The organism is Nocardia sp. 348MFTsu5.1, from assembly GCF_000383535.1.
Taxonomy (GTDB): domain Bacteria; phylum Actinomycetota; class Actinomycetes; order Mycobacteriales; family Mycobacteriaceae; genus Williamsia; species Williamsia faeni.
On record NZ_KB911525.1, the window covers coordinates 1 to 55918 of the forward strand.

Sequence of the window (55918 nt, forward strand, 5' to 3'; positions counted from 1 at the left end):
TGCTCCTCGGGATCTGGGTCGCCGCAGCGGTCATCGCTGCAGTGAATTGTCCCTGATCCCGAGCTTTGATCCAACGTCTGACCGTGTTGTGCCCAAGGCTGTTCTCCCGCAGCAACCGCGTCTTGGCACCCCGCTCGACGGCCTGATCCCAGGCCTGCAAAAACTCGATCTTATAAGCGACGGTCATGGACCGCCTGCCCGTTGTGGTACGACCCACTGGCTCACTGAGCATCACATACTCCGATTCCCCACACCGGTCACCAGGTGTCTCACAAACATCCTGGCAACCGGCGAATATGTGGCTCGTCTTTGTATTTGTGGCTCGGTTGCGGAGGGGGATCAGGTGAGTTTCGAGACATACTTCTCGGCGAAGGCCTCCAACGGTGCCCGGTACTGTTCGGCCTGGGCCCGGAGATCGGCGTGGTCGCCGGAGTGGGTACGTTCCCAATTGGCCCAGGGGTTCACCATGATTGCGCCGATGCCCAGATCCTCGGCCTGTTTGTAGACGTCGAGTGATGGCTCCTCGCGCAACCCGATGATGATCTCGAAGGGTTCGTTCTCGCGACCGTACTCACGACGCAGACCGTTGATGCGGTCGATCCACGGCTTGGCATCCTCGAGTGTGTAGGCGGTGCCGACCCAGCCGTCGCAGTGCCGTGCGGCGCGGCGCAGGGCCGGACCGGACTCACCACCGCACAGGATGGGGACGGGCTCCGGGGGATGGGGCTCGATCATCATTTCCGGGATGTCGTAGTACTCACCTTTCCAGGAGACCCAACCGCCCTTCCACAGCACGCGCAGCGCTTCGATCATCTCGTTCAGGCGCGGCCCTCGATTGTCGAAATCCTGTCCGAGAAGGTCGAATTCCTCACGATTCCAGCCGGCGGAAAGGCCGATCGAGACGCGTCCGCCGGCGATCGCGGCCGCGGTCCCGACAACTTTGGCTACATCGATGATCGGACGTGCGGGTGCGATGTAGACGTTGTTCCCGAAGTGCAGGTTGGTGGTCACCGCACCCATCGCGCCGGTGAGGACCCAGGGGTCGGGCCATTCTGTTTCGGGGTGCCAGAACGGTTTGCCGTCCGGCGTGGCCGGATAGGGGGTCTTCGGCTTCCGTGGATAGACCAGATGGTCGGAGACCAGCATGCCGTGATACCCGGCGTCGTCCATCATCTTTGCCACCGAAGGCATTTCGATTGTGTTCATGAATGCGGTGCCGCACCAGAATTTCATTCTTCCAGGATAGGTGGGCAGCATTCCTGATGTGGCGCAATCAGATTCTCAATCATGGTGAATCCGATAGTCTTCTTCCATGACTGATGATTTGGGAGCCGGTGGGCTGAAGTTCAAGCGAGAAGGGCCGATCGGTTGGTGCACGATCGACCGCCCGGCGGCGCGCAACGCATTCACGCCTGCGATGTATTACGGATTGAAAAGAGCTGTGCGTCTGGTGAATTCGGACCCAGATCTGGCGGCGCTCATCATCACGGGCACCGGAGATGTGTTCGCGCCGGGAGGCGATCTCGGGGGCCGGGCCGAACCAGGTGACAACCTTCCGGACGGAATCGGCCATGATGTGCTGCCGTTCCTGACGATTCGTGACAGTCGCGCACCGGTCATCTCGGCGGTCAACGGCATCTGCCAGGCCGGTGGACTCCTGGTGGCCATGATGTCCGACATCGCCGTGGCCAGTGATCGCGCGACATTCCGGGTACCCGAGTTGTTGCGCGGAATTCCCGATGCGACTTATGCCGCAGCACTTCCCGCGCACGTCGGATTGGCGGCGGCCCGCGACCTGATCTTGTCCGCCCGCAAGTTCGACGCGGCGGAAGCCTTGCGTCTCGGGGTGATCTCGAGGGTGGTACCGCACGAGGAACTGCGGTCGGCCGCGCTGACCGCGGCGCGCGAGATCCTGCAGACCGCACCCGAGGCGCGGGCTCAGGTCAAACGGATGCTCAACGAGCGCTATGGCCTCATCGACTACCAGACGATGTTCGGAGCGCTCGAGACCTCGCCGGAGCCGCGAGAAGGTATGCGCGCCTTCATGGAGAAGCGCGACCCGAGCTGGATCCCGTCTAACATTCCCGAATAGCAGCACAATTCGCTCCGGTTACCCCCATTCGCTCCTGTCGCACGCAACAGGAGCGAATGGCGGTAGGTGGCGCGAATTTATTTGTCAGCTCGGGGAATCAGGATTTCCGAGCGCTGGATGGTTCCGGTGATACCGGACGCATCCTGCTGCGCGAGCAACAGTGCTGCCTTGCCCATGGTCTCCGGAGGTTCGATGGCCTCCGGTGGGATCTTTTGTCCGCCACCGGCCGATGCCCACCCTTCGGTGAGCACCACCCGGGACGGGCTCAGGCAGTTGACCGCGATGTTGTCCACCTTGAGGTCTGATGCGAGTCCCTTATAGAGCCGCTCGACCGCAGCCTTCGACACCCAGTACGCATTCGATCCGCGATCGATCATGTCGACACCGGTGGTGGTGACGGCGATCAGCGATCCGCCGCCCCGCGCCCGCAGGTGCGGGATGACTGCCTGGGTCATCAGGAAGACACCGGTCAGGTTGACGTCGAGGCAGAGTTGCCACCGCTTGAGTGGCGTCTTCTCGATCGGTCCCATCCAGAGCACGCCGGCGTTGGCGATCAGGATGTCGATGCCGCCGAACTCCGAAACGGTCTGATCGACCGCCGCGGTGATGGACTCCTGTGACGTGACGTCACAGGGCACCGGGATCGCCCGGCCACCGGATGCGTTGATCTGATCAGCCACCGAATGAATCGTGCCCGGCACTTTTCCTTCGGCCTCGGAACGTGCCGCAACGGCCACGGAGGCGCCCGCATCCGCAAGCGCCGCCGCGATGGAAGCACCGATACCCCGGCTTGCGCCGGCGACGAATGCAACCTTGCCGTCAAGCGGCTTGCCGGCCGTCACTTCGGCGGGAACCGCAGTGCGCCGTCCAGGCGGATGACATCACCGTTGAGATAGTCGTTCTCGACGATGGCGGCCACCAGGGCGGCGTACTCGGTGGAACGGCCCATGCGCTTCGGGTGCGGAACCTGCGGGCCCCAGTAGGCCTCGAGCTGATCGGCGGCCTTGCCGTACGCGGGGGTGTTGATCGTGCCGGGGGCGATGCCCATGACCCGGATACCCAGCGGCGACAGGTCGCGAGCGGCGACGAGTGTCATTCCGACCACGCCCCCCTTGGCGGCGGCGTAGGGGAGCTGGCCGATCTGGCCCTCGTAGGCTGCGATCGACGCGGTGTTGATGATGACGCCGCGGGTGCCCTCATCGAGCGGCTCCTGCCGTGCGAGTGCAGCAGCGGCCAGGCGGGTCACGTTGAAGGTCCAGATCAGGTACGAGCTGATGGTCTTTGTGAAGGCCTCCAGCTCCATGGGGCTTCCGTCCTTGCCGACCAGTCGGCCGCCGCCGGCGGGGCCGCCGTGGCAGTCCACGGACACGCGGAACGGGCCGAGGGATTCGGCTTCGGCGATGGCCGCGTTGACCGAGGCCTCGTCGCTGGCGTCGGTGCGAACGTAGCGGACACCCAGCTCGCTTTCGAGTGCTTTGCCTTTGTCGTCGGCCACGTCGGCCACAACGACCTTGGCGCCTGCGGCATGCAGGCGACGGACGGTTGCCTCACCGAGTCCACCGGTGCCTCCGACGACGATGGCGGAACTGCCACTGATTTCCATGGGGTTTCCCTTCTTGCAATTGACGATCTCAATCTGAGAGAATCATGTTCTCATGAATATCACGATGATCTTGGAAATGGCAGCGTCGGCGGACGATCGAGCCGTCGTGACGGCCAACGGCCGGTCGAGTACGGCCGGGCAGATACTGGACCTCGCACGCCGGGCGGCGACAGGATTCACCGAATACCCGGCAATCCTGTACTCCGGCATCAACCACTTGGCCTATCCCGTGGCACTGTTCGGCGCCGCGATGGCCGGGGTTCCGTTTGTGCCGCTCAACTACCGTCTCGGTGACGCGCAGTTGGCCGCGCTCAAGGACCGGCATCCCGGTGCATTGGTGCTCGATCAGAAGGAACTCGATTCCTGGATCGACTCCCTCTCCGACAGCGTCCCGATGGACGATGCCGACCGCCCGCCCGCCCATTACGACGGCGATGCCGTCGCGGTGATCATCTACACCAGCGGCACCACCGCCGCACCCAAGGCCGCGATCCTGCGCCACCGCCACCTGCTGGCGTATGTCCTCAACACCATCGAGTTCTCGTCGGCCTCTCCGGAAGACGCAACCGTCGTCGCCGTCCCGCCGTACCACATCGCGGGTCTGACCAACCTGATGTCGAATCTCTACAGCGGCCGTCGGGTGGTCTATCTCGACGCCTTCGAACCGCGGGCATGGATCGAGACGGTGCGTCGCGAAAAGGTCACGCACGCCATGGTCGTTCCCACGATGCTGGCCCGCATCGTCGACGCCACCACGGAAGAGGATGCGGGACAACCGTTCCTGAAGAGCCTGGCCTATGGCGGCGCCCGTACGCCCCGGCCGGTACTGGAACGTGCGCTCGCGTTGTTCCCTGATACCAACTTCGTCAACGCCTACGGCCTGACCGAGACCGCGTCGTCGATCGCCGTTCTCGGGCCGGAAGATCACCGGACCGCTTTCGCGTCGTCCGATCCTGCGGTCCGCGATCGGCTCGGTTCGGTCGGGCAGCCGTTGCCGGGTATCGAGATCGCGATCCGCGGAGAAGACGGAACGCCGACACCCCAGGGTGAAACCGGACTGGTATTCGTTCGCGGCGAACAGATCTCGGGTGAATACGGCGGCAAGAGTGTGCTCGACGACGAGGGCTGGTTCGCCACCCGCGACCTCGGTCACCTCGACGCCGGCGGATTCCTGTTCATCGAGGGACGGTCGGACGACACGATCATCCGCGGTGGCGAGAACATCGCCCCCGCCGAGATCGAAGATGTCCTGCACGACCACCCCGGCATCATCGAGGCCGCTGTCATCGGCGTCCCCGATCCCGAATGGGGACAACGTCTTGTCGCCGTTGTCGTGGGTGCCGGTGATCCGGACGAGATCAAGCAGTTCGTCCGAGATCGGCTCCGCTCGTCAAAGACCCCGGACGTGATCGTGTTCCAGAACGAACTCCCACGTACCGAGACCGGAAAGCTATTGCGCCGCAACCTTGTGGCAGAACTGGAGAACAACAATGCCTGAAGCCGTAATCGTATCGGCGTTGCGCACCCCGATCGGCTCCGCCATGAAGGGAACCCTGCGTGATACCGACGCCTACGTTCTGGCCGACCACGTGGTCAAGGCGGCGGTCAGCACTCTGGATGCGGATCTGGTCGACGACATCTACCTCGCCGAGGGCCTCTATGGCGGCGGTGTCATCGCCCGTCACGCGGCGATCACCGCCGGCCTGACCGGGGTACCCGGGCTTGCCGTCAACCGGCATTGCGCGGCCAGCCTGTCAGCCGTGACAACCGCTGCGGGAAGTATCCGTTCGGGCATGGACCAGCTGATCCTGGCCGGCGGCGTGAACTCCTCCTCGACCTCACCGAAGGCGCGCTTCCGCGTCGGCGAGGACTGGATCGATCCGTGGATGTCCCCGACCCACCCGGACCGTCCGGATGCACCGAACCGCGACATGTCGATCACCGTGGGCTGGAACGCGGCGCAGAAGGCCGGCGTCACCCGTGAAGAGATGGACGCCTGGGCATACCGCTCGCACATGAAGGCGATCGCCGCGATCGACGAGGGCCGGTTCGACGACGAGGTCGTGCCGATCGATACGGTCCATGGACTGTTCGAGGTCGACGAGCATCCGCGTCGCACCACGACTCTGGAAAAGCTTGCCTCGCTGAAGGTTCTGCATCCCGAGATCGAGGGATTCTCGATCACCGCGGGCAACTCGAGCGGTGCGAACGACGCGGCCGCGATCCTGACCGTCGCAAGCAGCGATCTCGGACTGCCGGCCCTGGCCACGGTTCGTTCGTGGGCGTCGGTGGGCATCGATCCGGCGTTCACCGGTCTGGCCCCGGTCGAGGCCATCCCGAAAGCGCTTGCGCGAGTGGGTCTGAAGGTCGATGACGTCGACCTGTTCGAGATCAACGAGGCATTTGCGGCGCAGTGTGTCGCCAACATCAAGTTGCTCGACATCAACCCGGACATCGTCAACACCAGCGGTAGCGGTTGCTCACTGGGCCATCCGGTTGCGGCCAGCGGTGCGCGCATGCTGACCACGCTCGTCCACGAACTGCGTCGCCGCGGTGGCGGTATCGGCGTGGCGGCCATGTGCGCCGGTGGCGGCATGGGATCCGCGGTTGTCGTCGAGGTCCACGCGTGAGTTTGCCGACTCACAATCCCTGCCTCGCATGACAATCGATGAACTGATCACCGCGGCGCGGGCCGGATCGGAGCGGGCAACGGGTAAGTTGCTCACTCTGGTCGAGGGCCCGCGCCGCGATGAGGTGCTGGCGGTCACCGGGTCCGGAAGGCCACGTGTTGTCGGCCTGACGGGCCCGCCCGGCGCCGGAAAATCAACCACGGTCGCGGCCCTGGTCACCGCTTATCGGAAGCGCGGCCTGAAGGTCGCGGTGCTCGCGGTCGATCCGTCGTCGCCCTATTCCGGTGGTGCATTGCTCGGTGACCGGATCCGGATGGCCGCACACATCAACGACACCGGTGTGCTGATCCGCTCCATGGCCACCCGTGGCCATCTGGGTGGACTGTCGGCGGCCGTACCCGCTGCGATCCGGCTCCTGGGTGCCATTTCCTACGATCTGATCGTCCTCGAGACGGTCGGTGTCGGACAATCCGAGGTCGAGGTGGCGGCGATCGCCGATCCGACCGTGGTGGTTCTGAACCCCGGTGCCGGAGATGCGATTCAGGCCGCGAAGGCCGGCTTGCTCGAAGTGGCCGACATCCTGGTGGTGAACAAGGCCGACCGCGACGGCGCTGATCAGACCGTCCGGGACCTGAGAGCAGAGGCGCACGTCCCGATCCTCAAACTCGTTGCCGTCCGCGGCGAGGGGATCGATGAGCTGGTCGATGTCATCGACGCACATCACCGGGACGACAACGCCGATCGGCAGTCAGCGCGGGCCCGGGTCCAGATCCTGTCGCTGGCCCAGACCCTTCTGCAGATGCATCCCGATCTCGTGCCGTTGGCCGAGGCGGTCGTCTCGGGTGAGATCGACCCCTACGGTGCGGCGGAAATGCTGATCGCCGCACCGGCAGAGGTCAGCCCAATTTCGCGATGATCTGCGGCAGCTCGGTGCTGGGGCGAATCCCTGGCGCCGCGTCACACACGTAAGGCACCAGATTCACGGCCCGGTTTGCGGTGTACCCGGGTGTGGTGGCGGCCATCTCGTCGAGGGTGATCGGCATCTTGAGGGCAACCTCGAGTGGCGCATCACCCTCGACGGTCACTCGCCAGCCCGTGTCGAGTAGATCCCAGTCGGCGTCGAAGTCGGGGGTGCAGTACCACGTGGCCCGAAACTGGATCACCGCCTTGCCATCTCGCATTCCGGTGGCGCTTATCCGTTGAGCTGCAACAGTTCCGGCCTTCAACACTCCCGCGGCGATGGTCGTCTCATGACGCGTGACGCCGATTTCCCCGGCCGCCTCGATGGAGTCGAGTGGCAGTCCGAGTGCGTCGGCCACCAGAGCCAGTGACGGACCGAAGCTGCTCCGCGCGTGCTCGAGTCGAAGATCGCTGAACTCTGTGGGTTCCTGACCGAAGCCCATGATCTGGAAGAGGAGATCAGGCGAATCACGTTGGGACAGATCGGCGTACTCATCGATCGTGATCTTGTCCAGGCGCCGCTGAATCGACGCCAGCACCAGGGGAACGGCTTCGGTGATGAATCCCGGACTGCTGCCGGTGCTGTGAATCGAGCTGCTCCCGGTGCGGCACGCCTCTTCCACCGCGGTACGTAGCCCGGCTTCCATCCCCGCCGGGTGATGGAACTCGCCGCGGGTGGTGACGACGTTGATGCCCGCGGCGAGAAGCCGGCACACCTCGTCGACGTCGAGCGCGGCCGGCATGTACACCACACAATCCGGTTCGAGCGCGATCACATCGTCGATGCTGTTGGTCGCCGCAACACCGATCGGATCGAGGCCGCAGAGCTCACCGGCATCGGTGCCGGCCTTCTGTTCGCTGTGGACGTAGACGCCGACCAGCGACATCGTCGGGTGCTCGATGAGCCCCCGTAGTGATTTCGTGCCGATGTTGCCGGTTGCCCACTGGACCACCCGCGTCGGCGCAGCATTGACCGCCATATGTGCCCTCAGATCTGTTGTGAATCTTTCATTGGACCAGGTGGTCAGGACTTGATGCGGACCATCGCTTCTTGTGCAAACGAGGCGACCAGCTGTCCGTCCTCGGTGAGGATGTCGCCGCGGCCGAAGGTTCGGGAGTGCGCGACAAGCGGACTGTGCTGGCGGAGCAGCAACCACTCGTCGGTGCGGAAGGGGCGGTGGAACCAGATGGTGTGCGAGGTGACCGCGGAGATGAATGCGGTGCCGTTACCTGTCTGGCTGTAGCCCTCCAGCGGCAACAGAGCGGTGCCGATGATGGTCAGATCGGTGGCATACGCCGCCAGTGCGGGTGCGAGCGCCTGATCCACGGTGGGTGTGCGCATCCAGAATTCGAACTCCGGAGCCGAGACGCCGGTGGAGTTGAGGTCACCTGCGGTCCGGGTCTCCCACGGGATGAGGTTGAAGTCGATGTCGTGGTCGGCCGAAAGCAGGGGCGATGGTGCCGCGATTTCCTGGAGCTCAGGACCATCCTCGGAGATGTGCATCGAGACCGCCGCCGATGCGATCACGCCCTTCGATTGGTGTGCGGTGATCAGCAGGCTGGCGAATGTACGTCCCTCTTGCTGGCGCACCACGTCGTAGGTGACGGGCTCGTCGGCATGCCCCTCTTTGCTGAAGACGGAGTGGATCGATTTGATCGTCTTTCCGGGGGACGTCGCGAGCGCGGCCGAGATGAACTGGCCGAGGAGCTGACCGCCGAACAGGCGGTGATATTCGAGGTTCTGGTTCTGCCCTTCGTAGACCGCGGCGATCGTTCCCGGGCCCTGTTGGGGCGCATCGGAACTGTTGTCGGGGGTCAGCGGGCGTAGTTCGAGACAGCTGAGAAGGTCATTCCACATATCGGCCATCTACCGATTGTAAGCAGAATTCTTCAACTAGAGAACAGCATTCTCATTCTTAGGAAGCGGCGAAACCGTTGGCGCAGAACTGCCAGACTTCCTCGGCGGTGATCGGTTGTTGCGTGATGTCGTCGGAAGTGCTCGACTGCGCGATGAACATGACAGTCTGCATTGTCATCGCGGCGGTTCGTTTTGCATTCACATCCGGCCGCAACTGGCCCGCCTCCTGGGCGAGTTCCATCAACTCGGTGAACAAGGCGAGCTGAGGTGCGTGCGCGATCTTCACTTCTGCGGGATGCGTCAGCAGTAACTGGGGTGCGAAGTCGTTGAACAGCGGCCGCTTGGCACCGGGATCGGGTCGGCAGAGCTCAAACAGCAGCTCAACGGCAACGCGCAAGCGCTCCATGGGGTCGGTGGGGCCGGCCGCGGCCGCCCGGATCTGGTCGGCGGACCGGCCCAGGGCGTCCTCGAACAGCGCGAGCAGGAGTTCGTGTTTGCCGTCGAACTGTAGGTAGAAGCTACGCAGCGACTGGCGTGACCGGTCGACAACTTCCTGGACGGTGAATTCCGTCGTGCCCTTCTCGGTGATGATCGCCTGTGCGGCATCGAGAAACTTCTGCACGCGCTGTTCGGCGCGCAGTTTGGCTGTTTTGATGGAGCGTTCGACCGCGCGCTGTTTCCAGGCCGGCTCTTCGCTGGGACTGGTCACGATCGGATCGCTCCTGGGCCTCTGTCGGACGTCAGTCCGCGGCGAAGTTGGGAGAACATGGCTGGCACTCTACCGGACATCGGGCCCGGAAAAGTCGGTTAGGACGCATGTCACCAACACTTTCGAGATTCATACTACCGTATGCGAGAATGATATTCTCATGAAGTTGTGGAAACACGACGGGGAAGGAGGCATGTCGGCATGCTGTTGGAGTTCGACTCGGACCAACGCCTTTGGCGCGACACCATCCGCGACGTGGTCGCGAAGGAGTGTTCGCCCGCATTCATTCGGAGCGTCGTCGACGGCGGGGTCGACCCGGGGCCGCTGTGGAAGCTGTACAACCAACTCGGGTGGACTGAACTGACCGACCGGGCCGACGCAGTCGAGCTCGCGATCGTGCTCGAGGAACTCGGCCGGTCGACCGACCCCACGCCCTACCTCGCCACCATGACGCAGTTCGCGCCACTCGCACCCGGATTTGATCTCGGCGGCGGCAGCGGAACCGCGGTGTTCAGCGGTGTCAACGCCCGCCGCGACGGTGCGGGCTGGGTGCTCGACGGTACCGCCAAGCACATCCTGGACGGCGATCGCGCCGACCAGATCGCGGTCGTCACGCCCGCCGGCACGTTTGTGGTCCGTGGTGATCAGGTGTCGGCGACCCGCACCGATGTCTTCGATCCCGCACTGCACATCGCCGAGGTGTCCTTCTCCGGCGTTCGGGCCGGTGCCGGAGATCGCACCGACGTCGACGTGTCCCTGGCCATGCCGGTGGCGCTGACCGGGCTCGCGCTCACGACTGTGGGTGCCTGCCAGCGGATTCTGGACATGGTGCTCGAGCACGTGAAGTCCCGGCAGCAGTTCGGTGCCCCGATCGGCTCGTTCCAGGCGGTCAAACACAAGGCCGCGGACATGCACGTCGCCATCGAACGCGCTCGCGCCCTTTCCTACTACGCAGCACTGACGATCGCGGCCGGCGATGACCGGACCTGCGGCGTCGCGGCGTCCATGGCCAAGGCATCGGCCGGCGAATGCCAATCCCTGGTATTCCGGCATGGCCTGCAGCTGTTCGGTGCGATGGGCTTCACCTGGGAGAACGATCTGCAGTTCGCTCTCAAACGGGCGAAGTCCGGAGAACTGTTACTGGGCGGCGCCGCGCAGCACCGTGCCCGCATCTTCGAGGAGCGACATGCAGTTGACATTTGATCCCGAACTGGAGGCCTTCCGGCAGGAGTTCATCGCATTCCTCGATGAACATGTGCCGGCGGAGGCCGACACCGTCGAGCGGTCCCGTTCGAGTGCCGACATGCCCGAATGGGCGCGTCGGTGGCAGCGGGTGCAGTTCGATCATGGATGGCTCCTGCCGGGAAACCCGCCGGAATTCGGTGGCCGGAACGCAACGATCCTGCAGCAGTACGTACATCTGCGGGAGCTGTCGCGTCGGCGGATCTACCACAGCTTCAATCCCCAGGGTCTTGGCATCATCGCGGCATCGATCCTGTCGTTCGGTACCGATGAACAGAAGAACCATTGGGCGGCAAGGATTCTGCGCGCCGAGATCACCGCCGCGCTCGGAATGAGTGAACCGGGAGCCGGTTCTGATCTCGCTTCGCTGCGTACCCGCGCCGTCCGCGACGGAGACCACTTCGTCGTCAACGGTCAGAAGATCTGGACGTCCGGTGCTCACCACGCCGACGTGCTCCTGACTTTCGTCCGCACCGATCCCGATGTGCCCAAGCACAAGGGGATCAGCGTTCTGCTGATCCCGACCGACCTACCAGGCGTCACCCGGCGTCCGTTCGCCTCGGTCTGCCGGGCGGACGACACCGACTTCAACGAGGTCTTCTTCGACGACGTACGGGTGCCGGCCGAGAATCTGGTGGGCCCGCTCAACGGCGGCTGGGGTGTTGCCTCCGGATCGCTGGGCCATGAGCGCAACCTGCTGTGGATGGGATTTGCCGATCGGTTGCAGGATCTCATCGGTGACTTCGTTCCGAACACCCCACTCGATCGCGATCGATATGCCACTCTGCTCATGGACGCCAAGGCGCTGAGCCTGCTCGGTTCGGCGGCCCTGGCCCGTACTGCTCGTGGTGAAGAGGACGTCGCAGCATTGTCGGTGCTGAAAGTACTTGGTTCCGAGGCGGTTCAGACCGCTTCGGAAGTTGCGCTGAATGCGGCCGGGGTCGACGGTCTGATCCATCCCGCCGTCAGCGCACCGCACATGCCGTTGAACAACGATGATTTCAGTGGCAGCTGGTTCGACCGCTACGCACGGAGCTTTGCCGGAACCATCGCCGGTGGCACCTCTGAAGTGCAACGCAACATCATCGCCGAGCGCGTGCTCGGGCTACCGAGGGGATAGGCGAGTGACGTACATCGACTACGAGGTTGCGGACAAGATCGCAACCATCACGCTCAATCGTCCGGAGCGGGCAAACGCCCAGAATGGCGCTCTGCTCGACGAATTGGATGCGGCATGGATGCGGGCGGCCGCCGACCCCGAGGTCGTTGTCATCGTCCTGCGTGCCGAGGGTAAGCACTTCTCGTCCGGTCACGACCTCAAGAGCGGGGAACCGGTCCCGGAAAAGATCACCCTGGAGCTGATCTATCAGAACGAGAGCCGCCGCTACCTGGAGTACTCACTGCGGTGGCGCAACATCCCCAAGCCGTCGATCGCGGCGGTTCAAGGTCGGTGTATCTCCGGTGGTCTCCTGCTCTGCTGGCCGTGCGACCTGATCGTCGCCGCGGACGATGCGCAGTTCTCGGACCCGGTGGTGCTGATGGGGATCGGCGGTGTCGAATACCACGGTCACACATGGGAACTCGGCCCGCGCAAGGCCAAGGAGATCCTGTTCACCGGCCGCCCGGTCACCGCCGTGGAGGCCGAACAGGTGGGCATGGTGAACAAGGTGGTGCCGCGTGACGAGCTCGACGACGAGACGATGAAGCTCGCGCGTCACATCGCCTCGATGCCCCCGTTCGGCTTGCGCCAGGCCAAGCGGGCCGTCAACCAGACGCTGGACGTGCAGGGCTTCTATGCAGCGATCCAGTCGGTGTTCGACATCCACCAGACCGGGCACGGAAATGCGTTGAGTGTCAGCGGTTATCCGGTTCTGGCCCGGCTCGACGAGATGAAGGCCAAGATCACTTAAGAACGTTACGGGCATTTCGGATCGAGCGGCGACAGCCCTTCGAGAATACTGTTCTGCGGTTTTCGCCGAATCGCTGTATATAGCGCCGAGAATGTCGTACGATCAACGCGAGAATGCAATTATCAGTCTCAGTCGTCGTCGCGGATCAACGGGTGCGGATGCGAAATCGCAAGTGCCCATTGATTTGCCGGAGACTTCAGCATTGAACGAGTGGTCGGATCCTCTGTCCACGAGAAAGGACACACCCATGCGTAATTCGATCGTCCGTAGGGCCCTCACCGCAGGCGCCTGCGCTGCTGTCATGGTCGGACTCCTGGCCGGCTGTAGCGATGACAGCGACGACAGCTCGTCGTCGTCGGCCGCCCCCGCATCTTCGGCTGCTGCCACCTCGAGCGAAGCTGCTGCCGCCACCGCGGACGCCGCCACCACTCAGGCGATCACCACCGCCTACGAGACGTTCTTCAACGGAACAGCTCCGATGGAAGAGCGGACCAAGTACGTCGAGAACGCGGCCGTGTTCGGACCGGTTCTGCAGGGCATGAGCGCGAACCCACAGGCCGCCGGCACCACCGCCACTGTCCATGAGATCACACTCGACACCCCCGAACATGCCAATGTAACTTGGGATCTGAACATCAATGGCAATCCCGCACTGCCCGGCCAGTCCGGCGAGGCCGTGCTGGTCGATGGCACCTGGGTTGTTGCAGGCGTGACCTTCTGCACCATCCTGGCTGTCCAGGGCTCGGGAGAAGCAATCCCGGGTTGCTGAACCAGATCTGACTGAACTGACAAAAGGGCCGGTACTTCTCGCGAAGTACCGGCCCTCTTGTATGCCGTCACGTGACAGTCGGTGGGTGGCAACCAACAAATCAGGGCCGATTCCTCAACTCGAGGAATCGGCCCTGACGTGCACTATGTGGCTGTTGCTCAACTCATTACGGTGATCACAGATCGACCAGGCGTGGCGCCGAACCCTGCTTGCGAATGATGGCGCCGGCCTCACGCGTCAGTTCGCGGGCACTCCCGAAAAGGCCGTCCAGAACATGCGCTCGTTTGATGTGGCGCTGTAGGTCGTGTTCTTCGGTGAATCCGATACCGCCCAGGATCTGCTGGCAATGCTTGGCGGCTGTCAGAGCAGCCTGTCCGGCAGCCGCTTTCGCCAAGATCGAGCCCAGTTCATCGTCAGCAACCTGCAAGGTCGCCTCTGCGCCCTCGATCGCCACGTAGGTCTCGGCGAGCTTGTGGCGGATCGCCTGGAAGCCGGCAACCGGCTTTCCGAACTGGGTGCGACTGAGTGCGTGTTCGCGTGCCAGGGACAGCATTGTCCGGCTGGTACCGACGAGCCACCATCCGATTGCCCGTTGGGCTGCGGCGAGTGTGGCGGTGGGCAGCGGAGTCCCACTGCAGGATCCGACGACCTCCAGTGGCAACTCGAAATCGAGTGTTGCCCCGGTGGCAATGCTCTTGCGGTGCCAGACAACCCAGGATCCGCCTGCGAAGGGCAGCGGGATGTATGCGCCGATGACGTCGTTGATCACCGATGCGTGCGCGCCGGTCTCACCGAGGAGCCGGAACACCATCGGAACAGCGATCTCCGGGATCTCGGCGAGCATCTCGGTCCAGCCGAGTTCGACGAGCGCGGCATCGAGCTCAGGGCCGGAGGACCCCGTCATCGCCTTACGGAATGTCTCTGTGAGCAAAAGGAGTTCGTCGTTGTCCATCTTCACTCCTTCCCGAGATCGAGTAGTCGCCGCGCGATGATGTTGCGCTGGATCTCCGCGGTGCCGCCGTAGATGGTCGCGGCCCGCGAGTAGAGGTATTCGATCCGCCATTCGGACTCCGAGAGCTCGATGGCTCCCGGCAGCAGATCACGCGCGGTGTTGAACAGTTGCTGTTCGGCCGTGGCCAGCAGCACCTTGTCCACCGACGTCTCGGGTCCGAGCGCAGCTCCGTCGGCCAAGCGCTGCTGCGTCATCCGCGAACGGCAGCGAATGGTGTGCAGTGCCAGGTAGGCCGCGCCGAGGTCGGCGTCGTCGGCCACCGTGGTGGTGGGTGCGGATTGGACGAGCAACCGGTCCAGCCGGGTGAACAGGTAGGCGATGCGATGCCAGAAACACGTCGAACGCTCGTGGGGGAGCAGATCCATCGCGACACCCCAGCCGTCGCCGGGCTTGCCGAGCATGCGGTCGGCCGGGACGACGACGTTGTCGAAGTACACCTCGGCGAACTCGTCGACCCCGTGCATCGTACGGAGCGGCCGAACGGTGATACCGGGGGTGTCCATATCGACAAAGAATGCGGTGATCCCGTTGTGGCCGGGGCCAGTTCGGGTCAGGAGCACGCAGCGGGAGGCGTACTGGGCCAAGCTGGTCCAGACCTTCTGACCGGAGATCACCCAGTTGTCGCCCTGCTGCACGGCTTTGGTCGTGAGTGAGGCGAGGTCGCTGCCCGAACCGGGTTCGGAGAATCCCTGGCACCACTGCTCACGGCCGCTCAGCATCAGCGGGACCATCTCTGCGGCCAATTCCGGTGTCGCATAAGACATCATCGTCGGAACGAGGACTTCGATCATCGAATACAGGCCTGGCTCGGCGAGATCGCGGATCGCGACTTCTTCGCCGAGCACAGCACGCAGTTCTGCGGGACCACCGAGGCCGCCGACCTCGGCAGGCCATCCGTATCGCATCCACCCGGCATCGAAAAGGGCCCGACGCACGCGATTCAACTGCTCGACCTGACCATCCAGAGAATGGTCGGGCCCAGGAGTCAGATCATTGGCGTCGAGCCACTCACGAACGGCCGAGCGGAACTCCGGGACGTTCATGCCCCCGGACGTTCGAACGCGTGCGGAATGCCCGAATCATGCTCGCCACTGCGGCGGATGAAGGTCATCTTGCGGGTCCGGATGCGCCAGCCGGCTTCCGTGCGGACATAGGTGTCGTTGTAGTAACCGATGCGCATGTCGTGGGTTGCGTCATGGACGAAGCACAGTGGCTGCGTGCCGGTTCCGGTGTCACCGTCGATCTCGAACAGCGGTTGGCCGGTCATGAACAGGCCCTTGGGTGCGGCTGCGACGAGATCCGGGAATTGGTCGAGCGGGAATGCGTCGCCGAAGGCGCTATAGGTGCCGTCGGGAGTGAACACTCCGACAACGCCTTCCACGTCGTTCTGGGTCATCTTCACCGCGTAGCGAGCCAGCAATTGCTGAAGCTCCAGCAGGTCATCATTTGTTGACATAAATCTTGCCGCCTTTCATCACGAACCGCACATCCTGTGTGACGGTGATGTCTTCGGTGGGATCTCCGGGCACGCCGACGATGTCTGCGAGCAGACCTTCGGCGAGCCGGCCGCGGTCGGTGACGTTGATCAGGTCGGCGGCTACGATGGTGGCTGCACGCAATACCGCGATGGGACTCATGCCGCGGTCGACCAGGGCAACCAGTTCGTCAGCGTTCTTGCCGTGCGGGATCGCGGGTGCATCCGTACCGACGGCGATCTTCACGCCCGCTTCATAGGCCTTCTTCACCGAGATGCGGGCCTGCGGGAACATGATGGCCGCTTTGTCTTTCAGTTCATCGGGGGCATGCGAGATGTCCATGCCGTCGATCAACCGGGTCGTGGGGACGAGGAACGTCTCGTTGTCGACCATCATCTGGATCGCTTCGTCGTCGACGAGGAATCCGTGCTCGATGCAGTCGATTCCGGCCTTGATGGCGTTCTTGACTGCTTCGGCGCCATGGGTGTGCGAGGCGACCCGCAGTCCACGGCGGTGCGCCTCGTCGACGATCGCGCAGAGTTCATCGAACGAATAGTGCTGGGCGCCTGCGGTTCCGGTGTGGGACATGACTCCGCCGGAGACACAGACCTTGATGAGCTGGGCGCCGTGCTTGATCTGGTATCGAACGGCCTTGACGACCTCATCGACACCGTTGGCGATGCCCTCTTCGATGGTCAGCTCGAGGACGCCGGGCATGAAGGCCGCAAACATCGTGGGATCGAGGTGTCCACCGGTAGGGGTGATCGCGTGGCCGGCCGGAACGATCCGGGGCCCGTCGACCCAGCCGGCGTCAATTGCCCGGCCGAGTGCGACGTCGAGAAGATAACCACCGGTCTTGACGAACAGACCGAGGTTGCGGACGGTCGTGAAACCGGCCCGCAGCGTACGGCGGGAGTTACCCACCGCACGCAACATTCGTAGCGGCGGATCATCCTGAACCATTGAGGTGACGGGCTTTTCGCCGCGACCTCCCATGAGCAGGTTGACCTCCATGTCCATGAAACCTGGGACGAGGATGAGGTCACCGAGATCGGTGATTTCGCCTTCTGGAGTTCCTCCTATACCAACAATCCGTTCACCGTCGATCCGGATCACTCCGGGTCGAACGATTTCACCGGAATCGATGTCGAGTAGGCCCGCCGCTACGAGTGTTTGCATATCAGAACACCGGCTGCTTCACGGTCTCGACCCAGGCTGCACCGCTGTCGAGCACGCGGGGCTGCTTCCAGACCTCGATCGGGAAGGACACCATGACGACCGACTGCATCAGGTACATCAGTGCCCGCTCGGGTTCCGGCAGGTCGTACAGGTCGAACTTGTCGAGATGGTCCAGCGCGGCGTCCATCTTGTCCATGCCGGCGTCGTAGAACACCTGCATGTCGTCCATGCTCGTCTCGAGGCGCTTCGCGTAACGTTCCTGCTCGGTGGCCAGGATCCAGTCCGAGAACTTCTCGAGGTCGGCGAAATCAGCTGGTAGCTGCGGCATTTTTGTGCTCCCTTACTTCATCTTTGACCACTTTGTGGAGGTGGCGGAGGAGGATTTCCTGATCGCAGAGCGGGAACTCGCTGACCGTCTTGGTGGCGAGCATCGTCTGCGTTGCTTCGAGGGTGTTGGCGTCCTGGAACGCGTACTCCTTGAACGTGACTGCGGCGAGTTCCTGTGCAAGCCGTTCGCGGCAGGTCTTGGCCGGGACGAAGTACAGGTTGGCCTCGAAGACGTGCTGGTTCACCGCGGTGGGCCAGTAGTGGTACGTGAGGTACCAGCCCGGCGCCCAGAACAGCAGCGACATGTTCGGGAAGAACTCGAACTCGTCGACGCCCCAGGGCTTTGCACCGGCGGGGTTGATGCCGGCCGGCAACGGGTCGAGACCTTCGATGTCGGGGCGATCCCAGGGACCGAAGAGGCCACTGCGGAGCTTCCGCTCGATGGGCTTGACCATGCTCTCGTCCTTGGGCGGCGACATGCCTCCCCAGCTGGAGATCATCGAGTGCGGGGTGTCGAGGTCGTAGTGCAGGGCCTCGAAGCCGAAGTGGAGAAGCTTTTCGGCTTCTTCCTTGGTGGCCTGCTTCTGGTGCAGCACCGGTGCGTGGTAGAACTCGGCGAAAGCGTCGATGAACAGCTTCCAGTTGCTGTTGATCGTCGACTTGTAGCTGTAGACCTCGGTCATCTCACCGAACGGGTAGCCTTCGACACCCTTGGCGAAGCGGCCCAGGTAGTCGGTCAGTGGCCCGGCGTTGTCATCCATGTTGACCCAGATGAAGCCTTCCCAGACCTCACAGCGCACGGAGACAAGTCCGTACTGGTTCTTGTCCAGGTCGAAGAACTCGCCTTCCTGCTGCACGTACGTCAGGTCGCCTTCGAGGCTGTAGCGCCAGGCGTGGTACTTGCAGGTGAACTGGCGGCAGGTACCCGAGGTCTCTTCGTTCGGGAAGTCGTTCCAGACCAGCTTGTTACCGCGGTGGCGGCACACGTTGTGGAATGCGCGAACCTCGAGGTTGGAGTCGCGAACGATGATCAGTGAGGTGCCGAGTGCGGCGATCTCACGGGTGAAGAAGTTTCCCTTCTTGGGGATGGTCTCCACTCGTCCGATGTTGACCCACTTCTTTCTGAAGATGGCGTCGATCTCGGCCTGGTAGAACTCGGGATCGGTGGAGTCGGAGTAATCGACCGGCTCGGTACCGAGCTCCGGCCAATGCTCCGTCCAGCTGCCTGCAGCTGGTTTCTTGAAGTGGGCCATTGATTTACCTTTCCTGTTCAAGCTGGACGTCAAAAGTGTTGATAGCTGTAGCGAGCATTCGATAGGAACCGACTGTGAAGACGAGGTCCATTCGCTGCTTTTCGTCGAGGTGGTCGGAGAGTTCCGCCCAGGTCTCGTCGGAAATCCGGGATTGCTGATCTAGCTCATCGACTGAGCGCAGGGCGACGCTGTCGAAGTCATTGAGACCCTTGCCTGCCAGAGCCGCGGAGATCTCGTCTTCGGTCAACCCCGCCTCTTTGCCGAGTTCGGCGTGGTGGTTTGCCTCGTACTCGCAGTTCGTCAGTGTGGCGATCCGGAGAATCATGAGTTCGCGAAGTCGCGCCGGCAGGGTTGAGTTGAACAAGATGTAGACGTTGAAACCGAGGTACGCCTGTGTCAGAGCTGGATGACGTACCAGGGTAGCGAGGAAGGTCCCGGCATGCTCCGGGTTCCTGCGCCACCTCGGCAGCATGCCTTTCAGGGCGGTGTTGACGGTCTCGTCCCATTGGTCTGCGGGCAGCGGGGGCAGACGCATCCACCACCTCCTCTCGTTCGGTATGAGAATCACGTTCTCACTTTCGAACACCTAGATTTCCATGAACTTCGCGGTTAGTCAATCCTGCCGGGAAAATCGCCGGTCCTGGCCCCTCCTGTCGCCTGCGGTGCGTAGATCCGTTCACGACTTGAGTCCCTGACTTGGCGACGTGGCAAGGCTTTCGGCGGTTGAGGCGCTCACCTGGCTAAACGGTGGAGCAGCCGACACTGGATGTACAAATGCTGTCCGGTTTGCCGATGGTCACAGATTCAGTAAGGTGTGACCTGCATCCTACAAAATCTTGATTCTTCAAATGGGAGAAGCTAGTTTCCTACTAGCGGAAGCGCCACAGCCCACGGCGTGCCATCGATCCGCCGAGGGCAGGTCCACAACCGTCGCAGGTCTCCCCCCGCAGACGGACGGACGTAGTTGAGAGGAACAGGGAGTGAAACCACCGCGCATACTGATCGCCTTGATGGCGGTCACGTTGCTAGTTGCCGGCTGTAGCGGCCGCGACAGCAGTGAAACCGGAAGTGAAGAAGGCGAGGGGGGTGGCACCACCGCTGCGGCAAGTTCGTCGAGCGATTTCGGTGACCTGACCGACGTCTGCCAGAAGGGATCGCCGAGCGGCACCCCGGCGCAGGGCGTCACGGAATCCGAGATCCAGGTCGGAACATTCTCCGACGTGGGCTTCACGAAGAACTCGGAGTTCGTCGATGCCGCGAAGGTGTTCACCTCGTGGTGTAACGACCTCGGTGGTATCAACGGACGCAAGCTCGTTGCGAACACCCGTGACAGCAAGCTCATGGAGGTACGCCAGCAGATGATCGCGGCGTGCCGCGAAGACTTCGCCTTGGTGGGCGGAGGGGCCGCCCTCGACGGCCTCGGAGTCAAAGAACGCCTGAGCTGCACGCTCCCGAGCTTCCCCGCGCAGATCGCCCAGGCCCAGTCGGCCGGTGCAGAACTCGAGATCTCGGCAGACCCGACCTTGACAGTTGGTTACGACCCCTACTACGGCTTCCGGAGCTGGCTCCTCAACGAGGCCTACCCCGATTCCAAGGGTGCGGTCGGCATCATCAACGGCGATTCGCCCGTCACCAAGTTGCTCGGCGAACAGGCTGTCGAATCGACCACCGCGGCCGGTGGCACGTTTGTCTACAACGACCTGTACCCGGCAATGGGTGTCTCGGACTGGACGCCCTACGCGCAGTCGATGAAGAGCAAGGGCGTCAAGGGCCTCATCTATTACGGCGACTTCAAGCAGCTCGCCAAGCTCGAGAGTGTGCTCACCAGCATCGATTACAAGCTCGACTGGATCGACACCAACAACAACGCTTACGGCGACCAGTTCATCGAGTTGGCCGGAAGCTCGGCGGGCGAACAGAACAATTACCTCGACCTCGGTGGCAACGCGCCCATCAACAGCGATGTTCCGGCGATGAAGCAACTCAACGAGTTGTGGGCGAAGTACTCGCCGGACACCGAAATGACACTGCCGGCGATCCGCGCATTCTCGTCCTGGTTATTGTTCGCGAAGTCGGCCTCAACATGTGGCGATGACCTCACCCGGACCTGCCTCGTAGAGAAGGCAAAGAGCGAAGTTGCTTGGACTGCAGGCGGATTGCACGCTCCGAACAACATGCTGGCACCCGTTCCGCCGAGCGGCTGTTTCAACGTCGAGAAGACGACAACCGATGGTTGGGAATCTGTCGACATCGGTGCACCCGCAGGACAGTTCTACAAGTGTGAACAGCCGTACAAATACACGAAGGATTACGGAACCCCGTTGACCCTGGCCGATGTCGGCAAGAGCAAGAGTGATGTGAAGTAATGGATCAATTCATCACGTTCGGAATCGTCGGCCTGACGACCGCTGCGATCTACGCAGTGATCGGAAGCGGCCTGGTTCTGACGTACACAACCACCGGAGTCTTCAACTTCGCGCACGGCGCGGCAGGCATGTTCGCCGCGTTCACGTACTGGCAGATCTCCATCGGATGGGGCGTGCCCGTGTGGCTCACCCTCGTCATAATTCTCGGTGTCCTGGCACCGGGGTTTGCGTTGCTTGTCGAATTGGCGATGCGTCCGGTCCAACGACTCGGTGAGGCCGAGAAGATGGTGATGACGATCGCTCTGTTGAGCGCTCTGATCGCCGTGGCCCGGTGGATCTGGGATCCGAACGACGCCAAGTCGATTCCCCGGTTCTTTGCCGATGTGTCTCCGATTCACATCGGATCCGCCACCATCACCTGGCACCAGGCGGTGACGATGGCCGTTGCGATTGCAGTGGCAATCGGCCTGCGGCTGTTGATGTTCAACACCCGTATCGGTACCGAGATGCGAGCGACCGTCGATGATCGGGGTCTGGTCGGCCTCACCGGAGCCAATCCGGTGCGGGCCAACCGCGTGGCCTGGATCCTGGGAACCGAGCTCGCCGCGATCGGCGGCATCTTGATCGCCTCGATGGTGGCTCTCGATGCCATGCAGCTGTCGCTGCTCATCATCAGTGCCTACGCCGCAGCCATTTTCGGCCGGCTCAAGAGCCTGCCGATGACCTTTGTCGGTGCGATCGTGGTCGGTTGTATGGAGGCATACCTGGCGGGTTACCTGCCACAGAACGCATACCTCCCGGGTCTGCGCCTGGCAGCGCCCGCGATCCTGTTGCTGGGGGCACTGCTTCTGTTCCCGCACGGCAAGCTGCGTGGCCGCGACCGGCGTCTCACCAGGGTTCCGCTGCCCACTGTTCGAGGCACCGTGATCTTCGGTGTGCTGATCGTGGTGTTCGCAGTGGTGCTGACCACCGTTCTGGGCGAAGGCGACCTGATCAGCTTCGGGTTGATCTTCCCGATGAGTATCATCGCGCTCTCGTTTGTCCCCCTGGCGGGCTTTGCCGGTCAGATCTCGTTGTGTCAGTTGACGATGGCGGGTATCGGTGCGGCTGCTTGTGCCTACTTCGGTGGCAACGGGCAGTGGTGGGCACTGATCGCAACGGTGGCGGTGGCGGCGATCGCCGGTGCACTCGTCGCGGTTCCCGCGCTACGGCTCTCGGGTGTCTATCTCGCACTGGGAACGGCCGCGTTCGCAGTCATCATGGATCGCTGGATCTTTACGCTTCCGGAGTTCAACGTCTTCGGTGCAGACATCTCGATCTTCGACCAGGGTTCGATCGAGTTGGTGGGACCGAACCTGTTCGGCTTCCACTTCGACACCACGGCCAGGATCACGATCCTGTCGGCGGTGTTCCTCGCCCTGGCGACTCTCTTGGTGGCGCTGGTTCGCCGAAGTCGCTTCGGACGCCGGCTCATCGCCCAGCGTGACAGCGAGGCGGCCTACGCAACGCTCGGTGGCAATCTTCTGATGGCCAAGGTCGCGGTCTTCGCCCTCGGTGCCGGCATCGCCGGACTCGGTGGAGCCCTGTACGGAATGCAACTGCAGTCGGTCACCGCCGATCAGTTCAACTTTGTTGCCGGCCTGCCGCTGTTCCTGATCGCGGTCATTGCCGGACTCGGCTCGGTCGGTGCGGGCTTCTTCACCGGATTCATGTTGGCCGGTCCGTTTGTCGCCGTGGTCATGATCTGGCCGGACTCCGCAGATCTGGTCCAGGTGATACCAGGCCTGCTCGGCATCGCCTTCGCCGGCGGAATCCTGAGTACCGGCGCGATCCCGGAGATGCGCAAGGAATGGGATCCGGTTTTCGCCGATCGCATCGGTGTGTCGGCGTTCCTCAGCTGGTTCGTGTTGCTCTGGGCCCTGCGCCTGGCAGATGTGATCGACGGCTGGATGTTTTTCTTCGGCATCGTCGCCGGAATGGTGGCACTGCGGGTCTGGGTGGCGGTGCGACCGAAGTCCACAGACGATCCGAGCGACATCGATTCGCAGAACTCGGACACAGATGGCCTGAATGGGTCGATTGTGGAGACAGACATCCCGGTCGAATGGTGGGGGCTCAAACGCCCTTGGCGCGCCGAGGACGAGGAGGTGTTGGACCATGCCGTTGCAACTCGAGGTTAGTGGCGTGACGGTGGCCTTTGGTGGCCACCGGGCGCTCGAGGACGTCGCGCTGAGCGCCGAGGCCGGCAAGATCACCGGCCTGATCGGACCCAACGGGGCCGGAAAGAGCACGCTGTTCGACGTCGTCACCGGATTGCGCAAGCCGGTGTCGGGCACAGTGGTGATGGACGGCCATGACGTCACGAAAGAAGGACCCTCGAAGCGGGCCCGGCGTGGCCTGGCGCGGACATTCCAGCGACTGGAACTGTTCGGCCGCTTGAGCGTTCGCGACAACCTGCTGGTCGCCGCGGAACTCGGTCCACACCGTCGAAACGCCGCGCAGGTGGTGGACGAGATCATCGATCGACTCGACCTCGGTGATATCGCCGATGAGAGTTCGGATGAATTGCCCACTGGCATAGGACGTTTGGTGGAGGTGGCGCGAGCCCTCGCCGTCAAACCGAGCCTGTTGCTGCTCGACGAACCGGCGGCCGGCCAGGATCCCGAGGAGACGGAGCGCTTTGCGCTCCTCCTGCGCTCCATCGCCGACCGCGGTGCGGCGATCCTGCTGGTCGAGCACGACATGGAACTGGTCATGGAAGTTTGTGACCAGGTGTTCGTACTCGACCTCGGCAAGATCATCGCATCCGGCCCGCCTGACGTGATCCGCAAAGACGAGAAGGTTCTGGCGGCGTATCTGGGGACGGAAGCATGACTCCTTTGTTGGAACTGAAGAACGTCCGTGCGGCGTATGACGCCATCACGGTGCTCCACGGAATCGATCTGAGTGTCTCCGCCGGGCAGGTTGTCGCGCTGCTCGGTCCGAATGGCGCCGGCAAGACCACAACGCTGAACGTGGCTGCCGGTAACCACCCGGTCAAGTCGGGACAACTCTGGCTCGGCGGACGAGATGCCACCGGAATGGCACTGGGCGACGTCGCTCGTGCGGGCGTCTGCCTGATCCCTGAAGGCCGCGGCGTCTTCCCGAACCTGACGGTTCGCGAGAACCTGCAGATGATGACGTTCACCGGTCGTTCGCGCGAAGAGATCGAAGAGATCGCATTCAGTCGATTCCCGATTCTCGGAAAGCGTGCGTCGCAGACCGCCGGCACGATGTCCGGTGGTGAGCAGCAGATGCTGGCCCTGAGCCGGGGTCTGGCAACCGATCCCGCGGTACTGCTGCTCGACGAATTGTCGATGGGGCTCGCGCCTCTGATCGTCGCCGAGCTCTACGAGCAGGTGGCAGAGATCGCCCGGCAGGGCGTCGCGGTCCTGATCGTCGAGCAGTTTGCGGCGGCCGTGCTCGACTACGCCGACTACGCCGCGGTACTCGTCCGCGGCCGGGTCGGGCACCACGGTCAACCCGACGCAGAATTCAAGAAAGAACTCGCAACCCTCTACCTAGGAAGTTCATCATGACCTCACCCGAATCCCGCGCCGATCGCTTCACCCGTGAGCTGTCCGAGCTGAAGATCTCCGATCCTTCGGCCGGTCGGTCGCAGCTCTGGCTGCGCGGCGGTCTCGCACTGATGGTCATCGGCCCCGTGCTGGCGATCGTCGCGTACTTCATGTCGCACGGCACCTCGAGTGCGCTCGAACAGCGCGATGCGGTTATCATCGCCCTCATCGGCATCTCACTGGCCGTCGTCGGATCTGCTGTGTTCTTGCGCTACTCGCTCACAGACTTCCTGCGATTCTGGTTGGCACGGCAGGCATTTGACCTGAACAACCTCACCAGCCAACTGTCTCCCACCGAAAAAATTCTCGTCTCTAAGGATGTTCACGATGACTCAGCAAAGCACGCCGTTGCGCCCCGGTGACCAGCTGGCAAGTACCAGTTGTGCCACGCGCGTAGTAGTGGTGAAGGCTCCGGCCGGCGATTCCGTGGTACTCACCTGTGGTGGTGCCCCGATGGTCCCGGCTGCCACCGCGGAGAAGATCGCCGGCGACGGTGGTGCTCCGGCAACCCTTCTCGGGAAGCGCTATGTTGATGCCGCCGACTCGATCGAACTGCTCTGCACGTCGGCAGGCACCGGAACGCTGAGTATCGATGGCGCGGAGCTGAGCATCAAGGCCCCCAAGCCACTGCCCGCGTCTGACTGATCGGGCCAGAGGTACTTGAAATGTCGTTCGTAGCGGGAGGCCGGAATCCGGCCTCCCGCAACGGACGACTTCTTCTGCGTTCGCCTGCGGACGTGGTGACTCGACATGGAATCGGAAGGTATGCGTTGTGTCCACCGGAATGAACTTCGACTTGACCGAGGATCAGGAATTGATCCGCAAGTCCGTAGCCGAGCTGGCTGGTCGTTTTGATGACCAGTATTGGATGGAAAAGGATCTCGCGCACGAGTTTCCGAAAGAATTCTATAAAGCGATCGCCGACGGAGGCTGGCTGGGCATGACCATGCCGGAGGAGTACGGCGGTCACGGACTCGGCATCACCGAGGCCACGCTCCTGCTCGAGGCCGTCTCGCGTTCCGGTGGTGCGATGAATGCCGCGAGCTCGATTCACCTCTCGATCTTCGGTATGCATCCGGTGGTCGTGCACGGGTCCGAAGAGTTGAAGGCCCGTACGCTGCCCCGCATCGTCAACGGTGACCTGCACGTCTGCTTCGGTGTCACCGAACCCGGTGCCGGACTGGACACTTCGCGAATCAGCACCTTCGCCAAGCGTGACGGCGACAGCTACGTGGTCAACGGTCGCAAGGTGTGGATCTCGAAGGCCATGGAGTCGGAGAAGATCCTCCTGCTGACCCGCACCACGAAGTACGAAGACGTCGAGAAGAAGACCGACGGCATGACGTTGTTCCTCACCGATCTCGATCGCAGCAAGGTGACGATCCGGCCGATCCCGAAGATGGGCCGAAATGCGGTGACCTCCAACGAGTTGTTCATCGACGATCTCCGGATCCCGATCGAGGATCGGGTCGGTGAAGAGGGTGAGGGCTTCAAGTACCTGCTCGACGGCCTGAATCCGGAGCGCATGCTGATCGCCTCGGAGGCACTCGGTATCGGCCGCGTGGCACTGGACAAGGCCGTGAAATACGGTAACGAGCGGGTCGTCTTCAACCGGCCGATCGGTATGAATCAGGGTATTCAGTTCCCGCTGGCCGATGCGCTCGCTCACCTGGATGCCGCAGAACTGGTGTTGCGCAAGGCAACGTGGCTCTACGACAACGGCAAGCCCTGTGGTCGTGAAGCCAACACCGCAAAGTATCTTTGTGCTGAAGCAGGATTCAATGCGGCTGACCGGGCTTTGCAGACGCACGGTGGCATGGGCTACTCCGAGGAGTATCACGTCTCGCGCTATTTCCGCGAGGCCCGACTGATGAAGATCGCGCCGATCAGCCAGGAAATGATTCTGAACTTCCTGGGTTCACATACTTTGGGATTGCCGAGGAGCTACTGATGAGTGTCAAGAGTGGAATGTTTGACCTGACCGGACGGTCGGCCCTGGTCACCGGCGCCGCAGGTGGCATCGGGTCTGCTGTGGCAGAGGCGTTTGCGGCTGCCGGTGCCGCAGTCCTGGTCACCGACATCAACGGCGAGGCGGCCAACCTGGTTGCCAAGCGCATCGTCGAGTCCGGTGGCAAGGCAGAAGGTTTCGAGCTCGACGTCAGTGATCGGGAGGCGGCCGACGCGGCTGCTTCGCGCGCCGCGGCACTGGCCGACGGGGTCCTGCACATCGTCGTCAACAATGCGGGCGTCACCGCCCCGGCGATGTTCAAGGACACCACCGGAGAGTCGTTCCAGCGCATGCTCGACATCCACCTCAAGGGTGCGTTCAACTGCTCGCAGGCCGCCTTGCAGTACCTCCCCACGGACGGCACCGGACGCATCATCAACGTGACGTCGTCGGCTGGTATCACCGGCACGTTGGGACAGGTCAACTACTCGGCAGCCAAGGCCGGAATCATCGGCCTGACAAAGTCGCTCGCCCGAGAACTGGCTCGCAAGCAGATCCTCGTCAACGCGCTGGCCCCGCTGGCCGCGACACCCATGACCAAGACGATCCGCACCGACGAGAAGTTCGCCGAGACGATGCTCAACCGAATCCCGTTGCGGCGCTGGGCAGAACCCGAAGAGATCGCCGGAGCGTTCCTGTTCCTCGCGTCAGATGCCTCCTCGTTTGTCACCGGCCAGGTGTTGCCGGTCGATGGCGGCATGGTGATGTGATGACAGACGCCGACCTTTCGGACAACAACACGCAGGCAGGCCCGCTGGCGGGAGTCACGGTCGTGACTCTCGAGCAGGCCATCTCGGCTCCCATGTGCACCCGGACCCTCGCTGATTTCGGGGCCCGGGTCATCAAGGTCGAGAATCCGAAAGGCGGCGACTTCGCCCGGCACTACGACGATGTGGTGAAAGGGCAGGCCGCGCACTTCGTGTGGGCCAACCGGGGCAAGGAGTCCGTGACACTCGATCTGAAGTCACCGGCCGGGATCGACCTTCTGCACCGGCTTCTCGACGAGGCCGATGCGCTGGTGTCGAACCTGGCGCCGGGGGCAACTGCCCGGCTCGGCCTGTCGGGGGACGAGCTTGCACAGCGGCACCCGAACCTGATCGCCGTGGAAATCGACGGCTACGGCAGCGGTGGACCGTTGTCGCACAAGCGGGCGTATGACCTGCTCATACAAGCCGAGGCCGGCGTCTGCGCCGTGACCGGATTCCCGGGTCAGCCGGCCAAACCCGGTCCGCCGGTGGCAGATGTCTCTTCGGGGCTCTACGCGGCATTGTCGATCATCTCGCTGCTGTACTCGCGGGATCGACGTATCGCACAGGGCAAGGGGTCAGCCGAGGTCAAGGTGAGCCTGTTCGACACCGCGGCCGAGGTGATGGGCTATCAGCTGAACTACACCCGCCATTCGGGCGTCGATCAGCAGCCGTTGGGCATGAGTTCGCCGGCGGTGGCGCCGTACGGTTCGTACCCCACCGCGGACGGCCAAACAGTGGTCCTTGGTACTACCAATGACAGTGAATGGCAGCGTCTGGCCCGGGAAATCATCAAGCGCGATGACCTGGCCGACGATGCCCGCTTCGCGAACAACAGTGGCCGGGTGGCTAATCGGGATGTACTCCAGGAGGCCGTCGGCGCCTGGTGCGCGGACCACGATCTCGCCGAGATCCAGCGCATTGCGGACGATGCGGGCATCGGTAACGCGCGATACAACCTGCCCAGTGAGGTGATCGCACACCCGCAGCTATCCGAGCGTGACCGATGGCGTGACATCGATACACCGAACGGACCGATCCCGGCATTGCTTCCGCCGCCGATCATCTCGGACTTCGATCCACCGATGGGCCCGGTACCGGGGCTCGGCGAGCACACCGAGAAGATCCTGGCCGAAGTCGGCATCGACGAAAGCGAACTCGCCGACCTGCGGGTACAGGGTGCGGTTGGTCCGGCGTATGAACGCTGAGCCGATCCTGCTGTGCGCTGATCGCGAGGGAGTTCGTACTCTCACGCTGAATCGACCGCACCGCAAGAATGCGATCAGTCGGGAACTGTGGATCGCCCTGCGTGATGCGCTCATCGCCGCGGGCGACGATCGCAGCGTGCGGGCGCTGGTCCTCGCCGGTTCCGGCGGCGCATTCTGCTCCGGTGCCGACATCGCCACCCCGGACCCCACTCATCCGACGTACAAGTTGCGGAACCTGACCGCGGTTGCCGAACTGCTGCACAACCTTCCGATACCGACCATTGCAAAAGTGGATGGTGTCGCCGTGGGCGCAGGCTGGAATCTGGCGCTCGGTTGCGATTTCGTGGTCGCCACACCCGGATCCTCGTTTTCGCAGATATTTGTCAAGCGCGGTCTGTCGATGGATCTCGGTGGATCCTGGCTCCTTCCGAGACTTGTTGGCCTGCAACAGGCCAAACGGCTGACGATGCTCGCCGAGACGATCGATGCCGACCAGGCGCACAAACTCAATCTCGTCACCTGGGTTGTTGCCGCCGATGAGATCGACGGATTCGTCGATGAGCTCACCGGCCGCCTTGCGTCCGGACCGCCGATTGCGTTGGCGCAGACCAAGGCATTGCTCAACGAGGGAGCCGATCGCACGCTGCACGACGCCCTTGCCAACGAGGCCCGGGCACAGGCGGCCAATTTTGCGACCGGCGATGCTCAGGAGGCGTTTGCTGCCTTCACCGGGCGGCGTACCCCCGAATTCACCGGCCGATGGGCTGTGCCCAGGCCAACATCAGAGAACACCGAAGTGGAGAAGTAGATGCGCGAAGTTGTAATCGTCGAGGCTGTTCGTACGCCAGTCGGAAAGCGGAACGGCGGATTGGCAGGTGTCCACCCTGTTGACCTGTCGGCGCATGTACTGAACGCGCTGGTCGAGCGCAGCGGTGTCAACCCCGAGATCATCGATGATGTTGTGTGGGGCTGTGTTTCGCAGGTCGGCGACCAGTCCAGCAACGTCGGTCGGTACTCGGTGCTCGCCGCGGGGTGGCCCGAATCCATCCCCGGTGTCACGATCAACCGTGCCTGCGGATCGAGCCAGCAGGCACTGGACTTCGCAGTGCAGGCCGTCATGTCGGGTCAGCAGGATGTGGTTGTCGCCGGTGGCGTCGAGGTGATGAGTCGGGTGCCACTGGGCGCGGCTCGGTCCACCGGTGCACCGTACGGGCCCAAAGCGCTTGGCCGCTATGAAGGTTTCGCCTTCAACCAGGGAATCTCGGCCGAGAAGATCGCGCAGAAGTGGGGCTACGACCGGACTGCGGTCGACGAGTTCTCCGTGCTGTCGCACGAGCGGGCCGCCATTGCACAGGACGCCGGTGCATTCGAATCCCAGATCGTCGCCGTCGAGACCGAAGACGGCGTGGTCACCGCCGATGAAGGTATCCGCCGGGGGAGCACGGTCGAAAAGCTCGCAAACCTCAAGCCCGCTTTCGCCGAAGACGGTGTGATCCACGCCGGCAACTCCTCGCAGATCTCCGATGGCGCAGCCGCCCTGCTGGTGATGACCCCGGAACGGGCAAAAGAGCTCGGGCTCAAGCCGTTGGTGCGCTACACCGCGGGTGCTGTGGTCGGCGACGACCCGGTCCTCATGCTCACCGGTCCGATCCCGGCAACTGCCAAGGTGCTCGCCAAGGCCGGCGTGAAGCTGTCCGAGGTCGGGGTGTTCGAGGTGAACGAGGCCTTCGCGCCGGTCCCGATGGCCTGGCTAGCGGAGACAGGTGCCGATCCGGCCCTGCTCAACCCGTTGGGTGGCGCGATCGCTCTGGGCCATCCGCTCGGAGGCTCGGGCGCGGTGCTGATGACCCGCATGATCAACCACATGCGCGACAACGGAATTCGGTACGGACTGCAGACCATGTGCGAGGGCGGCGGCACTGCCAACGCCACGCTGGTCGAACTGGTTTCCTGAGAGAGGTATTGAACATGAGGCGCGAAGTATTCACCGAAGACCATGAGGAATTCCGGGCCCTGGCCCGCGATTTCATCAGCAAGCGCATCGTTCCGGATTATGCGGCCTGGGAGAAGGTCGGGCAGATGCCGCGCGAGATCTTCGCCGAGCTCGGTTCGCTGGGCATGCTGGGGATCGCCATCCCCGAAGAGTTCGGCGGCGCCGGCCTGCGCGACTACCGCTACAACGTCATCCTCCAGGAGGAGGCGGCACGCGCTCTGGTTACCCTGAGCACCGTCCGGACGCAGCTCGACGTCATCCTGCCGTACTTCCTCGAGTACGCCAACGAAGAGCAGCGCGGCCGTTGGTTCCCCGGCCTCGCCAAGGGCACCTTGCTGTCGGCAATCGCGATGACCGAACCCGGCACCGGTTCTGACCTCGCCGGCGTCAGCACCAACGCCGTCCTCGAGGGCGACGAATACGTGCTGAACGGCGCCAAGACATTCATCACCGGCGGATTGCTCGCCGACCTGGTGATCGTGCTCGCCCGGACGTCCACCGACCCCGACAACCGTCGCGGCGGGCTGTCGCTGCTGGTGGTCGAGAACGGGATGCCCGGTTTCGAGCGCGGCCGTGTGCTCGACAAGATGGGTTGCAAAGTCCAGGACACCGTCGAATTGTCGTTCGACAACGTCCGGGTACCGGTGTCGAACCTGCTCGGTGAGGAAGGCAAGGCATTCGGATACCTCGGCCGGAACCTCGCCCAGGAACGCATCACGGTCGCGGTCGGCTCGATCGCCCAGGCGCGGGCGGCCATTGCCACCACCGTCGACTACGTGAAAGAACGCAAAGCGTTCGGTACGCCCGTCGCGTCGTTCCAGAACACGAAGTTCGAACTCGCGGCCATGTCGGCCGAGGTCGAAGCCGGACAGGCGATGGTCGACCGGGCCGTGCTGGATCTGGTGGACGACGAGCTGTCGGGTCCGGACGCCGCGCGGGTGAAACTCTTCTGCACCGAGGTCCAGGCGCGGGTCGTCGACCGGTGCCTGCAGCTGTTCGGCGGCTACGGCTACATGGCCGAGTACCCGATCGCGAGGCTCTACGTCGACGCCCGTGTGGCTCGCATTTACGCAGGTACCAGCGAAGTCATGAAGGTGATCATCGCCAAATCACTCGGCTTGTGACCTGAGCCCCACCTGAATTTCGGGGAGACACTTGTCACAGCGGAGAATCCAACCTACTATCGGTTCAGTTGGTTGATCGGTTGAAGGAGATCAGTGGCAAGCGAACGGCCGTACGAAGCTCTCCTCGTCAAAGGCGAGGAGCGCAAGCGACAGATTCTCGACGTCGCTCAACGGTTGCTCACCCGTAACGGCTGGCGCAATACGACTCTGTCGCAGATCGCTTCCGAAGCCGGTGTCACCTCCGCCGGTCTGCTCCACCACTTCGAGTCCAAAGCACAGCTTTTGCATGCGGTACTCGAAATGCGAGATGCGGACGACGACCAACATGCGGATCGCCAGGGCGATCTGTTGGAAGGGATCGTGAAGGTCGCCGAGCGATTCGAACGATCACCGGAACTTGTCGGTACGTTCGCGGTTCTCCAGATGGAGAACCTCGAACCCGATGCGCCGCTGCATGATCGCCTGCTGGCCAGGTATCACGCATCAATTGACACCGTTGCCGCTGGTATCCGGCGCGGGCAGGTCGATGGCAGATACCGTTCGGACTTCGATGGGGATTTGAAGGCCGTCGAAATAGTCGCCTTTCTCAACGGGATGGAAACATCATGGCTGCTGGATCAATCAATTCCTCTCACGGACGTGTTCAGGGAGTACGCAAGGTCGCTGGCGAAGGACTTCGCACCGATGACGAACTCATGAGGTACCGCTTGGTGGTTGTCGCCCCCACGGCGAACGAAGTCATCAAATACGCCGGCGGCCTGGTGTTCGACCGCGGCATGGCCGGCTGGGACGTCACGGTGCTCGTGCAGGACGATCCGACCGCTCGAGCCCTGCAGATTCTCGGTGCGCAAACAGTCGACTTCGAGTCGGGATTCGAGTGGCGTGGATTCGGTTTCCACCCGCAGGCGGTGGTTACCGCAGGATCGCTGTACGAGCGCGACGATCGGGTGCGCGAGGGAGTGCAGCGGATCCTGGGGGAAGGTGAAACCGAGGTGACCCTCTGGGGCGACAGCCTGCCGGATGAGCTCGACAGCCGGATCGGAATGGTGCGGCACCGCCTCAGCGTGGCTGCCCGGGCCTTCAAGGCGCAGGCACTTGCAGCAGCTTCGTTGCCCACCGACTCCGCTGGTCTCGCCGAGGTGTTCCGTTGCAGCAGGTCGAAGTCGTGGGACGGTCTCTCAGACCTCGTTCCGGCCTGACATCCGCATCGAACTTCATCTGTTCCCCAGCGCAATAGTGTTGGGGCACAGTTGTTTCCGTTGGTCTAGGGCTGATCAGGTGAGGTGAAGAGCCGGCGGCGCCGAGGTGCGCACCGTGTTGCCCGTGAAGTACTCGACGGGGGCGACGTCTGCGACAGTGGCCGACGTTGCAGCGAGGGCGTGCGATTTGAATGCGCGAGCAGCTCTGCTGAGCTGATGTTCGACGGGTACGACGTCGTTGTCGTTGACTGAGTGCCGCTGCGGACCCCACAGCATGGTGTTGGTGTCACCGTGGTCGAACGAGTGCCGAACAGCATCGTGTAGCCGGTCGTCGCGGGCGCACAGGTCACCTGCGAGCACCACCTTGTGCGGCCACGGGCTGCGGCGCCGCGATGCGAGTGCGGGCATGAGGTCCATCGCGAGGGCCGTATTCAGGTCGAACACCCGGGTGCCGAGTATCTGCAGTGGACGTGGATCGGCCTCGGGTGGAACCAGGACGGTGACACACCAGCCGGCCATGATGTGGTCGAACAGCAGGCCGCCGGCGTGTTTGACGAGGTCAGTGGTGTCGGTACCGAGGACCACGAGCCGGTACGGCAGATCTCGAGTCCGAGCTTGCAGGCGTTCCTGATTCACCAACCGCGCCGCGTCGACCAGCTGATCAGTGGTGGCGAAGTCCGGGACCACCATCATTGTTGCCCGGCCAGGTTCCGACGACGGTGTGGGCCATTTGGCTGCTCCGCTCACAAAGAACATTGTGACCGGGGAGTGCATTTATGGTCGCGGATTCGCAGATTCGATGGCAGTTGTACATGTGGTGGCTATCTGTTCAATCGTGTCGGACACGAGCCTGGTTGCCGGCGAGTCGCGGTCTGAGCGCTCACCGGCGGTGCAGTGAGCAGTCAGTCATCTTGTGCGACAACTGATTTGATAACACTATGTACAGCTGCCGCGAGACGCGCGGTGTGATCGGTCCGAATTTGGTGAAGGACGACATCGGGGTTGAGAGTGCTCAGCAGTACTTGCGCCATGATCGCGGCATCGACTTCTGGCCTGGCCTCGCTCAGTAACTGTGCGATGTGACGATGCCAGAACGCGTTGATCTCGTCCGCCTGTGTATTTGTGGTCGCGTTGTCGTACGCGATCATCAGCTCGACGTTGTCCACGATCAGCTCGAACATGGCATCAAAGAAGGCCAGGAGTCTGGTGGCGGCCGGGGCGCCCGGACCCAATGGGGGCGGTCCGTCGATCACGGCCTGGCGAAGTATCTCCGCGCGTTCGACCACCAGCGCTCTCATCAGCCCCGCGCGACTACCGAAGCGGTGAAAGATCGTGCCTTTGCCGACACCCGCGGCAGCTGCGATCTGATCGATGGAGATGTTGCCGGCACCGTGTTGTGAAAGTAAAAGGTCCGTCGTATCGAGAATGGCGCGTCGATTGCGAGCCGCATCGCTTCGTTCTCGCTTCACACCCTGCTGACTCATGTATGCACCCTAAGTGGTTGACAAGTTGACCGCTGGTCCATATTCTACAAGTAGTCTTAAGTGGACCTCCGGTCACCTTAAGAGGTAGCCCCTTGGAGAACGCAAGGCCCACTCTTCACAGCCGAGCAAGTTCTTTCATGTTGCGGCACAGATCCGTCGTATCAGTTGTCGGGAAGGACACCGAGCATGGCACATTTTCCGAAACCACCAGAAGGAAGTTGGACCGAGCATTTCGGTCTCGACACCGGTCCGATGTCGTACGACGACTCGATCAGCCCGGAGTACTTCGAGGTCGAACGCGAGGCCGTCTTCGGGCATTCGTGGCTCAATGTCGGGCGGGTCGAACAGGCTCCGGCGGTCGGCGCGTTCTTCATCAAGCCGATCGATGCGGTCCGCTCATCGGTGGTGATCGCCGCAGATCACAGCGGAGAAATGCGCGCCTGGAGCTACGCACTCCACGGCCGGCCCGCGTTTCTGCAGCACGATACTTTTGACTTCGAGAACCTCGAATCTGGTTTGACCCCACTGCAAGTAGATGTCTGGGAAGGGTTTGTCTTCGTCAACTTCGACCAGGACAACACCAAGCCGCTGGCCGATTTCCTCGGCAAGTTCGCAGCCGGTATGACGGGGTATCCCTTCGACAAGCTGACGCACGTCTACAAGTTCCAGTCGCATGTGCGCAGCAACTGGAAGCTCTACATCGACGCGTTTGCCGAGTTCTATCACGCGCCGGTGCTGCATGCGAAACAGTATGTGTCCGACGAGTCGGTCAAGCTGATGAGCTATGGATTCGAAGCGCTGCACTATGACATCGACGGTCCTCACGGCATGGTGTCTTCGTGGGGCGGCATGGCACCGCCCAAGGATCCGATGATGGTCAAGCCGACCGAACGTGTTCTGCGGAGCGGAAACTTCGGGCCATGGGACAAGCCGGACATTTCCGAGCTCGCGACGCTCCCCTCAGGACTCAATCCGACCAAGCACCGCTCTTGGGGACTGGATTCGTATGTCTTCTTCCCGAACTTCATGATCGTCGTGTGGGAACCGGGCTGGTACCTGACGTATCACTACTGGCCCACTGCCTACAACGAACACATCTTCGAGGGAACGCTGTACATGGCGCCACCCAAGACGCCCTCTGACCGGATGCGACAGGAAATGGCTGCGGTCACGTTCAAGGAGTTCGGCCTCCAGGACTGCAACACCCTTGAAGCCACCCAGACCATGCTCGAGACGAGAACTGTTAGCGAGTTCCCGCTCTGCGATCAGGAAGTGCTGCTCCGGCACTTGCATACCTCGGCGCGCCGCTTTGTCGAGGATGTCCGAAGTCGCTCGGAGGAAACGTCATTCTCAGCGGCCAATCAGTAATGATCACAGGAGAGACGAACGTGTCCAACGTACTTCCCGCTGCCTTCGCCGATCTCGAACCGTTTGCCGACTGGGCGCTGCAATCAGAAGGTGAACGCTACGCAAAACGACTCTCGAGCACGATGGTCGAGTTGCAGGCATTCTACGATGTTGCCTTCCCGCGCCTTGGTGACGCCGCTGTCTACCTTGACAATTTTCCACTCGATGACCTTCCCGACGATGCGTATAAGCTTCTGCTGCTGACGTATTCGTTGATCAATGTGTCGTTTCCCATCGAGGCGTGGCATCAGCCCCGCGTCCCCGACACCGGTGCCTCAAGCATGGACGCCGTCATCGAACCCGTTCCCTGACAACCAGATACGAATACTGTGCCGAAAGGTCTTTCGCACCATGGGTTTATCCGATCGACATCTCCATTCCGGGATGCAGACCACGGCACTGACGCCGGCATTGGGAGTCGAGGTTTCTGGGGTCGACGATTTGACGGACGACTTGGTGGCCGCCCGTTGCCTGGAGGCACTCAAATGGCGTGGCGTCTTGCTGATCCGTGGACTCGATCTCGACGACGAGCAGCAGATCGCATTCAGCGGCAAACTCGGCGAGGTACTCGCTCCGGTTGGGAAGAAGATCTTCACCGTCTCCCTTGATCCAGCCAAGAATTCGATGGCCGAGTATCTCAAGGGAACGTTCAACTGGCACATCGACGACACCACCAACGATGTGCCGGCGAAAGCGACCATGCTCACCGCCCGCCACGTTGCGATGGTCGGTGGCGGGACAGAGTTCGCGAGCACGTACGTCGCGTACGAGAGCCTGCCTGAGCATGACCGCAAACGCTATGACGGATTACGGGTCGTGCATAGTTTCGAGGCTTCACAACGACTCGTTTACCCGGATCCCAGCGACAAGCAGATCGCTGCCTGGCGTTCCCAGCCCACTCACGAAACGTCTTTGGTCTGGAATCGCGCGGACGGGCGCCGGTCCCTGGCGATCGGGGCCACGGCAGATCACATCGTCGGCATGCGACCGCAGGAAAGCCGCGAACTCCTTGACGAACTTCTCGCCTGGTCGACCCGGGAGCAGTTCGTTTATACCCACAACTGGAAGGTTGGTGATGTTGTGATCTGGGACAACACCGGAATGCTGCACCGAGCCCTGCCCTACGACCCGACATCGGAACGAACGATGAAACGGACGACCATTGCAGGGAGCGAACCATGGGCGTGAAAACTGCGGTTGTCACCGGCGGTGGCTCCGGCATCGGTCAGGCGATCGCGCAGCGTCTGACCGCCGAAGGCTACAACGTCGCCACCCTCGATCGGACTCCCAGCGAGGAGAAGAATGCATACACGGTCGACGTCACCAGTCGCGAGCAGATCGACACCGTACTGGGCGCGATCCGCGAAGACCTCGGCCCCATCACCATTCTCGTGAACTCCGCCGGCATCGTCGGTAACGCACGGTTCGTGGACATCGACTTCGATGCGTGGCAGAAGGTCATAGACGTCAATCTGCACGGCACCTACCACTGCATCCAAGCCGTGTTACCGGACATGCTGAAGGCCAAGTGGGGCCGGATCGTCAACATCTCGTCGTCAAGTGCGCATGCAGGCCAGCCCTACATGGCCCATTATGTGGCCGCCAAGTCCGCGATCAACGGACTGACCAAGTCGCTGGCTCTCGAACTCGGTCAAGTCGGTATCACGGTCAATGCGGTCCCGCCCGGTTTCGTGGACACGCCATTGCTACGCCGCGACGAGGAACTCAATCGTCTCGGTGGGACCATCGAAGACCACATCCTGCGGACACCGGTACGCCGCGTCGGCAAACCCGAGGACATCGCCGCCGCCTGCGCGTTCCTGATCTCCGACGATGCGAGCTACATCACCGGGCAGATCCTGGGAGTCAACGGCGGCCGAAACACATAGTGCGGCAAGACGATCACCGGACGGAGCAATATGGAAGCTCGAAGGCTGGAAGTTGTTGACGCAGGCATCGCCACCCACACCGAAATCATTCGTGCCCGTGGCAACGACCGTAAGAATTGCCGTCGGTACCGGATCGCAGTAGTCGGAACGAGCGTGGCCGAAATTGTGCAACATGCCGGGGGGTTTCTCTTCGATTACGGAATCGCGGGTTGGGATGTCACCGTGATTGCTCCGGCAAACGCGGGATGTCGGGCACTTCAGATCCTCGGGGCCCGCGTGCTCGATCTGGACTCGAAACGCACGTTGAGTACGTACAGATCGTCGCTGCCAGGCGACGATCTGACGGTTGATGCTGTCATGGGGCAGGCGGATCTATTTCGTGCACGACAAGAACTCCCGGAAGTGTTGTCGAGGCGGTTCGACTGCGCGGCCGCAGACTTCTTGCTGTGGGGTGACCTGAAAACCATCGACCGTCCACGACTTCGCGAGTACCGAATGAGTATCGCGGCAAAGGCATTCAAGAACAGAGCGTTGGAAGCAGTCGGCACCATTTCGCTCGACGGCAGCCGGCACACCGAAGTCTTCGCTACGTAACCCGTGCGGTACAGAAGTGCGTCAGCCGAGGTCCTGCCTTTCGGAAGTCCCGGCTGACGCTCCTCGGTGGGTTGCAAAAGGTCACGCGAAGGTGACGACAACCTTGTCGGCGGCACCGGGGGTCGATGCGGTCGTGAGGGCCTGTTGGACGTCGGTGAAGTCGAACTGATCACTCACGATCACGGCGAACTTCTCCCAATGATCGGCGATTTCCTCGGCGACCTGAAATATCTCCGTGGGATAACCCATGGCGGTGACGATGTTGATCTCGGTGCCCAGCAGGAACCCGAAGTCGACCTCGACCGGCTTCTTGTGAACCGCGACGATGCCGATGGTCGCGCGATGCTTGGCCGACTGGATGGCGGTTTCGAGCACCGCGGGAACACCGGCGGCGTCGAGATAGATATCGGTCCCCACCCGCGGCTTACCTGTTGCGGTTGCACCGGGGCCGTGTAGTTCGAGCAGGCGCGCCGCCACGTCTTCGGTAGCGGAGTTGATCACGGCATCGGCTCCGACGGCGAGTGCCTTCTCGAGCCGTGACGGCAGAATATCCGCCACGACAACATGTTTGGCACCGCTCAGTTTGAATCCGATGACCGCGCCGAGACCGATCGGTCCGGCACCGAACACGACGACGGTGTCGCCGGCCTTGACGCCGGTGCGGTTGACCGCATGCCGGGCCACAGCCATCGGCTCGTTGAGCGCAGCGACGTGGAACGGCACCTCGGGGGGAAGGATCGCGAGATTGACCCCGGCCTGGGCACGTTCGACGAGTACATATTCTGACAGTGCGCCGACCGGACCGCCGCCACCCATCATGCTGGTCCCGTCGGCCATGGGATTGATCACGACGTGATCGCCGACGGCAATGCCCTCGACCTTGGCACCGACCTCGACAACCTCACCGGCCGGTTCATGACCGAGGGGAGTTTTGCCCTGCAGCGGCGGAATGCCCCCGATGGAGATGTAGAAGCCATCGGAACCGCAGATGCCGCACGCTCGCATCTTGATCAGAACGTCGTCGGGCCCCGGTGTCGGAGTGGGTATCTCAATAATCTCTGTCGAGCCCACCCCGGACACGATCACTGATTTCATTTCTTGACCTCGATCAGGATCTTGCCGATGGCTTTGCCGTCGGCGACGAGCCGCAGTGCCGCGGCAGTCTCGTCGAGCGAGAAGCTCGCACCGACGTGGGGCAGAACCCGGCCATCTTTCAGCAGGCCGGCAAGCTCTTCCTCGTTGCGCCGGAACTCGTCCGCAGCGAGGTCCTGGAACTGGAATCCGAGGACGTGAATGCCCTTGACGAGAATGAGATTGAGCGGAATCCGGGGAATGGTGCCGGATGCATAACCGATGGTGACGAAGCGTCCACCCCGGCCGAGGGCACGGAGTGCGGCCTCGGAGAGGTCGCCTCCGACCGGGTCGATCACCGCGTCTGCACCGTCGGGCAACAGCTCGCGCAGGGTCTTGCGCAAGTCGCTCTCCCGGTAGTTGACGAGGTTTGTGGCCCCGTAACTCTTTGCCACATCCAGCTTTTCGGACGACGAGGCGACGGCGGTGACGGTGACGCCCAGCGCGGCACAGAGCTGTACCGCGGCCAGGCCGACACCGCCGCCGGCGCCGAGCACGATCACATGATCACCGGCTTCGACCCGGGCGACTGAACGCAGGGAGTGATACGCGGTCCGGTACGCGACGCCGAAGGCGGCGGCCACCGATTCGCCGACCCCGTCCGGGATCCGGCTCAGGCTCTTGGCCTTCGCGACGACTTCCTCGGCGAACGCGCCGACGATGCCGGTACCGGTGACGCGGTCACCGACCGCGACACCGACCACGTCCGGGGCGACTTCGGTCACCACGCCGGCGAACTCGCTGCCGGGTGTGAACGGTACCGGGATCTTGATCTGGTACTCGTTCGCGATCACCAGCACGTCCGGGAAGTTGGCTGCTGCCGCGACCACACCGACCCGCGCCTGGCCGGGGCCAAGCTCAGGAGACGGAACATCCTCTACCCGAACAACTTCCGGTAGCCCATGGGTCGGGCAGACAACGGCTCGCATCGTCCCTACCGGCCCTGCCAGTTCGGTGTCCGCTTCTCGATGAACGCCATCGCGCCTTCTTTGGCATCGCTGCTGCTGAAGACTGTCTTCTGCCATTCAGCGGTCTTCTTGTCGGCAAGGGCGCTGTCCGACACCGAGAGTCGAACGAGTTCTTTGATCGCGGCCAGGCTCAGGGGTGCGTTGGCGGCGACCCGTTCGGCATAACCGATCGCGGTTTCCAGCACGTCTTCCGGAGCGGCAACAGCGTTGACCAGTCCGAGCTCGTACGCTCGGTCAGCGGTGATGAAGTCTCCGGTCAGCGTCATCTCCAGGGCGACGCTGAGCGGGATCCGCGTTCCGATGGTCGTACCGCCACCACCGGGGAACAGACCGCGCTTGACCTCGGGCAGTCCGAACTTCGCTGCTGACGACGACACGATGATGTCGCAGCCGAGGAGTAGTTCGAGACCGCCGCCGATGGCGGTGCCGTTGACAGCGCCGATCACCGAAATGGCCAGTTCACCCTTGGTCAGCTTTCCGTAACCTTCGGACGAAAAGTCGCCGCCCTCGGCGAAAGCCTTCAGATCCATGCCCGCACAGAACGCGCGGTCACCGGTTCCGGTTAGCACGATGGCGCGGATCTCGGGGTTGGCCTCTGCTTCCAGAGCCGCCGTCCCGATTCCGCGAAGCAGGCTGCCGGTGAGCGCATTTCGCGCGTCGGGGCGATTGAGCCGCAAGACCTGGACAGCACCCCGCCGCTCGATGACGAGTTCTTCGGTACCGGTCATGACTTGTAGTCGCTCGACGCGGCGAAGTCGGCTGCTCCACGCATCAACTGCGGGACGATCGAACCGAAGGACTGCAGCTTGTGGTCGTCGCCGGCACGCTGGAAGCCCTGTTCGAGGACGATGGCGAGCTTCCACTTGGCCAGGACCAGGTAGTAGTCGAGGTCGTCGACCTGACGGCCCGACACCTTCGCGTAGTGATCGACCATCTCCTGCTTGGACGGCATACCGGTCAGGTCGACGTAGCTGGAGGTGGCGGCCTCGGGTGCGTTGGTGTCTTCGGGCCAGCCCTGAATCATCCACGCCAGGTCCAGCTTCGGGTCACCGACGGTGCCCATTTCCCAGTCGACGATGGCGGCGAGCTGGGCCGGTGCGCCTTCCTTGTACATCACGTTGGCGAACTGGTAGTCACCGTGCATGAGGCCGGGGATGAAGTCGAGCGGCTTGTGGGCGTTGAGCCAGGCGGTGGCCTCGTCCATGCCGTCGAGTTCGCGACCCTTGATCCGGTCGAAGAACCTCGTCCACCGGGACACCTGGCGCTCGTGGAAGCCGTCCGGGCGACCGAGGTCTTGCAGACCCTTGGCCTGCCAGTCGACCTTCGACAGCAGCCCGATGCCCTCGGCCAGCTGGAACGCCAGACCTCGACGCAGTTCGGGGTCGCTGGTGAACGGTTCTTTCCAATTCTTGTTGTCCATCGGCGACCAGCCGTCGACAAATCCCATGAGGTAGAAGGCCCGGCCGAGAATTGAAGTGTCGGCGCAGGCCGCGATGGCCTTGGTGTGCGGCACATCGGTGCCGTCGAGGGCCTCGATGATTCGCCATTCGCGCATGATGCCGTCGTCACGATTGGCTGGTGCGGCTGCCGGTGGGAGCCGGATCACGCTGACATGCTCACCGCGGGTGAGCTTGTAGATTTCGTTCTGCGTGCCGCCGGAGAGGAACTTGGCCTCCAGCGGTTCGCCCTTTCCTGGCAGGTTCTGCTCGTCCATCCAGGCTGCGAGTTTTGCGGTGTCGATCATAGGTTCCCCACTTCGAGTTCGAGGTATTCGGCGTACTTCGCCTTGGCTGCAGCTGTTTTTCTGGGAATCCACTCGGTCGGCCAGAGGTCGTCGGAGGGCTTGTAGTCGCGCAGGACCTGCTTGGCGACCGTCATCTTGTGGACCTCGGTGGGTCCGTCTGCGAGTCCCATCACGGCGGCGCCGTGCACCATCGTCAGGAACGGCATCTCGTTCGTCACACCCAGTGCGCCGTGGACCTGCATTGCGCGCCAAGCGATGTCGTGGAGCACCGTCGGCATGATCACCTTGGCGGTGGCGATGTCCTTGCGGACCTTCTTGTAGTCGTTGTACTTGTCGATCTTCCAGGCGGTGTTGAGGACGAACAGCCGGAACTGAGCCAACTGCGCGTACGAGTCGGCGATGTAGCCCTGGATGAACTGCTTGTCGGCAAGCCGGCTGCCGGCCGTTTCGCGGCTCAGCACGCGCTCGCACATCATGTCGATTGCCTTCTGCGCCAGACCGATTGTCCGCATGGCGTGGTGGATCCGGCCACCGCCGAGGCGGGTCTGGGCCACGGCGAAGGCCTGGCCTTCTCCGCCGAGCAACGCGCTGTCCGGGACGCGGACGTTGTCGTAATGGATGAGCGCGTGGGTGCCCTGGTCCATCGGCTCGCCGTGCAGGCCGACGTTGCGCTCGATGATGACACCGGGGGTGTCGGTGGGGACCAGGAACATCGACATGCCCTTGTAAGCGCTGACCTCGGTATTGGTCACCACCATGACGATGAGGAAGGACGCGGTCTTCGCGTTCGACGAGAAGTACTTGTAGCCGTTGATGATCCAGTGATCGCCGTCGCGGACCGCGCTGGTCTTGAACTGCGTCGGGTCGGCGCCGGCCTGGGGCTCGGTCATCGAGTAGCTGGAGAAGCACTCGCCGGTGAGCAGCGGCTGCAGGTACTGCTCCTTCTGTTCCGGGGTGCCGTAGTGGGCGATGATCTCGGCGTTGCCGGTGTCGGGGGCCTGGCAGCCGAAGACGATGGGTGCCCAGGACGAACGGCCCAGGATCTCGTTGAGCAGTGCCAGCTGAAGCTGGCCGTAGCCCTGACCGCCGAGGTCGGGGCCGAGGTGGGTTGCCCACAGGCCCTGGTCGCGGACCTGCTGTTTCAGCGGGTCGATCGCCTTGCGGCGCCCGCCGTCGAGCGGTACGAACTGCTGGTGCGGCCACGCGAGGTCGAGTGGTTCGACTTCTTCGCGGACAAACTTATCGGCCCAGTCCAGTTTTGCCTGGTACTCCGGGTCGGTCTCAAAATCCCATGCCATGGAGGCCTCCTCGCTTCGTATGCAAGAATAGCATTCTGGCGATACGGAACACAATTCTTATTAGTGTGAAGATCGTTCCGAACATGGAGTGCAACGAAAAGGCGGTAGTAAGTTCATGAAGGCTGAAGACCTGTTTCACGTGGGAATCGTCACGCACGATCTGGAGGCGACCCAGACGCAGTTGTCGTCGCTCCTCGGGTACGAGTGGGGGCCGGAGATCGGTGCTCCCCTCGAGGTCACGCTGCCGTCCGGCCTCGTGACGGTCGAAGTTCGATGCGCGTTCTCTATCACCACCCCGCGCCTCGAGGTTGTCCGCAGTGTGCCGGGCACATTCTGGGAACCGGCCGAGGGATCCGGAGTCCACCATGTCGGCTACTGGTCGGATGACGTCGACGCCGATGCAGCTGAGCTTGTCAGCCAGGGTTACGTCACCGAGGCGACCCGCAGCGGTCCGGATGGATCGTTGTTCTTCGCATTCCTGCGTAGCGATACCGGTTATCGAATGGAACTGGTGACCAGGGCGGCCGAGCCGCACATCCAGCAGTGCTGGGCGCACCACTGATGGGCACCGTAGGCATCGTCACCGGAGCCGGTCGCGGTATGGGCCTCGAGGTCGCCAAGCGGATGACCGGACTGGTGGACACTCTGGTGCTGGTCGACCTCGACGAGACAACCGTAAAAGCGGCGGCCGACGAATTGAGCGGCGGCGGCGCGATTGTCGAGCCCTTCGTTCTCGACATCACCGACGTGGACGGGCTGGAGCGGTTGGTGGCCCACATCCGCGAGTTGGGAACGCTGCGCGCGGTGGCCCACGTCGCCGGGATCTCGCCGACCATGGCTGACTGGCGCCGGATCTTCACCGTCGATCTGATCGGAACCGCCAAGCTCGCCGAGGTGTTGCGGCCACTCGCGACTGCCGGGACGGCGTGGGTCACGTTCGCCTCGATGGCACCGTCGATCGGCGGGCTCGATGTCGATGCCGCCTCTGGCGCAGTCCTCGATGATCCGCTGCACGAACAGTTCCATGACCGGATCCACGAGAGTTTCGGTCCGATGGTCGAACACCCCGGTGTGGCCTATTCTCTGGCGAAGCTCGGGGTCAAGCGATTTGCCCAGCAGGAAGCAGTGCGGCTCGGGCCTCTTGGAGGACGTATCTGTTCGATCTCGCCCGGTCTCATCGACACACCCCAGGGCCGACAGGAAGCAGAAGGCAACCCGCGGATGGCGGCTTGGGCGGAGCAGACCCCGCTCGGGCGGTTCGGGCGGGCCGAAGAGGTCGCCGCTGTTGCCGCGTTCGTGTTGACCGACGACGCGAGTTTCCTGAGTGGTATCGACATCTTGGTCGACGGCGGAGTGCTTGCCGCGGTGCGGGGACCCGGCTCCAGCTGAGCGTGACAAGCGAAACTGATTGAAAGGCAACAACATATGGCAAAGGGCATCTATGTCGTCGAAACGCGACCGGCGTCACCGGAGGTCGATGCCGAGTTCAACCGCTGGTACAACGACGTCCACCTGCCCGAGATGGTCGCGATCGACGGCATAGTGTCCGTCCGGCGATTTGCTCCGGTGGCCGACAGCGGACCGTATGTTGCGGTCTACGAGCTCGAAGGCGATGACCTGCAGCAGATTCTCAAGGGGATGATTGCCGCAGCACGGTCGGGTGCGCTGACCTTGTCGGACCTGCAGCAGATGGATCCGCCGCCTACGATGCGGTTACTCGAGCTCACCACTGAGTACCCCGCCGCAGAAGGGCATTAACCTCGATGTGTGGACAAGCGAATGAGTGAGGATGCGACCGGCGATCTGGCGAGCCGGATCGCCGAGCGCACCCTGGCCAAGCGGGGCGCGAACTATGCCGCAGAGGTACGCCGGTTGCTCGACGCCGCACTGGTTGTGATCCAGGAGCGGGGTACCGCATCGCGTCCGCGGGTGTCCGACATCGTGTCCGCCGCGGGGCTGTCGAATGAGGCATTCTATCGTCACTTTTCGTCGAAGGACGCGCTGGTGGCGGCCTTGCTGGAGGATGGCACCGAGCGATTGCGCACGTATGTCGGTCATCAGATGAGCAAGGAGCCCAGCCCGGAGGCCAAGGTGCGGCGCTGGGTCGAAGGTGTGCTCGCACAGGCCGTCGGGCGCACCGCGGATTCCACCCGCGCGGTGTCCTGGAATGCCGGTGGACTCGGCGAGGAAAGCATGCAGGGCCCGTTGTCGGCCAACGGGCCCATGGCGTCCCTGCTGTGGGAACCGTTTACCGAACTCGGCAGCGCCGACCCGGAATTCGATGCACAACTTGCAGCTCACGCCACGCTCGGCATGCTCGCCGACTACCTCTGGCGACGAGTTGAACCCTCGCCGGAAGATATCGACCACATCTACGAGTTCTGTCTGCGGACGGTTAGCCCGCGGGCATAGGTCGCAGGCTGCGCAGCAACACTTCCACCCCGACCAGCCAGAAGGATTATCAGACGTGCAGAAACTTGATCACTGGATCGGCGGCGCCTCTTCTGCGCCGTCAGCCGGTGAATACCTCGATGTCATCGATCCGGCAAGCGGCAACGAGGTTCGCCGGATTGCCAGTGGGAACGCCGCAGACATCTCGGCGGCGGTCGCCGCTGCCGAAGCCGCTGCCGAGGCCTGGCGGCAGGTGCCGGGGCTGGCCCGCGCCCGGTTGTTCTCCGATCTCGCGCGCGCGATGCGGGAGAACGCACAGGAACTGGCCGGGCTGGAGATCAGCGAGACCGGCAAGCCGGAGTCGGTGGCACTGGGCGAAGTCGAGGGTTCGGCAACCTACTTCGACTTCTATGGTGGCCTGATCGGGATGCCGATCGGCGAGACTCTCGACGTGGCACCGGATCAGCATGTCTACACGCGCCGTGAGCCGTTTGGTGTTGTCGGGGTGATCACGCCGTGGAATGTGCCGATCAACCAGGCAGCCAGGGCCTGTGCACCCGCGCTGGCTGCCGGCAACGTGGTGGTGGTCAAGCCTTCTGAATACACATCGTCGACCACGGTTCGTCTGGCGCAGTTGGCCTCCGAAGTCGGTTTTGCGCCAGGGGTGTTCAACGTCGTGCTCGGTGGAGGTGCGGGCGCTGGTGCTGCCCTGGTGCAGCATCCGTCGGTGGCGAAGGTTGCGTTCACGGGATCGGTGCCCACCGGCCGGGCGATCGGCAAGATCGCCGCGGAACGGATCATCCCTCTCACGCTGGAATTGGGTGGGAAGTCGGCGAACATCATCTTCGCCGACGCCGATCTTGATGCAGCAGTGGCGGGTTCGCTGCAGGCATTTACCGCCAACGCCGGCCAGGTCTGTTCGGCCGGCACCCGACTACTCGTGCATCGGTCGGTCCATGACGAGGTGGTGAAGCGGCTGGTCGATCGTGCCGCGAACGTGCGCGTGGGCCGCGACATCGGCCCGCTGATCACCCGGGACCAGTTCTCGCGGGTGCAGGAGTATTTCGCGGTCGCCGAATCAGACGGTGCGGTGGCTGCTGCCGGTGGCACGGTGTCTGCGGTCGCCCGCGAGACCGGTGGGTTCTACATCGATCCGACGATCTACACCGGCGTCGACAACACGGCACGGATCGCCCGCGAAGAGATCTTCGGACCCGTCGTCGTGGTGATCCCGTTCGACGACGACACCGAAGCTGTTGCGCTGGCCAATGATTCCGACTACGGCCTCGTGGCGGGTGTGTGGACGAAAGACGTCTCCCGCGCTCTGACGGTCAGCGACCGTCTGCGGGTAGGGCAGGTCTTCGTGAACACCTGGTCGACCGCATCGGTGCAGACCCCGTTCGGCGGCTGGAAAAATAGTGGCTACGGACGCGAAAAGGGTGTCGAGGCACTACATCACTATAGTCAGGTCAAGTGCGTCACGATCAAACTCTGACCCCACTCCGCCGAGCGTGCCCATCCAACCGCCGACCGTGCCGAACGCACCCAACAACCGCCGCCGAGCGTGCCCATCCAACCACCGACCGTGCCAAAATCGCCGCCGAGTGTTCCGAAGGTGTTGGGGCGCACGCATTTTCGGCACGTTCGACGGTAACGAGGGCACGCTCGACGGTGATTTCGGCACGCTCGACGGAGGTGGGGTGGGTGCGCTTGGTCAGCGCAAGTAGGTTCCGCCGTCGACGTTGACGACCTGGCCGTTGATCCAGGAACCGTCGTCGGACATCAGATACGCAACCATGCTCGATATATCCCGGGCTTCTCCGAGACGCGTGCTGCGGGTCTCGCGGAGCTTGTCCTCCAACATTTTTGGAGGGGCGCCCTGTTTGATCTCGTCGGTGAGGATGAGGCCAGGAGTGATGGCGTTGGCGCGAATGCCGTCTTTGCCCCAACCCGAGGCGATGTGGCGGGCCAGGGCATTGATGCCGGCCTTTGTGGCTGAGTAAGCGGGACGCTGGGGCTGACCGGCGAACGAGGCGACCGATGATGTGAAGACGATGGAGCCGCCGCCGCGCTTCAGCAGTTCGGGGATGCTGTGCCGGCTGACCAGCATGTGACCACGGAGGTTGACGGCGATGGTGCGATCCCAGATCTCGAGGTCGATGTCGACGACGTTGGTGTCTTTGGAGACCGCTCCCATGTCACCGGCGTTGATGTGGACGGCGTCGAGTCCACCGAAAGTTGCGACCGCGACCGCGATCAATTCCTTCACGGAATCGTCGTCGGAGATGTCGAACTGGGCGGCCACCGCGGTGCCGCCGGCCGCATTGATTTCGGCGGCGGTCTTCTCGGCACCCTCGGCATTGAGGTCACCGACGACAACTTTGGCGCCCTCTTGTGCCAACCTGCGCGCCGAGTCCGCCCCGAGACCGGTGGCGGCCCCGGCGACGATTACAACTTTGTCCTGCAGTCCCTGCATCAGCTGGCTCCTCGAGTGAACAATGCGGCGATTTAAGAATCACGCTCTACGTAACCAGAATGCTATTCTTGCCGAATGAACGCAACCCACGAATCCGGTGCTGGACTGGCTCAGCTTTTCTCACTGGAAGGCAAAGTTGCCCTGGTGACAGGTGGCAGTCGTGGTCTCGGCCGTGAGATGGTCTTGGCCTTTGCGAGGGCCGGTGCCGACGTCGTCATTGCCAGCCGCAAGCTGCCGGCCTGCGAGGAAGTGGCGCGAGAGGTGGAGGCGCTGGGCCGCAAGGCGCTGCCGGTTAGTGCTCACGTGGGCAAGTGGGAGGACGTGGACGCGCTGGTCGAGACGGCGTATGCGCACTTCGGAAAGATTGACATCCTGGTGAACAACGCGGGGTTGTCGCCGGTGGCGCCGTCCTCGGAAGAGACGAGCGAAGAGCTGTTCGACAAGGTGGTCGCGGTCAACTTCAAGGGGCCGTTCCGGCTCGGGTCACTGGTCGGTCGGCGCATGGCCGACGGTGACGGCGGATCGATCATCAACATCTCGTCGTCGGGTGCCATCTTTCCGGCGCCGAACTTCGGGCCCTATGCCGGGGCAAAGGCTGCGCTCAATACGTTGGCGGGTGTCTTCGGTCGCGAGTACGGGCCCAACGTGCGGGTCAATACGATCTCGGCAGGTCCGTTCCTGACGGATATCGCCAAATCGTGGGGCGACGACGCCCGGACCGGGTTGCGCAGTGCGGCAGGACGCCCCGGCGAGACGTCTGAGATCGTGACCACCGCGCTCTACCTGGCGAGCTCCGCATCGAGCTTCACGACATCGTCCTTCATTCGGGTCGACGGCGGGTTGTACTGACTTTTCTGGCTCGCTCGCGATTCCTTCGTTCAGCATATTCGCAGGTCAAGAAGCTTTGAGGCGCATTCCTTATTAACCTTGAAAGGATAAAGTTTCAAAGTGCTCCGCACCGATACCTCTCGGGGTTAAGCTCCCCGCAGCGGGGGGCACGACGGAAGAGGACCTGAGTTGAAAGTGCAACGCTTAGTGATAGCCGTGTCGGCTGCCGCGCTGCTTGTTGTCGCCGGATGTAGTAGTGACCGCGGCAGTGGAGACGGTGATGAGGGCGGCGGGGGCGGTGGGGGAACAGGGTCATCGGACACCGCGTCGAGCAGCTTCGGTTCGCTCACCGATGTCTGTCAGGAGGGTTCGGCCACTGGTGCTCCCACTCAGGGTGTCACCGACACCGAGATCAAGGTCGGTGTGTTCTCCGACGTGGGATTCACCAAACAACCCGAGTTCGTGGACGCAGCAAAGGTATTCACATCGTGGTGTAACGAGCTCGGCGGCATCAACGGCCGCACCCTGGTGGCCACCACCCGTGACGCGAAGCTGATGGAAACCCGCCAGCAGATGATCGCCGCCTGCCGCGAGGACTTCGCGCTTGTCGGCGGTGGCAGTGCGCTCGACGGACTAGGTGTCAAGGAGCGGCTCACCTGTGGGCTTCCGAGCTTCCCGGCACAGGTCGTACAGCCAACGGTGACCGGTTCTGATCTGCAGGTCTCCGCGTCACCCAGCCAGACAGCCGGTTACGACCCCTATTACCAGTTCCGGACCTGGCTGATGAAGGATGCCTACCCGGATTCGGCCAACGCCATCGGCATCATCAACGGTGACTCACCGCTGACCAAGAGCATTGGTGCGCAGGCCATCGAATCCACCGAGGCCGCCGGCGGAACCTTCGTCTACAACGACCTGTACCCCGCGATGGGCGTCTCGGACTGGACACCGTACGCACAAGCCATCAAGAGCAAGGGTGTGAAGGGCCTCATCTTCGAAGGCGACTTCAAGCAACTCGCCAAGCTCGAGAGTGTGCTCACCAGCATCGATTACAAGCTCGACTGGATCGACACCAACAACAACGCCTATGGCGACCAGTTCATCGAGCTGGCATCCGATTCGGTCGGCTATCAGAACAACTACCTCGACATGGGTGGCGTTGCGCCGCTGAACAGCGATGAGCCGGCCGTCACCGAGCTCAAGGCTCTGTACAAGAAGTACGCCCCGGATGCCCAGATCACCCTACCGGCCATCCGTGCGATGTCCGCCTGGTTGCTCTTCGCCAAGGCAGCTGCAAGCTGTGGCGATGACCTGACCCGCACCTGTGTCTATAATGCGGCAAAGGCCGAAACTGCTTGGACCGGAGGCGGTTTGACTGCGCCGCAGAACCTGGCGCAGACGACACCGCCGTCGCCCTGCTTCAACGTTCAGCAGGCCAAACCTGAAGGGTGGGAGGCCGCGGACTTCGGGCCCGATAACGGTCTCTACCGCTGCGACATCCCCGCGTACAAGTACACGCAAGACTTTGGCGCGCCGATGACGCTGGCTGATGTCGGCATGACGATGGCCGACATCAAGTAGTCTGTCGACATTACGTAGTCCGGCGAACTCGGGCTGATCACGATGTGATCAGCCCGAGTTCGTCTGGTTCATAACTGGATTGGGTATGTAGTTGGCCCAGCCGTGGTCGGGTCAGTTGAACAATCCCGATGACGCGAGGGGCACCGGTCGGGGTTGCCTCGCTGCGATTCCCGGGCTCCGCATATCAGCAGCTCAAGCGCCGGAAGGTCTCATTCCTCATTAACCTCGACAGGATATAGGTTTTCAAACTGCACCGCAGCGGTAACTCTCGGGGCTAAGCTCCCCGCTAACGGGGGGACGATGGAGGAGGACCTGAGTTGAAAGTGCAACGCTTAGTGATAGCCGTATCGGCTGCCGCGCTGCTTGTTGTTGCCGGATGTAGTAGTGACCGCGGCAGCGGTGACGGCGGCGACGGGGGTGGGGGTAGCGGAACTGCGTCGTCGGACACCGCGTCGAGCAGTTTCGGTTCGCTGACCGATGTCTGTCAGGAGGGTTCGGCCACCGGAGCTCCCACGCAGGGTGTCACCGGCACCGACATCAAGGTCGGCGTGTTCACCGACGTGGGATTCACCAAGCAACCCGAGTTCGTGGACGCAGCAAAGGTATTCACATCGTGGTGTAACGAGCTCGGCGGCATCAACGGCCGCACCCTGGTGGCCAATACCCGTGATGCCAAGCTGATGGAAACCCGCCAGCAGATGATCGCCGCCTGCCGCGAGGACTTCGCGCTTGTCGCCGGCGGTAATGCGCTCGACGGACTGGGTGTCAAGGAGCGACTTTCCTGTGGGCTTCCGAGTTTTCCTGCACAGATCGTGCAGCCAACGGTGGTCGGTTCTGATCTGCAGGTCCCAGCTGCACCGACCCGGACGGCCGGGTACGATCCCTACTTCCAGTTCCGGACCTGGCTATTAAAGGATGCCTACCCGGATTCGGCCAATGCCCTCGGCATCATCAACGGGGACTCTCCGCTGACCAAAAGCATTGGCGCGCAGGCCGTCGAATCCACCGAGGCCGCCGGCGGAACCTTCGTCTACAACGACCTGTACCCCGCGGCTGGGGTCTCGGATTGGACTCCGTACGCACAGGCCATCAAGAGCAAGGGCGTAAAGGGCCTCGAGTGGGCAGGCGACTTCAAGCAGCTCGCCAAGCTCGAGAGTGTGCTCACCAGCATTGGTTACAAGCTCGACTGGATCGACACGAACAGCAGCGCCTATGGCCAGCAGTTCATAGACCTGGCAAAGGATTCCGTCGGCTTCCAGACCAACTTGCTCGACATGGGTGGCGTCGCGCCGGTGAACAGCGACGGGCCGGCCATCACACAGCTCAAGGAGCTTTACAAGAAGTACGCCCCGGATGCCGAGATCACCATGCCGGCCATCCGCGCGATGTCCTCCTGGCTACTTTTTGCCAAGGCAGCGGCAAGCTGTGGCGATGACCTGACCCGCACCTGTGTCTACAACGCCTCCAAGGCCGAAACTGCTTGGACCGGAGGCGGTTTGACTGCGCCGCAGAACCTGGCGCAGCCGGTACCGCCGTCGCCGTGCTTCAACGTTCAGCAGGCGACACCGAAAGGGTGGGAGGCCGCGAACTTCAAGCCCGACAACGGTCCCTACCGCTGCGACATCCCCGCGTACAAGTACACGGCTGACTACGGCACACCGATGACTCTTGCTGATGTCGGCAAGACAATGGCTGACATCAAGTAGTCCGGCGAACTCGGGCTGATCACGATGTGATCAGCCCGAGGTTCGTCTGGTTCACAATCGAATAGCCAAAACAACTCGGACCGAACACAGTGTGATCGGTCCGAGTTCTTGTGGTTCATAACGGAAGTGGGCGTTATCGGCCCACCTGCGTGATCAGTCGGCGTTCACGTGGTTCATCACCGAATGGGGTGCGTAGTTCGCCCAACCGTGGTCGGGCCAGTTGAACCATCCCGATGAGGCGAGAGTGCCGCCGTCGGGGTGCAATGTGGTTCCGGTGATGTATTCCGACAGGCCGGAGGCGAGAAAGACCACGGAGTTGGAGACATCGGTGACGTGACCGACCCGGCCCATCGGAATCGCGATCCGGGCGCCGGTCGGGGTCGCCATCGCCGGTGTTTCGCCACTGCGGGCGAGCTTTTCGAGGCTGGGTGTCGGCACGAAGTCGGGGGCGATGTTGTTGACCCGGATCCGATCCGGGGCGAGCTCCACCGACAGCGTGCGAGCGAACTGTTCCACGGCGGCCTTCGCGGCCGAATAAACCGCGAAGCCCGGTGCCGCGCGATGCGCCTCGATGGTGGTGATGTTGATGATGCTTCCCCCGCGTCCGCCCGCCTGCATCCGCGGAACTGCCAGGGAACACGCATGAAAGACATGGAGAAGGTTGGTGCGCAAGAGCGCATCCCAGCCCTTCGGTTTGCTCTCGACAAACGGCGTGCGGAAAGTTCCGCCGACGATGTTGACGAGGGTGTCCAATCGTCCCCACTGGTTGTCCACAGCTGTGAACAATGCGGCCAGGGTATCAGGGTCCCGTGCATCTCCGTGGTGCACGATCGCCTCGAAGCCGCCGTCGGACAGGCTCTTTCGCAGTGCCTCGACGGCGGTGGGATCGATGTCGATGACGGCGATCCGAACCCCGTTGGCAACGAGGTCGGCCGCGATACTCTCACCGAGACCGCCGGCACCGCCCGTGATCACAGCAACGGTGCCCTCGAGGCGGGCGCGTTCTTCGAACCAGGTCATGACAGGTAGGTCGAGCCGAAGGCGTCGAGGAACTCAGTGGTATCGCTGTACGACGACCCGCTCGGGTGGGACACCACAATCCAGGTGACACCGGCCTTTTCGAGCTCGGCAAAGTTCTCGCGATGACGGTCGGCATCGACCGCTGGCGTCGGCAGTCCGTCGGCCTGATACGAGTAGAGAACGTCGATCGGTTCGGTGCGTCCGGCGGCTGCGGCGGCGTCGCGCATCTCCGAGATCTTGACACCCAGTTCCGAACTGGTACCCAGCTCCGGAGTGCGTGCCGTGGAGCTGAGTTGCGCACCACCGGACATCGGCATCCAGCCCTGTGCGCGCTCGGCGACGCGGCGACGACTCAGCTTGGAGTTTCCGCCGACCCATATCGGGATCGGGTCCTGTACGGGGCGGGGCAGCGACCTCACGTCGCGGGCATCGAAATGCAAACCCTTGTAGCTGAACGCCTCACCACTCCAGTGCAGCGGGAGAACATCGAGAGCCTCGTCGAATAGTGCGTTGCGTTCGTTGATGTCGACGCCGAGCGCAAAAAATTCGCTCTTCTGGTAGCCGGTGCCCAGGCCCAGGATCAAGCGACCACCCGACAAGGTGTCGAGCGTTGACGCCGACTTGGCCAGCGACAACGGGTTACGGTACGGCGCGACCGCCAGATAGGTGAGGACCTTGATCCGGCTGGTGGCAGCGGCGACAAAACTCAGCGCCACAAAAGGATCCACCGTTTGATGTCCACCGGTATTCAGCCACTTGGCGCCGGGGATCGGATGCTCACTCAGCGACAAACCGTCGAATCCGGCCTTTTCCACCGCAACCGCGACATCGGTCAACGGTCCGGCCGCGAAGAGGTTGGCCTCGGGGCCGTTGGGCTCTGGATAATGGAAGATGAATCGCATCGTAACCTCGGTCTACTCGTTGGTGGACTAGCTCGGATTGCCGGTCAGAGGATGAGGCTGTCGCGCCCATCCCAGTACTGTTCGCGGAGCCGCCGCTTGTACAGTTTGCCGTTCGGGTCACGCGGCAGTTCGGCGACGAAGTCGACGCTGCGTGGACACTTGTAGGTCGCGAGCTCGCCTCGGCAAAAAGCGATGAGGTCGGCCGCCAGCTGATCCGAGCCGGCTTCCGGATCCACCAACTGCACAACGGCTTTGACGGATTCTCCCATCTCCTCATCGGGTACCCCGATGACGGCCACATCGGCGATCGCCGGATGAGAGGCGAGTGTGTTCTCGGTTTCCTGCGGATAGATGTTCACTCCGCCGGAGATGATCATGTGGGCTTTGCGATCGGTGAGGTACAGATATCCCTCGCTGTCGAGATACCCCATGTCGCCGATCGTTCGCCAGCCGTGGGCGTTCGCCACGGACGCGGTCTTCTCCGGATCGTTGTGATATTCGAATGGACGGCCGCCTTCGAAATACACGACACCGGATTCACCCGCCGGCAATTCGTTGCCGTTCTCGTCGACGATGTGGCAGGTCTGCAACGGTCGGCCGACCGAACCCGGATGAGCCAGCCATTCGGTGGCGGTGATCGCGGTGGCCCCGACATCTTCGGTGCCCGAGTAGTACTCGCTGATGATCGGACCCCACCAGTCGAGCATTTGCCGCTTCACGGCAACCGGACACGGTGCGGCCGAATGCATGACGCTGCGCAGGCTCGACAGGTTGTACCGCTCACGCTCGGCGGCCGGTAGCCGGAGCATTCGGACGAACATGGTGGGTACGAACTGCGCGTCTGTGACGCCGTACTGCTCGATCAGTTCGAGGCATCGACGAGGATCGAAGCTTTCCATCACCACGACGGTGGCTCCGGCCCGATGCCAGGACATCGAAAAGATCAGTGGTGAGCCGTGATAGAGCGGTGCCGGTGACAGATAGACGACATTGCCGCTGGAGCTGCGGTCAAGCATGCCCTTGGCGATGAGCACCGGAGCCGACGTGGGATCTCCGAAGGGCGTTCCCGGCAGCGGTTTCCGAACGCCTTTGGGGCGCCCGGTGGTGCCGGAGGAATACAGCATCTCGCGGCCCTCGCACTCATTCTCGAGTGGAGATCCCGCGGTGGTGGCCAAGACGTCGTCGTACGATTCGAAGCCGTCGATCTCGCCGGCACCGG

General features: G+C 62.8%; 59 protein-coding genes and 1 pseudogene (1 of these 60 cut by a window edge). 35 read left to right on the forward strand and 25 right to left on the reverse strand.

Going from position 1 to position 55918, the window contains the following annotated elements:
* Together H290_RS0123980 and H290_RS0123985 are read right to left on the reverse strand one after the other, a co-directional pair.
* A pseudogene (locus H290_RS0123980) lies at window positions 1–187 on the reverse strand (hypothetical protein); the annotation flags it as partial.
* A gap of 152 nt (window positions 188–339) precedes the next feature.
* Window positions 340–1233 (reverse strand): TIGR03619 family F420-dependent LLM class oxidoreductase, encoded by an 894-nt coding sequence (locus H290_RS0123985; RefSeq protein ID WP_028463631.1) that lies wholly within the window; start codon window positions 1231–1233, stop codon window positions 340–342.
* 79 nt (window positions 1234–1312) lie between these two features.
* Here H290_RS0123985 and H290_RS0123990 point away from each other — a divergent pair, with 79 nt between their 5' ends.
* Window positions 1313–2092: an enoyl-CoA hydratase/isomerase family protein gene (locus tag H290_RS0123990; RefSeq protein ID WP_020109396.1), complete on the forward strand. Its 780-nt coding sequence runs from the start codon at window positions 1313–1315 to the stop codon at window positions 2090–2092.
* 77 nt (window positions 2093–2169) lie between these two features.
* Here the strand turns inward: H290_RS0123990 and H290_RS0123995 are convergent, their stop codons facing one another.
* Window positions 2170–2934: an SDR family NAD(P)-dependent oxidoreductase gene (locus H290_RS0123995; RefSeq protein ID WP_020109397.1), complete on the reverse strand. Its 765-nt coding sequence runs from the start codon at window positions 2932–2934 to the stop codon at window positions 2170–2172.
* Window positions 2931–3695, reverse strand: coding sequence for an SDR family NAD(P)-dependent oxidoreductase (locus H290_RS0124000; RefSeq protein ID WP_020109398.1), 765 nt, complete (start codon window positions 3693–3695; stop codon window positions 2931–2933). Before H290_RS0124000 ends, H290_RS0123995 begins: the two co-directional genes overlap by 4 nt.
* A 52-nt stretch (window positions 3696–3747) precedes the next feature.
* Here H290_RS0124000 and H290_RS0124005 point away from each other — a divergent pair, with 52 nt between their 5' ends.
* Genes H290_RS0124005 through meaB form a run of 3 tightly spaced genes read left to right on the forward strand, consistent with a single transcriptional unit; the run spans window position 3748 to window position 7241 of the window.
* Window positions 3748–5193 (forward strand): class I adenylate-forming enzyme family protein, encoded by a 1446-nt coding sequence (locus tag H290_RS0124005; RefSeq protein ID WP_020109399.1) that lies wholly within the window; start codon window positions 3748–3750, stop codon window positions 5191–5193.
* The gene (locus H290_RS0124010; protein WP_028463632.1) at window positions 5186–6325 is read left to right on the forward strand and encodes a thiolase family protein; all 1140 of its coding nucleotides are present in this window, start codon (window positions 5186–5188) and stop codon (window positions 6323–6325) included. The genes H290_RS0124005 and H290_RS0124010 overlap by 8 nt, the downstream gene beginning before the upstream one ends.
* A 28-nt stretch (window positions 6326–6353) precedes the next feature.
* Entirely contained in the window at window positions 6354–7241 is an 888-nt protein-coding gene (meaB, locus tag H290_RS0124015) for a methylmalonyl Co-A mutase-associated GTPase MeaB (RefSeq protein WP_020109401.1), read from the forward strand.
* On the opposite strand, the gene H290_RS0124020 is transcribed toward meaB, so the two are convergent.
* From H290_RS0124020 to H290_RS0124030, 3 genes are read right to left on the reverse strand one after another with little or no spacing between them, the layout of a single operon-like run.
* On the reverse strand, window positions 7222–8265 hold the full coding sequence (locus tag H290_RS0124020; protein ID WP_020109402.1) for a hypothetical protein: 1044 nt from the start codon (window positions 8263–8265) through the stop codon (window positions 7222–7224). The two genes, meaB and H290_RS0124020, sit on opposite strands and share 20 nt — an antisense overlap.
* Before the next feature lie 44 nt (window positions 8266–8309).
* Window positions 8310–9152, reverse strand: coding sequence for an acyl-CoA thioesterase II (locus tag H290_RS0124025; RefSeq protein WP_020109403.1), 843 nt, complete (start codon window positions 9150–9152; stop codon window positions 8310–8312).
* A 49-nt stretch (window positions 9153–9201) separates the two neighbouring features.
* The gene (locus tag H290_RS0124030) at window positions 9202–9852 is read right to left on the reverse strand and encodes a TetR/AcrR family transcriptional regulator (RefSeq protein WP_020109404.1); all 651 of its coding nucleotides are present in this window, start codon (window positions 9850–9852) and stop codon (window positions 9202–9204) included.
* Between the two features lie 201 nt (window positions 9853–10053).
* Here H290_RS0124030 and H290_RS0124035 point away from each other — a divergent pair, with 201 nt between their 5' ends.
* From H290_RS0124035 to H290_RS0124050, 4 genes are all read left to right on the forward strand, one after another.
* Window positions 10054–11055: an acyl-CoA dehydrogenase family protein gene (locus tag H290_RS0124035; protein ID WP_020109405.1), complete on the forward strand. Its 1002-nt coding sequence runs from the start codon at window positions 10054–10056 to the stop codon at window positions 11053–11055.
* Complete coding sequence (locus H290_RS0124040; protein WP_028463633.1) at window positions 11039–12214, forward strand: acyl-CoA dehydrogenase family protein; 1176 nt, start codon at window positions 11039–11041, stop codon at window positions 12212–12214. The genes H290_RS0124035 and H290_RS0124040 overlap by 17 nt, the downstream gene beginning before the upstream one ends.
* Window positions 12215–12218: 4 nt before the next feature.
* Window positions 12219–13004, forward strand: coding sequence for an enoyl-CoA hydratase (locus tag H290_RS0124045; protein WP_020109407.1), 786 nt, complete (start codon window positions 12219–12221; stop codon window positions 13002–13004).
* Window positions 13005–13251: 247 nt separating this feature from the next.
* A complete protein-coding gene (locus tag H290_RS0124050) occupies window positions 13252–13773 on the forward strand; it encodes a hypothetical protein (protein ID WP_028463634.1) in 522 nt (173 codons plus the stop codon).
* A gap of 175 nt (window positions 13774–13948) precedes the next feature.
* On the opposite strand, the gene H290_RS0124055 is transcribed toward H290_RS0124050, so the two are convergent.
* From H290_RS0124055 to H290_RS0124085, 7 genes are read right to left on the reverse strand one after another with little or no spacing between them, the layout of a single operon-like run.
* Window positions 13949–14725, reverse strand: coding sequence for an acyl-CoA dehydrogenase family protein (locus H290_RS0124055; protein WP_036520127.1), 777 nt, complete (start codon window positions 14723–14725; stop codon window positions 13949–13951).
* A gap of 2 nt (window positions 14726–14727) precedes the next feature.
* Entirely contained in the window at window positions 14728–15828 is a 1101-nt protein-coding gene (locus H290_RS0124060; protein WP_020109410.1) for an acyl-CoA dehydrogenase family protein, read from the reverse strand.
* Window positions 15825–16241: a nuclear transport factor 2 family protein gene (locus tag H290_RS0124065; RefSeq protein ID WP_028463635.1), complete on the reverse strand. Its 417-nt coding sequence runs from the start codon at window positions 16239–16241 to the stop codon at window positions 15825–15827. The genes H290_RS0124060 and H290_RS0124065 overlap by 4 nt, the downstream gene beginning before the upstream one ends.
* On the reverse strand, window positions 16228–17439 hold the full coding sequence (locus tag H290_RS0124070) for an amidohydrolase family protein (protein WP_020109412.1): 1212 nt from the start codon (window positions 17437–17439) through the stop codon (window positions 16228–16230). Before H290_RS0124070 ends, H290_RS0124065 begins: the two co-directional genes overlap by 14 nt.
* Window position 17440: 1 nt before the next feature.
* Window positions 17441–17767 carry a hypothetical protein gene (locus H290_RS0124075; protein WP_020109413.1) on the reverse strand — a complete coding sequence of 109 codons (327 nt, stop codon included), beginning with the start codon at window positions 17765–17767 and terminating at the stop codon, window positions 17441–17443.
* Window positions 17748–19019, reverse strand: coding sequence for an aromatic ring-hydroxylating dioxygenase subunit alpha (locus H290_RS0124080; protein ID WP_020109414.1), 1272 nt, complete (start codon window positions 19017–19019; stop codon window positions 17748–17750). The genes H290_RS0124075 and H290_RS0124080 overlap by 20 nt, the downstream gene beginning before the upstream one ends.
* A gap of 4 nt (window positions 19020–19023) precedes the next feature.
* Window positions 19024–19554, reverse strand: a complete 531-nt coding sequence (locus tag H290_RS0124085; RefSeq protein ID WP_028463636.1) for a carboxymuconolactone decarboxylase family protein — start codon at window positions 19552–19554, stop codon at window positions 19024–19026.
* Between the two features lie 445 nt (window positions 19555–19999).
* On the opposite strand from H290_RS0124085, the gene H290_RS0124090 reads away from it, so the two are divergent.
* The 14 genes from H290_RS0124090 to H290_RS0124155 all read left to right on the forward strand — a co-directional run bounded on the left by H290_RS0124090 (window position 20000) and on the right by H290_RS0124155 (window position 33280).
* Entirely contained in the window at window positions 20000–21385 is a 1386-nt protein-coding gene (locus tag H290_RS0124090) for an ABC transporter substrate-binding protein (protein WP_020109416.1), read from the forward strand.
* Window positions 21385–23565 carry an ABC transporter permease gene (locus H290_RS0124095; protein ID WP_020109417.1) on the forward strand — a complete coding sequence of 727 codons (2181 nt, stop codon included), beginning with the start codon at window positions 21385–21387 and terminating at the stop codon, window positions 23563–23565. Before H290_RS0124090 ends, H290_RS0124095 begins: the two co-directional genes overlap by 1 nt.
* Window positions 23543–24259, forward strand: coding sequence for an ABC transporter ATP-binding protein (locus H290_RS0124100; protein ID WP_028463638.1), 717 nt, complete (start codon window positions 23543–23545; stop codon window positions 24257–24259). Before H290_RS0124095 ends, H290_RS0124100 begins: the two co-directional genes overlap by 23 nt.
* Entirely contained in the window at window positions 24256–24963 is a 708-nt protein-coding gene (locus H290_RS0124105) for an ABC transporter ATP-binding protein (RefSeq protein ID WP_020109419.1), read from the forward strand. The genes H290_RS0124100 and H290_RS0124105 overlap by 4 nt, the downstream gene beginning before the upstream one ends.
* The gene (locus tag H290_RS29610; RefSeq protein ID WP_020109420.1) at window positions 24960–25364 is read left to right on the forward strand and encodes a hypothetical protein; all 405 of its coding nucleotides are present in this window, start codon (window positions 24960–24962) and stop codon (window positions 25362–25364) included. The genes H290_RS0124105 and H290_RS29610 overlap by 4 nt, the downstream gene beginning before the upstream one ends.
* A complete protein-coding gene (locus tag H290_RS0124115) occupies window positions 25330–25647 on the forward strand; it encodes a hypothetical protein (RefSeq protein ID WP_028463639.1) in 318 nt (105 codons plus the stop codon). Before H290_RS29610 ends, H290_RS0124115 begins: the two co-directional genes overlap by 35 nt.
* Window positions 25648–25786: 139 nt before the next feature.
* Complete coding sequence (locus H290_RS0124120) at window positions 25787–26953, forward strand: acyl-CoA dehydrogenase family protein (protein ID WP_020109422.1); 1167 nt, start codon at window positions 25787–25789, stop codon at window positions 26951–26953.
* Window positions 26953–27720, forward strand: coding sequence for an SDR family NAD(P)-dependent oxidoreductase (locus tag H290_RS0124125; RefSeq protein ID WP_020109423.1), 768 nt, complete (start codon window positions 26953–26955; stop codon window positions 27718–27720). Before H290_RS0124120 ends, H290_RS0124125 begins: the two co-directional genes overlap by 1 nt.
* Complete coding sequence (locus H290_RS0124130) at window positions 27720–28964, forward strand: CaiB/BaiF CoA-transferase family protein (RefSeq protein ID WP_020109424.1); 1245 nt, start codon at window positions 27720–27722, stop codon at window positions 28962–28964. Before H290_RS0124125 ends, H290_RS0124130 begins: the two co-directional genes overlap by 1 nt.
* A complete protein-coding gene (locus H290_RS0124135) occupies window positions 28954–29772 on the forward strand; it encodes an enoyl-CoA hydratase/isomerase family protein (protein ID WP_028463641.1) in 819 nt (272 codons plus the stop codon). Before H290_RS0124130 ends, H290_RS0124135 begins: the two co-directional genes overlap by 11 nt.
* Window positions 29773–30918, forward strand: a complete 1146-nt coding sequence (locus H290_RS0124140) for a thiolase family protein (protein ID WP_020109426.1) — start codon at window positions 29773–29775, stop codon at window positions 30916–30918.
* Between the two features lie 14 nt (window positions 30919–30932).
* Window positions 30933–32081, forward strand: a complete 1149-nt coding sequence (locus H290_RS0124145; RefSeq protein ID WP_020109427.1) for an acyl-CoA dehydrogenase family protein — start codon at window positions 30933–30935, stop codon at window positions 32079–32081.
* Between the two features lie 93 nt (window positions 32082–32174).
* On the forward strand, window positions 32175–32780 hold the full coding sequence (locus tag H290_RS0124150; protein ID WP_020109428.1) for a TetR/AcrR family transcriptional regulator: 606 nt from the start codon (window positions 32175–32177) through the stop codon (window positions 32778–32780).
* Window positions 32777–33280: a hypothetical protein gene (locus H290_RS0124155; RefSeq protein WP_020109429.1), complete on the forward strand. Its 504-nt coding sequence runs from the start codon at window positions 32777–32779 to the stop codon at window positions 33278–33280. The genes H290_RS0124150 and H290_RS0124155 overlap by 4 nt, the downstream gene beginning before the upstream one ends.
* Before the next feature lie 75 nt (window positions 33281–33355).
* Here H290_RS0124155 and H290_RS0124160 read toward each other — a convergent pair whose 3' ends face one another.
* Together H290_RS0124160 and H290_RS0124165 are read right to left on the reverse strand one after the other, a co-directional pair.
* The gene (locus H290_RS0124160) at window positions 33356–34027 is read right to left on the reverse strand and encodes a hypothetical protein (protein ID WP_155977013.1); all 672 of its coding nucleotides are present in this window, start codon (window positions 34025–34027) and stop codon (window positions 33356–33358) included.
* Window positions 34028–34182: 155 nt separating this feature from the next.
* On the reverse strand, window positions 34183–34764 hold the full coding sequence (locus H290_RS0124165; protein ID WP_020109431.1) for a TetR/AcrR family transcriptional regulator: 582 nt from the start codon (window positions 34762–34764) through the stop codon (window positions 34183–34185).
* Window positions 34765–34950: 186 nt separating this feature from the next.
* Here H290_RS0124165 and H290_RS0124170 point away from each other — a divergent pair, with 186 nt between their 5' ends.
* The 5 genes from H290_RS0124170 (at window position 34951) to H290_RS29615 (ending at window position 38654) form a co-directional block, all read left to right on the forward strand.
* Window positions 34951–36132, forward strand: a complete 1182-nt coding sequence (locus H290_RS0124170; RefSeq protein WP_020109432.1) for an aromatic ring-hydroxylating dioxygenase subunit alpha — start codon at window positions 34951–34953, stop codon at window positions 36130–36132.
* Complete coding sequence (locus tag H290_RS0124175) at window positions 36132–36482, forward strand: hypothetical protein (RefSeq protein ID WP_020109433.1); 351 nt, start codon at window positions 36132–36134, stop codon at window positions 36480–36482. Before H290_RS0124170 ends, H290_RS0124175 begins: the two co-directional genes overlap by 1 nt.
* Window positions 36483–36555: 73 nt before the next feature.
* Window positions 36556–37359, forward strand: coding sequence for a TauD/TfdA family dioxygenase (locus H290_RS0124180; protein ID WP_020109434.1), 804 nt, complete (start codon window positions 36556–36558; stop codon window positions 37357–37359).
* Window positions 37350–38060: an SDR family NAD(P)-dependent oxidoreductase gene (locus H290_RS0124185; RefSeq protein WP_020109435.1), complete on the forward strand. Its 711-nt coding sequence runs from the start codon at window positions 37350–37352 to the stop codon at window positions 38058–38060. Before H290_RS0124180 ends, H290_RS0124185 begins: the two co-directional genes overlap by 10 nt.
* A gap of 153 nt (window positions 38061–38213) precedes the next feature.
* A complete protein-coding gene (locus H290_RS29615) occupies window positions 38214–38654 on the forward strand; it encodes a hypothetical protein (RefSeq protein ID WP_155977014.1) in 441 nt (146 codons plus the stop codon).
* A gap of 81 nt (window positions 38655–38735) precedes the next feature.
* Here the strand turns inward: H290_RS29615 and H290_RS0124195 are convergent, their stop codons facing one another.
* The 5 genes from H290_RS0124195 to H290_RS0124215 are packed head-to-tail and all read right to left on the reverse strand — an operon-like array spanning window position 38736 to window position 43795.
* The gene (locus H290_RS0124195; RefSeq protein ID WP_020109437.1) at window positions 38736–39749 is read right to left on the reverse strand and encodes a zinc-binding dehydrogenase; all 1014 of its coding nucleotides are present in this window, start codon (window positions 39747–39749) and stop codon (window positions 38736–38738) included.
* On the reverse strand, window positions 39746–40714 hold the full coding sequence (locus H290_RS0124200; RefSeq protein WP_028463644.1) for an NADPH:quinone oxidoreductase family protein: 969 nt from the start codon (window positions 40712–40714) through the stop codon (window positions 39746–39748). The genes H290_RS0124195 and H290_RS0124200 overlap by 4 nt, the downstream gene beginning before the upstream one ends.
* A gap of 5 nt (window positions 40715–40719) precedes the next feature.
* The gene (locus H290_RS0124205) at window positions 40720–41481 is read right to left on the reverse strand and encodes an enoyl-CoA hydratase-related protein (RefSeq protein WP_020109439.1); all 762 of its coding nucleotides are present in this window, start codon (window positions 41479–41481) and stop codon (window positions 40720–40722) included.
* A complete protein-coding gene (locus H290_RS0124210; protein WP_020109440.1) occupies window positions 41478–42497 on the reverse strand; it encodes a phosphotransferase family protein in 1020 nt (339 codons plus the stop codon). Before H290_RS0124210 ends, H290_RS0124205 begins: the two co-directional genes overlap by 4 nt.
* A complete protein-coding gene (locus tag H290_RS0124215; RefSeq protein WP_020109441.1) occupies window positions 42494–43795 on the reverse strand; it encodes an acyl-CoA dehydrogenase family protein in 1302 nt (433 codons plus the stop codon). Before H290_RS0124215 ends, H290_RS0124210 begins: the two co-directional genes overlap by 4 nt.
* Window positions 43796–43910: 115 nt before the next feature.
* Here H290_RS0124215 and H290_RS0124220 point away from each other — a divergent pair, with 115 nt between their 5' ends.
* The 5 genes from H290_RS0124220 to H290_RS0124240 are packed head-to-tail and all read left to right on the forward strand — an operon-like array spanning window position 43911 to window position 47681.
* Complete coding sequence (locus H290_RS0124220; protein WP_020109442.1) at window positions 43911–44357, forward strand: VOC family protein; 447 nt, start codon at window positions 43911–43913, stop codon at window positions 44355–44357.
* Entirely contained in the window at window positions 44357–45184 is an 828-nt protein-coding gene (locus tag H290_RS0124225) for an SDR family oxidoreductase (protein ID WP_028463645.1), read from the forward strand. Before H290_RS0124220 ends, H290_RS0124225 begins: the two co-directional genes overlap by 1 nt.
* A gap of 36 nt (window positions 45185–45220) precedes the next feature.
* Window positions 45221–45553 (forward strand): DUF4286 family protein, encoded by a 333-nt coding sequence (locus tag H290_RS0124230; RefSeq protein WP_020109444.1) that lies wholly within the window; start codon window positions 45221–45223, stop codon window positions 45551–45553.
* Between the two features lie 21 nt (window positions 45554–45574).
* Complete coding sequence (locus H290_RS0124235) at window positions 45575–46207, forward strand: TetR/AcrR family transcriptional regulator (RefSeq protein ID WP_020109445.1); 633 nt, start codon at window positions 45575–45577, stop codon at window positions 46205–46207.
* Between the two features lie 55 nt (window positions 46208–46262).
* A complete protein-coding gene (locus H290_RS0124240; protein WP_020109446.1) occupies window positions 46263–47681 on the forward strand; it encodes an aldehyde dehydrogenase in 1419 nt (472 codons plus the stop codon).
* Window positions 47682–47900: 219 nt separating this feature from the next.
* Here H290_RS0124240 and H290_RS0124250 read toward each other — a convergent pair whose 3' ends face one another.
* Complete coding sequence (locus H290_RS0124250) at window positions 47901–48662, reverse strand: SDR family NAD(P)-dependent oxidoreductase (RefSeq protein ID WP_020109447.1); 762 nt, start codon at window positions 48660–48662, stop codon at window positions 47901–47903.
* A gap of 75 nt (window positions 48663–48737) precedes the next feature.
* On the opposite strand from H290_RS0124250, the gene H290_RS0124255 reads away from it, so the two are divergent.
* The 3 genes from H290_RS0124255 (at window position 48738) to H290_RS0124265 (ending at window position 52777) form a co-directional block, all read left to right on the forward strand.
* Window positions 48738–49511 carry an SDR family NAD(P)-dependent oxidoreductase gene (locus tag H290_RS0124255; protein ID WP_020109448.1) on the forward strand — a complete coding sequence of 258 codons (774 nt, stop codon included), beginning with the start codon at window positions 48738–48740 and terminating at the stop codon, window positions 49509–49511.
* A gap of 168 nt (window positions 49512–49679) precedes the next feature.
* On the forward strand, window positions 49680–51071 hold the full coding sequence (locus H290_RS0124260; RefSeq protein ID WP_231373827.1) for an ABC transporter substrate-binding protein: 1392 nt from the start codon (window positions 49680–49682) through the stop codon (window positions 51069–51071).
* 317 nt (window positions 51072–51388) lie between these two features.
* A complete protein-coding gene (locus H290_RS0124265; protein WP_231373828.1) occupies window positions 51389–52777 on the forward strand; it encodes an ABC transporter substrate-binding protein in 1389 nt (462 codons plus the stop codon).
* A gap of 153 nt (window positions 52778–52930) precedes the next feature.
* On the opposite strand, the gene H290_RS0124270 is transcribed toward H290_RS0124265, so the two are convergent.
* The 3 genes in view from H290_RS0124270 to H290_RS0124280 are tightly spaced (at most 44 nt apart) and all read right to left on the reverse strand, a layout consistent with a single transcriptional unit that may run on beyond the window.
* Entirely contained in the window at window positions 52931–53797 is an 867-nt protein-coding gene (locus tag H290_RS0124270) for an SDR family NAD(P)-dependent oxidoreductase (RefSeq protein WP_020109451.1), read from the reverse strand.
* Window positions 53794–54699, reverse strand: coding sequence for an LLM class F420-dependent oxidoreductase (locus H290_RS0124275; protein WP_020109452.1), 906 nt, complete (start codon window positions 54697–54699; stop codon window positions 53794–53796). Before H290_RS0124275 ends, H290_RS0124270 begins: the two co-directional genes overlap by 4 nt.
* Before the next feature lie 44 nt (window positions 54700–54743).
* A protein-coding gene (locus H290_RS0124280) for an acyl-CoA synthetase (RefSeq protein WP_028463648.1) crosses the window boundary here: on the reverse strand, window positions 54744–55918 show its 3' portion. 367 nt of this gene lie beyond the right edge of the window; only the last 1175 of its 1542 coding nucleotides appear in the window; its start codon lies off the right edge, out of view — the gene reads right to left on this strand; its stop codon occupies window positions 54744–54746.

Bases quoted from the DNA above. Each gene is read 5' to 3' on its own strand.
- H290_RS0123985 (WP_028463631.1), bottom strand. From the start codon at position 1,233: ATGAAATTCTGGTGCGGCACCGCATTCATGAACACAATCGAAATGCCT.
- H290_RS0123990 (WP_020109396.1), top strand. From the start codon at position 1,313: ATGACTGATGATTTGGGAGCCGGTGGGCTGAAGTTCAAGCGAGAAGGG.
- H290_RS0124000 (WP_020109398.1), bottom strand. From the start codon at position 3,695: ATGGAAATCAGTGGCAGTTCCGCCATCGTCGTCGGAGGCACCGGTGGA.
- H290_RS0124005 (WP_020109399.1), top strand. From the start codon at position 3,748: ATGAATATCACGATGATCTTGGAAATGGCAGCGTCGGCGGACGATCGA.
- H290_RS0124010 (WP_028463632.1), top strand. From the start codon at position 5,186: ATGCCTGAAGCCGTAATCGTATCGGCGTTGCGCACCCCGATCGGCTCC.
- meaB (WP_020109401.1), top strand. From the start codon at position 6,354: ATGACAATCGATGAACTGATCACCGCGGCGCGGGCCGGATCGGAGCGG.
- H290_RS0124020 (WP_020109402.1), bottom strand. From the start codon at position 8,265: ATGGCGGTCAATGCTGCGCCGACGCGGGTGGTCCAGTGGGCAACCGGC.
- H290_RS0124025 (WP_020109403.1), bottom strand. From the start codon at position 9,152: ATGGCCGATATGTGGAATGACCTTCTCAGCTGTCTCGAACTACGCCCG.
- H290_RS0124035 (WP_020109405.1), top strand. From the start codon at position 10,054: ATGCTGTTGGAGTTCGACTCGGACCAACGCCTTTGGCGCGACACCATC.
- H290_RS0124040 (WP_028463633.1), top strand. From the start codon at position 11,039: ATGCAGTTGACATTTGATCCCGAACTGGAGGCCTTCCGGCAGGAGTTC.
- H290_RS0124050 (WP_028463634.1), top strand. From the start codon at position 13,252: ATGCGTAATTCGATCGTCCGTAGGGCCCTCACCGCAGGCGCCTGCGCT.
- H290_RS0124055 (WP_036520127.1), bottom strand. From the start codon at position 14,725: ATGGACAACGACGAACTCCTTTTGCTCACAGAGACATTCCGTAAGGCG.
- H290_RS0124060 (WP_020109410.1), bottom strand. From the start codon at position 15,828: ATGAACGTCCCGGAGTTCCGCTCGGCCGTTCGTGAGTGGCTCGACGCC.
- H290_RS0124065 (WP_028463635.1), bottom strand. From the start codon at position 16,241: ATGTCAACAAATGATGACCTGCTGGAGCTTCAGCAATTGCTGGCTCGC.
- H290_RS0124070 (WP_020109412.1), bottom strand. From the start codon at position 17,439: ATGCAAACACTCGTAGCGGCGGGCCTACTCGACATCGATTCCGGTGAA.
- H290_RS0124075 (WP_020109413.1), bottom strand. From the start codon at position 17,767: ATGCCGCAGCTACCAGCTGATTTCGCCGACCTCGAGAAGTTCTCGGAC.
- H290_RS0124080 (WP_020109414.1), bottom strand. From the start codon at position 19,019: ATGGCCCACTTCAAGAAACCAGCTGCAGGCAGCTGGACGGAGCATTGG.
- H290_RS0124085 (WP_028463636.1), bottom strand. From the start codon at position 19,554: ATGCGTCTGCCCCCGCTGCCCGCAGACCAATGGGACGAGACCGTCAAC.
- H290_RS0124095 (WP_020109417.1), top strand. From the start codon at position 21,385: ATGGATCAATTCATCACGTTCGGAATCGTCGGCCTGACGACCGCTGCG.
- H290_RS0124100 (WP_028463638.1), top strand. From the start codon at position 23,543: ATGCCGTTGCAACTCGAGGTTAGTGGCGTGACGGTGGCCTTTGGTGGC.
- H290_RS0124105 (WP_020109419.1), top strand. From the start codon at position 24,256: ATGACTCCTTTGTTGGAACTGAAGAACGTCCGTGCGGCGTATGACGCC.
- H290_RS29610 (WP_020109420.1), top strand. From the start codon at position 24,960: ATGACCTCACCCGAATCCCGCGCCGATCGCTTCACCCGTGAGCTGTCC.
- H290_RS0124115 (WP_028463639.1), top strand. From the start codon at position 25,330: ATGACTCAGCAAAGCACGCCGTTGCGCCCCGGTGACCAGCTGGCAAGT.
- H290_RS0124120 (WP_020109422.1), top strand. From the start codon at position 25,787: ATGAACTTCGACTTGACCGAGGATCAGGAATTGATCCGCAAGTCCGTA.
- H290_RS0124125 (WP_020109423.1), top strand. From the start codon at position 26,953: ATGAGTGTCAAGAGTGGAATGTTTGACCTGACCGGACGGTCGGCCCTG.
- H290_RS0124130 (WP_020109424.1), top strand. From the start codon at position 27,720: ATGACAGACGCCGACCTTTCGGACAACAACACGCAGGCAGGCCCGCTG.
- H290_RS0124135 (WP_028463641.1), top strand. From the start codon at position 28,954: ATGAACGCTGAGCCGATCCTGCTGTGCGCTGATCGCGAGGGAGTTCGT.
- H290_RS0124140 (WP_020109426.1), top strand. From the start codon at position 29,773: ATGCGCGAAGTTGTAATCGTCGAGGCTGTTCGTACGCCAGTCGGAAAG.
- H290_RS0124145 (WP_020109427.1), top strand. From the start codon at position 30,933: ATGAGGCGCGAAGTATTCACCGAAGACCATGAGGAATTCCGGGCCCTG.
- H290_RS0124155 (WP_020109429.1), top strand. From the start codon at position 32,777: ATGAGGTACCGCTTGGTGGTTGTCGCCCCCACGGCGAACGAAGTCATC.
- H290_RS0124165 (WP_020109431.1), bottom strand. From the start codon at position 34,764: ATGAGTCAGCAGGGTGTGAAGCGAGAACGAAGCGATGCGGCTCGCAAT.
- H290_RS0124170 (WP_020109432.1), top strand. From the start codon at position 34,951: ATGGCACATTTTCCGAAACCACCAGAAGGAAGTTGGACCGAGCATTTC.
- H290_RS0124175 (WP_020109433.1), top strand. From the start codon at position 36,132: ATGATCACAGGAGAGACGAACGTGTCCAACGTACTTCCCGCTGCCTTC.
- H290_RS0124180 (WP_020109434.1), top strand. From the start codon at position 36,556: ATGCAGACCACGGCACTGACGCCGGCATTGGGAGTCGAGGTTTCTGGG.
- H290_RS0124185 (WP_020109435.1), top strand. From the start codon at position 37,350: ATGGGCGTGAAAACTGCGGTTGTCACCGGCGGTGGCTCCGGCATCGGT.
- H290_RS0124195 (WP_020109437.1), bottom strand. From the start codon at position 39,749: ATGAAATCAGTGATCGTGTCCGGGGTGGGCTCGACAGAGATTATTGAG.
- H290_RS0124200 (WP_028463644.1), bottom strand. From the start codon at position 40,714: ATGCGAGCCGTTGTCTGCCCGACCCATGGGCTACCGGAAGTTGTTCGG.
- H290_RS0124205 (WP_020109439.1), bottom strand. From the start codon at position 41,481: ATGACCGGTACCGAAGAACTCGTCATCGAGCGGCGGGGTGCTGTCCAG.
- H290_RS0124210 (WP_020109440.1), bottom strand. From the start codon at position 42,497: ATGATCGACACCGCAAAACTCGCAGCCTGGATGGACGAGCAGAACCTG.
- H290_RS0124215 (WP_020109441.1), bottom strand. From the start codon at position 43,795: ATGGCATGGGATTTTGAGACCGACCCGGAGTACCAGGCAAAACTGGAC.
- H290_RS0124220 (WP_020109442.1), top strand. From the start codon at position 43,911: ATGAAGGCTGAAGACCTGTTTCACGTGGGAATCGTCACGCACGATCTG.
- H290_RS0124225 (WP_028463645.1), top strand. From the start codon at position 44,357: ATGGGCACCGTAGGCATCGTCACCGGAGCCGGTCGCGGTATGGGCCTC.
- H290_RS0124230 (WP_020109444.1), top strand. From the start codon at position 45,221: ATGGCAAAGGGCATCTATGTCGTCGAAACGCGACCGGCGTCACCGGAG.
- H290_RS0124235 (WP_020109445.1), top strand. From the start codon at position 45,575: ATGAGTGAGGATGCGACCGGCGATCTGGCGAGCCGGATCGCCGAGCGC.
- H290_RS0124250 (WP_020109447.1), bottom strand. From the start codon at position 48,662: ATGCAGGGACTGCAGGACAAAGTTGTAATCGTCGCCGGGGCCGCCACC.
- H290_RS0124255 (WP_020109448.1), top strand. From the start codon at position 48,738: ATGAACGCAACCCACGAATCCGGTGCTGGACTGGCTCAGCTTTTCTCA.
- H290_RS0124270 (WP_020109451.1), bottom strand. From the start codon at position 53,797: ATGACCTGGTTCGAAGAACGCGCCCGCCTCGAGGGCACCGTTGCTGTG.
- H290_RS0124275 (WP_020109452.1), bottom strand. From the start codon at position 54,699: ATGCGATTCATCTTCCATTATCCAGAGCCCAACGGCCCCGAGGCCAAC.